The organism is Paenibacillus kobensis NBRC 15729 (assembly GCF_004000825.1).
In the GTDB taxonomy this organism is placed as follows: domain Bacteria; phylum Bacillota; class Bacilli; order Paenibacillales; family Paenibacillaceae; genus Paenibacillus_T; species Paenibacillus_T kobensis.
Genome location: NZ_BILZ01000040.1, coordinates 1 through 56,924, shown reverse-complemented (window position 1 = coordinate 56,924; position 56,924 = coordinate 1). Strand labels below are relative to the sequence as shown.

The 56,924-nt window shown below is 54.3% G+C and carries 50 protein-coding genes and 2 riboswitches; of the genes, 23 read left to right on the top strand and 27 right to left on the bottom strand.

What is annotated here, in order from left to right; genetic code table 11:
* A partial coding sequence (locus PKO01S_RS20235; protein ID WP_164779688.1) for a glycerate kinase occupies positions 1–501 on the top strand: 501 nt, incomplete at its 5' end.
* A gap of 505 nt (positions 502–1,006) precedes the next feature.
* Here the strand turns inward: PKO01S_RS20235 and PKO01S_RS28895 are convergent.
* Both PKO01S_RS28895 and PKO01S_RS20230 read right to left on the bottom strand, forming a co-directional pair.
* A complete protein-coding gene (locus PKO01S_RS28895) occupies positions 1,007–1,177 on the bottom strand; it encodes a hypothetical protein (protein WP_164779687.1) in 171 nt (56 codons plus the stop codon).
* Positions 1,178–1,251: 74 nt separating this feature from the next.
* Positions 1,252–1,653 (bottom strand): hypothetical protein, encoded by a 402-nt coding sequence (locus tag PKO01S_RS20230; protein ID WP_127533258.1) that lies wholly within the window; start codon positions 1,651–1,653, stop codon positions 1,252–1,254.
* Between the two features lie 323 nt (positions 1,654–1,976).
* Here PKO01S_RS20230 and PKO01S_RS20225 point away from each other — a divergent pair, with 323 nt between their 5' ends.
* The 3 genes from PKO01S_RS20225 to PKO01S_RS20215 all read left to right on the top strand — a co-directional run bounded on the left by PKO01S_RS20225 (position 1,977) and on the right by PKO01S_RS20215 (position 8,987).
* On the top strand, positions 1,977–4,070 hold the full coding sequence (locus PKO01S_RS20225; protein WP_164779686.1) for a methyl-accepting chemotaxis protein: 2,094 nt from the start codon (positions 1,977–1,979) through the stop codon (positions 4,068–4,070).
* 166 nt (positions 4,071–4,236) lie between these two features.
* Positions 4,237–5,949, top strand: a complete 1,713-nt coding sequence (locus PKO01S_RS20220) for an SWIM zinc finger family protein (protein WP_127533256.1) — start codon at positions 4,237–4,239, stop codon at positions 5,947–5,949.
* Entirely contained in the window at positions 5,946–8,987 is a 3,042-nt protein-coding gene (locus PKO01S_RS20215; RefSeq protein ID WP_127533255.1) for a DEAD/DEAH box helicase, read from the top strand. The genes PKO01S_RS20220 and PKO01S_RS20215 overlap by 4 nt, the downstream gene beginning before the upstream one ends.
* Positions 8,988–9,056: 69 nt before the next feature.
* Here PKO01S_RS20215 and PKO01S_RS20210 read toward each other — a convergent pair whose 3' ends face one another.
* Positions 9,057–9,581 carry a YwhD family protein gene (locus tag PKO01S_RS20210; protein WP_127533254.1) on the bottom strand — a complete coding sequence of 175 codons (525 nt, stop codon included), beginning with the start codon at positions 9,579–9,581 and terminating at the stop codon, positions 9,057–9,059.
* A 240-nt stretch (positions 9,582–9,821) separates the two neighbouring features.
* On the opposite strand from PKO01S_RS20210, the gene PKO01S_RS20205 reads away from it, so the two are divergent.
* The 6 genes from PKO01S_RS20205 to PKO01S_RS20180 all read left to right on the top strand — a co-directional run bounded on the left by PKO01S_RS20205 (position 9,822) and on the right by PKO01S_RS20180 (position 16,757).
* Complete coding sequence (locus PKO01S_RS20205; protein WP_127533253.1) at positions 9,822–11,978, top strand: M1 family metallopeptidase; 2,157 nt, start codon at positions 9,822–9,824, stop codon at positions 11,976–11,978.
* Positions 11,979–12,075: 97 nt separating this feature from the next.
* On the top strand, positions 12,076–12,891 hold the full coding sequence (locus tag PKO01S_RS20200; protein WP_127533252.1) for a hypothetical protein: 816 nt from the start codon (positions 12,076–12,078) through the stop codon (positions 12,889–12,891).
* Positions 12,892–13,204: 313 nt separating this feature from the next.
* Positions 13,205–13,365: riboswitch (cyclic di-AMP (ydaO/yuaA leader) on the top strand.
* A 4-nt stretch (positions 13,366–13,369) separates the two neighbouring features.
* The gene (locus tag PKO01S_RS20195) at positions 13,370–13,873 is read left to right on the top strand and encodes a C40 family peptidase (RefSeq protein ID WP_127533251.1); all 504 of its coding nucleotides are present in this window, start codon (positions 13,370–13,372) and stop codon (positions 13,871–13,873) included.
* Positions 13,874–14,071: 198 nt separating this feature from the next.
* On the top strand, positions 14,072–15,124 hold the full coding sequence (locus tag PKO01S_RS20190) for an ABC transporter ATP-binding protein (protein WP_127533250.1): 1,053 nt from the start codon (positions 14,072–14,074) through the stop codon (positions 15,122–15,124).
* Entirely contained in the window at positions 15,121–15,933 is an 813-nt protein-coding gene (locus tag PKO01S_RS20185; RefSeq protein WP_127533249.1) for an ABC transporter permease, read from the top strand. Before PKO01S_RS20190 ends, PKO01S_RS20185 begins: the two co-directional genes overlap by 4 nt.
* An 8-nt stretch (positions 15,934–15,941) precedes the next feature.
* Positions 15,942–16,757, top strand: coding sequence for an ABC transporter permease (locus tag PKO01S_RS20180; RefSeq protein ID WP_127533248.1), 816 nt, complete (start codon positions 15,942–15,944; stop codon positions 16,755–16,757).
* Positions 16,758–16,877: 120 nt separating this feature from the next.
* Here PKO01S_RS20180 and PKO01S_RS20175 read toward each other — a convergent pair whose 3' ends face one another.
* The 3 genes from PKO01S_RS20175 to PKO01S_RS20165 form a co-directional block, all read right to left on the bottom strand.
* Positions 16,878–17,330, bottom strand: coding sequence for a hypothetical protein (locus PKO01S_RS20175; RefSeq protein ID WP_127533247.1), 453 nt, complete (start codon positions 17,328–17,330; stop codon positions 16,878–16,880).
* A 300-nt stretch (positions 17,331–17,630) separates the two neighbouring features.
* Complete coding sequence (locus PKO01S_RS20170; protein WP_127533246.1) at positions 17,631–18,095, bottom strand: hypothetical protein; 465 nt, start codon at positions 18,093–18,095, stop codon at positions 17,631–17,633.
* Between the two features lie 120 nt (positions 18,096–18,215).
* Positions 18,216–18,536, bottom strand: coding sequence for a hypothetical protein (locus tag PKO01S_RS20165; protein ID WP_127533245.1), 321 nt, complete (start codon positions 18,534–18,536; stop codon positions 18,216–18,218).
* A 333-nt stretch (positions 18,537–18,869) separates the two neighbouring features.
* A riboswitch (cyclic di-AMP (ydaO/yuaA leader) is annotated at positions 18,870–19,028 on the top strand.
* 5 nt (positions 19,029–19,033) lie between these two features.
* On the opposite strand from PKO01S_RS20165, the gene PKO01S_RS20160 reads away from it, so the two are divergent.
* Complete coding sequence (locus PKO01S_RS20160) at positions 19,034–19,504, top strand: C40 family peptidase (RefSeq protein ID WP_246070656.1); 471 nt, start codon at positions 19,034–19,036, stop codon at positions 19,502–19,504.
* 145 nt (positions 19,505–19,649) lie between these two features.
* Here PKO01S_RS20160 and PKO01S_RS20155 read toward each other — a convergent pair whose 3' ends face one another.
* From PKO01S_RS20155 to PKO01S_RS20130, 6 genes are all read right to left on the bottom strand, one after another.
* Positions 19,650–20,567, bottom strand: a complete 918-nt coding sequence (locus PKO01S_RS20155; protein WP_127533243.1) for a sensor domain-containing protein — start codon at positions 20,565–20,567, stop codon at positions 19,650–19,652.
* Positions 20,568–20,727: 160 nt separating this feature from the next.
* Positions 20,728–21,225 carry a GyrI-like domain-containing protein gene (locus tag PKO01S_RS20150; protein WP_164779685.1) on the bottom strand — a complete coding sequence of 166 codons (498 nt, stop codon included), beginning with the start codon at positions 21,223–21,225 and terminating at the stop codon, positions 20,728–20,730.
* Between the two features lie 169 nt (positions 21,226–21,394).
* Positions 21,395–21,712, bottom strand: coding sequence for a Dabb family protein (locus PKO01S_RS20145; protein ID WP_127533241.1), 318 nt, complete (start codon positions 21,710–21,712; stop codon positions 21,395–21,397).
* Positions 21,713–21,791: 79 nt separating this feature from the next.
* Entirely contained in the window at positions 21,792–22,304 is a 513-nt protein-coding gene (locus PKO01S_RS20140) for an acyl-CoA thioesterase (protein ID WP_127533240.1), read from the bottom strand.
* A gap of 104 nt (positions 22,305–22,408) precedes the next feature.
* Positions 22,409–23,662: an aspartate aminotransferase family protein gene (locus tag PKO01S_RS20135; RefSeq protein ID WP_127533239.1), complete on the bottom strand. Its 1,254-nt coding sequence runs from the start codon at positions 23,660–23,662 to the stop codon at positions 22,409–22,411.
* 584 nt (positions 23,663–24,246) lie between these two features.
* Complete coding sequence (locus PKO01S_RS20130; protein ID WP_407669678.1) at positions 24,247–25,527, bottom strand: molybdopterin-dependent oxidoreductase; 1,281 nt, start codon at positions 25,525–25,527, stop codon at positions 24,247–24,249.
* 386 nt (positions 25,528–25,913) lie between these two features.
* On the opposite strand from PKO01S_RS20130, the gene PKO01S_RS20125 reads away from it, so the two are divergent.
* From PKO01S_RS20125 to PKO01S_RS20115, 3 genes are all read left to right on the top strand, one after another.
* Entirely contained in the window at positions 25,914–26,891 is a 978-nt protein-coding gene (locus PKO01S_RS20125) for a diaminopimelate dehydrogenase (RefSeq protein ID WP_127533237.1), read from the top strand.
* Positions 26,892–27,202: 311 nt separating this feature from the next.
* The gene (gdhA, locus tag PKO01S_RS20120; RefSeq protein ID WP_127533236.1) at positions 27,203–28,576 is read left to right on the top strand and encodes an NADP-specific glutamate dehydrogenase; all 1,374 of its coding nucleotides are present in this window, start codon (positions 27,203–27,205) and stop codon (positions 28,574–28,576) included.
* 652 nt (positions 28,577–29,228) lie between these two features.
* On the top strand, positions 29,229–29,894 hold the full coding sequence (locus PKO01S_RS20115; RefSeq protein ID WP_127533235.1) for a hypothetical protein: 666 nt from the start codon (positions 29,229–29,231) through the stop codon (positions 29,892–29,894).
* Positions 29,895–30,531: 637 nt separating this feature from the next.
* Here the strand turns inward: PKO01S_RS20115 and PKO01S_RS20110 are convergent.
* Complete coding sequence (locus PKO01S_RS20110; protein ID WP_127533234.1) at positions 30,532–30,828, bottom strand: 4a-hydroxytetrahydrobiopterin dehydratase; 297 nt, start codon at positions 30,826–30,828, stop codon at positions 30,532–30,534.
* Positions 30,829–31,024: 196 nt separating this feature from the next.
* On the opposite strand from PKO01S_RS20110, the gene pdxR reads away from it, so the two are divergent.
* Both pdxR and PKO01S_RS20100 read left to right on the top strand, forming a co-directional pair.
* Complete coding sequence (gene pdxR / locus PKO01S_RS20105) at positions 31,025–32,488, top strand: MocR-like pyridoxine biosynthesis transcription factor PdxR (protein ID WP_164779684.1); 1,464 nt, start codon at positions 31,025–31,027, stop codon at positions 32,486–32,488.
* A 208-nt stretch (positions 32,489–32,696) separates the two neighbouring features.
* Complete coding sequence (locus tag PKO01S_RS20100; protein WP_127533232.1) at positions 32,697–33,590, top strand: DMT family transporter; 894 nt, start codon at positions 32,697–32,699, stop codon at positions 33,588–33,590.
* Between the two features lie 94 nt (positions 33,591–33,684).
* Here PKO01S_RS20100 and PKO01S_RS20095 read toward each other — a convergent pair whose 3' ends face one another.
* Together PKO01S_RS20095 and PKO01S_RS20090 are read right to left on the bottom strand one after the other, a co-directional pair.
* Positions 33,685–35,181, bottom strand: coding sequence for an RCC1 domain-containing protein (locus PKO01S_RS20095; protein ID WP_127533231.1), 1,497 nt, complete (start codon positions 35,179–35,181; stop codon positions 33,685–33,687).
* 148 nt (positions 35,182–35,329) lie between these two features.
* Positions 35,330–36,856: an MDR family MFS transporter gene (locus PKO01S_RS20090; protein ID WP_127533230.1), complete on the bottom strand. Its 1,527-nt coding sequence runs from the start codon at positions 36,854–36,856 to the stop codon at positions 35,330–35,332.
* Positions 36,857–37,099: 243 nt separating this feature from the next.
* On the opposite strand from PKO01S_RS20090, the gene murI reads away from it, so the two are divergent.
* Positions 37,100–37,894, top strand: coding sequence for a glutamate racemase (murI, locus tag PKO01S_RS20085; protein ID WP_127533229.1), 795 nt, complete (start codon positions 37,100–37,102; stop codon positions 37,892–37,894).
* Between the two features lie 150 nt (positions 37,895–38,044).
* Here murI and PKO01S_RS20080 read toward each other — a convergent pair whose 3' ends face one another.
* The 3 genes from PKO01S_RS20080 to PKO01S_RS20070 all read right to left on the bottom strand — a co-directional run bounded on the left by PKO01S_RS20080 (position 38,045) and on the right by PKO01S_RS20070 (position 40,827).
* Positions 38,045–38,941 (bottom strand): hypothetical protein, encoded by an 897-nt coding sequence (locus PKO01S_RS20080; protein ID WP_127533228.1) that lies wholly within the window; start codon positions 38,939–38,941, stop codon positions 38,045–38,047.
* Positions 38,928–39,980 carry a helix-turn-helix transcriptional regulator gene (locus PKO01S_RS20075; protein WP_307719843.1) on the bottom strand — a complete coding sequence of 351 codons (1,053 nt, stop codon included), beginning with the start codon at positions 39,978–39,980 and terminating at the stop codon, positions 38,928–38,930. The genes PKO01S_RS20080 and PKO01S_RS20075 overlap by 14 nt, the downstream gene beginning before the upstream one ends.
* Before the next feature lie 127 nt (positions 39,981–40,107).
* Entirely contained in the window at positions 40,108–40,827 is a 720-nt protein-coding gene (locus tag PKO01S_RS20070; protein WP_246070654.1) for an NAD-dependent epimerase/dehydratase family protein, read from the bottom strand.
* Positions 40,828–41,043: 216 nt separating this feature from the next.
* On the opposite strand from PKO01S_RS20070, the gene PKO01S_RS20065 reads away from it, so the two are divergent.
* Positions 41,044–42,711 carry a fibronectin type III domain-containing protein gene (locus PKO01S_RS20065; protein WP_127533227.1) on the top strand — a complete coding sequence of 556 codons (1,668 nt, stop codon included), beginning with the start codon at positions 41,044–41,046 and terminating at the stop codon, positions 42,709–42,711.
* Positions 42,712–42,891: 180 nt separating this feature from the next.
* Entirely contained in the window at positions 42,892–43,650 is a 759-nt protein-coding gene (locus PKO01S_RS20060) for an exodeoxyribonuclease III (RefSeq protein ID WP_127533226.1), read from the top strand.
* Positions 43,651–43,731: 81 nt separating this feature from the next.
* Here PKO01S_RS20060 and PKO01S_RS20055 read toward each other — a convergent pair whose 3' ends face one another.
* The gene (locus PKO01S_RS20055) at positions 43,732–44,082 is read right to left on the bottom strand and encodes a DUF4190 domain-containing protein (protein ID WP_164779683.1); all 351 of its coding nucleotides are present in this window, start codon (positions 44,080–44,082) and stop codon (positions 43,732–43,734) included.
* A gap of 253 nt (positions 44,083–44,335) precedes the next feature.
* Here PKO01S_RS20055 and PKO01S_RS20050 point away from each other — a divergent pair, with 253 nt between their 5' ends.
* Positions 44,336–45,007 (top strand): DUF2306 domain-containing protein, encoded by a 672-nt coding sequence (locus PKO01S_RS20050; protein WP_164779682.1) that lies wholly within the window; start codon positions 44,336–44,338, stop codon positions 45,005–45,007.
* 73 nt (positions 45,008–45,080) lie between these two features.
* Here PKO01S_RS20050 and PKO01S_RS20045 read toward each other — a convergent pair whose 3' ends face one another.
* The 6 genes from PKO01S_RS20045 to PKO01S_RS20020 form a co-directional block, all read right to left on the bottom strand.
* Positions 45,081–45,959, bottom strand: a complete 879-nt coding sequence (locus PKO01S_RS20045; RefSeq protein WP_127533223.1) for a carbohydrate ABC transporter permease — start codon at positions 45,957–45,959, stop codon at positions 45,081–45,083.
* A 10-nt stretch (positions 45,960–45,969) separates the two neighbouring features.
* Positions 45,970–46,851, bottom strand: a complete 882-nt coding sequence (locus PKO01S_RS20040; RefSeq protein ID WP_127533222.1) for a carbohydrate ABC transporter permease — start codon at positions 46,849–46,851, stop codon at positions 45,970–45,972.
* 113 nt (positions 46,852–46,964) lie between these two features.
* The gene (locus PKO01S_RS20035; RefSeq protein ID WP_127533221.1) at positions 46,965–48,281 is read right to left on the bottom strand and encodes an extracellular solute-binding protein; all 1,317 of its coding nucleotides are present in this window, start codon (positions 48,279–48,281) and stop codon (positions 46,965–46,967) included.
* Between the two features lie 112 nt (positions 48,282–48,393).
* Positions 48,394–49,182 (bottom strand): response regulator transcription factor, encoded by a 789-nt coding sequence (locus tag PKO01S_RS20030; RefSeq protein ID WP_127533220.1) that lies wholly within the window; start codon positions 49,180–49,182, stop codon positions 48,394–48,396.
* A complete protein-coding gene (locus tag PKO01S_RS20025; RefSeq protein WP_127533219.1) occupies positions 49,179–50,945 on the bottom strand; it encodes a sensor histidine kinase in 1,767 nt (588 codons plus the stop codon). The genes PKO01S_RS20030 and PKO01S_RS20025 overlap by 4 nt, the downstream gene beginning before the upstream one ends.
* 457 nt (positions 50,946–51,402) lie before the next feature.
* Positions 51,403–51,855, bottom strand: coding sequence for an SRPBCC family protein (locus PKO01S_RS20020; RefSeq protein WP_127533218.1), 453 nt, complete (start codon positions 51,853–51,855; stop codon positions 51,403–51,405).
* A 149-nt stretch (positions 51,856–52,004) separates the two neighbouring features.
* Here PKO01S_RS20020 and PKO01S_RS20015 point away from each other — a divergent pair, with 149 nt between their 5' ends.
* The gene (locus PKO01S_RS20015) at positions 52,005–52,829 is read left to right on the top strand and encodes a helix-turn-helix domain-containing protein (RefSeq protein WP_127533217.1); all 825 of its coding nucleotides are present in this window, start codon (positions 52,005–52,007) and stop codon (positions 52,827–52,829) included.
* Between the two features lie 147 nt (positions 52,830–52,976).
* On the opposite strand, the gene PKO01S_RS20010 is transcribed toward PKO01S_RS20015, so the two are convergent.
* Together PKO01S_RS20010 and PKO01S_RS20005 are read right to left on the bottom strand one after the other, a co-directional pair.
* Positions 52,977–54,815: an AAA family ATPase gene (locus PKO01S_RS20010; RefSeq protein WP_127533216.1), complete on the bottom strand. Its 1,839-nt coding sequence runs from the start codon at positions 54,813–54,815 to the stop codon at positions 52,977–52,979.
* Positions 54,816–55,119: 304 nt separating this feature from the next.
* Positions 55,120–55,548 (bottom strand): Lrp/AsnC family transcriptional regulator, encoded by a 429-nt coding sequence (locus tag PKO01S_RS20005; protein WP_127533260.1) that lies wholly within the window; start codon positions 55,546–55,548, stop codon positions 55,120–55,122.
* Positions 55,549–55,688: 140 nt separating this feature from the next.
* Here PKO01S_RS20005 and PKO01S_RS20000 point away from each other — a divergent pair, with 140 nt between their 5' ends.
* Positions 55,689–56,441 (top strand): MBL fold metallo-hydrolase, encoded by a 753-nt coding sequence (locus PKO01S_RS20000; RefSeq protein WP_127533215.1) that lies wholly within the window; start codon positions 55,689–55,691, stop codon positions 56,439–56,441.
* Positions 56,431–56,871 (top strand): GNAT family N-acetyltransferase, encoded by a 441-nt coding sequence (locus tag PKO01S_RS19995; RefSeq protein WP_246070653.1) that lies wholly within the window; start codon positions 56,431–56,433, stop codon positions 56,869–56,871. The genes PKO01S_RS20000 and PKO01S_RS19995 overlap by 11 nt, the downstream gene beginning before the upstream one ends.
* Positions 56,872–56,924 lie beyond the last annotated feature (53 nt).

The following is a 56,924-nucleotide window of genomic DNA, read 5'->3' as shown; positions in this document are numbered from 1 at the left end:
CCCGCCGAGGTTCAACAGCTTGACCGCGGGCTTGTCCGCTTCGCGGATGCCGTTCGCGAGCAGCTTGGCCACGATGTGCAGCGCATCGCAGGCGCTGGCGCTGCCGGCGGCCTTGGCGCCGCTTTCGCCGGCCTGCTCGGCGCCGCGCTGCGGCCTGGCGCCCCGCTTGTGCTGGAGGCAGCCGGCTTCGAGCGGTTGCTGGACGGCTGCGACTTCGTCGTAACCGGCGAGGGCAGGCTCGACGGCCAGACGGCACGCGGCAAAGCGCCGCTCGCCGTCGCGGATGCCGCACGCAGACGCGGCATCCCCGTCATCGCCCTCGCCGGCGAGCTCGCAGCCGACGCCGCGGCGCTCAGCCCGCTCGGCATTACGGCCGCGTTCCCGATCGCGCCCGGTCCGATGACGCTCGAGCAGGCCATGCAGCCGGACGTCGCCCTTGAAGGGCTCCGACGCACGGCGCGCGAGCTGTTCCGGTTGCTCCGCGCCGCCGGGAATAATTGACCGCATCGCTTACGCATCAGCGCCAAGCCGTCAGCAAACATCTCGGGTTGGCTCACGGCCGGCGGTTGTTGATTGCTGGTTGACGGCTTGTGGTTGGCGGTTGACGGTATTGTTCTCGTCATCTCCCCGCTGCTTCATTGCATTTCATACAACCAATCCGGCCCGATTCGTCCCTCAGACCGGATTCCGTTGTATTTTATACAATGAACAACCCGCCAATAGGGGCAAAACTATCCCAAGTCGCTTCGTTTGCCTTTTTCCCATTGTATAGAATACATCGAGCATCGAACCGAGCTTTGGATGGGTTGTTCTTCATTGCATGAAATACAATCAACCTCACTACCTATTAACCCCGTCAAATATTAATAACGTGGCAGGGACCTTATCGCACTTCCCACCCCTCTATTCACGCCCTTCTCCCACCCTATCCGTACCTTATTTCACACCCTTATTCACGCCTAACTGCCCCTATTCGCCCCGCCTTCTCTTCCCCCGCCGTTGCCTCTTACTCAACAACTCCCGCTGCTCGGTTACTCTCACTCGTCACATATTGGACCTGCAGCCGCTCATATACTGTTCCATCTTGCATCGGGAGAGTGAGCGCATGTCCGATCGGCCGTCTGCTTGTCACGTCAAAGTCGCTGGCGATGGATCCGCGCCGCATCCAACGCTTCATCTTCCAGTCGCCCCAACCATCGGCATACCGTCTTCAATTTCACAGATCCCGCAACCCCCACAACACTCGCGGCCTCATCCGCACGTAGACGCCTTTGCCGTCTCATCAATCGACTCATGCTCAACTGAGCAGATAATGTCCGCTTCCGCGGCCAATGCAGCCCTATCGTCCACCTTGCCGGATGCATCGCCTGCTGCCCTCCGCTGGATGAGTAAGGTCCGCCGTGTCGGGCCGGTCGGCGGCGCGGTACTCGTACTGGCAGCACATGCTGTGCATTTGCTTGCCCTGCCGCTGCTCGCCGCTTGGCTCGGGCTGAACGCCGCTACATCGCCGGACAACGGATCCGCCTCCTCCCTGTTGAGCGGACACGCCGGACACGCCGGACTCGGCGGCTCCAGCAGCCTGACGATGCGATGGGCAACCGACCTGCTGGCCGCCGCCACGGTCGCCGCCGCAATCTCCATGTGCGGAGCCATGGCCCGTTCCTGGCGGAACGTTCGCAGCCACCCGCTGCCCTGCATCCTTTACACGCTAGTTGCCCTCTTGTGTGTCGGAATGGTTCTCATCTAATTCCACCATGTGCCAATTACCTCTCACAGAGTTCCTCTCCAACTATTCGAGCAGTCCGAGCGGTCCCCATCGCTTAGACTGCTTTCTTTTTCGTCATTAAATGTTACATATTTGTTAACTCCAACCTTCCCGTATTCCATTCTATGCAAAAAAGTTATTGGATTTTTGTTTCCAATCGAATACAATGTCAGTAAACCTGACACAAAAGTCCGGATACGGAGGTATTCCTATGCTTAAACCATTCCTTTACATCATGAACCGCTTAAATTACAATCAAAAGTTTATGCTGATCGGGCTCTTATTTCTCATCCCTATCGGTTTCATGTCCTATTCTCTCACATCAGAAATCCAGAAGACGATCACAATCGGCAAAAACGAGCAGCACGGCGTCGCCTTCCTAAAGCCCGTTGAGCAATTGCTCATCGTCGTCCAGAAGCACCGGGGACTCGCGAATGCCTACTTGAATGGCGATACGAGTGTAAAAGCCGATCTCGAGCAGCTAGAGAAGGATTGGCAGCATTACATCGAGGAAATTAACAAGAAAAATACTTTATATGGCGAATCATTCGGTACCAAATCCGAATGGAGCGGTATCGCAACCCGGCTGGCTATGCTTCAGGAAGAATATACGAACCTATCGGCACCCGTCAGCTTCACGAAGCATACGACATTAATTAGCGACTTGTTGAACTTTAACGTGACGGTCTCTGATTCATCCGGGCTGACGCTTGATCCGGAGAAGCATACCTATTACTTAATGGACATGCTCGTGCAGCGTCTGCCTCTTTTGACCGAGATGGTCGGCAAGACGCGCGGCGAAGCAACCGGCACACTGCTGCGCGGCAAGCTGGAAACGACGGAGAAGCAGCAATATATGCTCGACTATGACCGTATTCAGAACGCGATTACCGGCTTGCAGAAGGATTGGACCAGCGCGGCCGGCTATAACGATGAGGTGACAGAGTTAAAAAAAGTCTATACGGACGCAGCCGCAGCCGTCCAACAATATGGAAGCTTGCTCAGCACAGAAATATTGAGCGGCAAGCTGTCCATCGACAGCAACGAATACTTCGATCGAGGGACTGAAGCGATCAGCAGCATAACAGCCTTGTACGACGGAACGTCGGCCATGATGGACCGCCAACTGCAGCACCGCATTGACCGGGCCGTGAACGATCTCACCCAAATGCTCGTTCTGACAGGCATCATTTTGCTCCTTGTCGTGATGTTCTTCATCGCCTTCTACCGTAATGTCCGGGGAACGATTCTGTCGCTCGAGAAGACGGCAACCCGGCTCGCCGAAGGCGACGCGAGCGCGCGGGCTAAACTGGCAACACGGGATGAACTGCGAGGCGTCGGAACTGCCTTCAACCGAGCTGCAGAGGCATTCTCTAACCTGCTTCGTTCGAATCATACCGTCGTGAGCCAGCTCGCGGCAGCATCCGCCGATATGGAAATGGCGGCAAGCACGACGACGCAGGCGACCAATCAGATCGCGCAAGCCGTTCAAGAGCTCAGCTCGATGGCCGATCAACAATCGGCCGTTTCCGATCAGAATGCGGAAGCGATGGCGGAGATGGCGGACGGCATTACACGGATCGCAGAGTCGGCCGGAGCCGTCTCGGATAGCGCCAGCCAGGCCGCGGCTAGCGCTGCTAACGGGCGCGCGGCCGTCGCCGATGCATCGAAGCGGATGTCCGCGATTCGCAAACGTTCAGACGAGACGGCCGTGGCGCTCGACCGGCTCGGCGAACTGTCCGGCCAAATCGGTTCGATCGCCTCTGTCATGACGGAGATCGCGAACCAGACCAATTTGCTCTCGCTCAATGCCAATATCGAAGCGGCACGGGCTGGCGAACACGGCCGCGGCTTCGCAATCGTCGCACAGGAAGTGAAGAAATTATCCGAGCAATCCCGCCAATCTGCTGACGAGATCGGCGCCCTCGTAACGGAAGCGGCAGACGGAATTCGCGAAGCTATTGAAGCGATGAGCGGTAGCGCTGCAGAGACCGCCCGCGGCATGGCGTCAATGGACCAGCTAACCGAGCTGTTCGACGGCATATCGGATGCGATCGGCCACGTCGCGCTGCAGATCGGCGACGTATCAGCCTCATCGCTGCAATTGTCCGCCTCGACGGAGCAAGTCGCCTCATCCGTACAGGAGACATCCGTTCATTCCCGGATTACGCTCGGGAAGACGCAAGAGGTATCCGCTTCGACAGAGGAGCAGCTCGCCAGCATGGAAGAAGTGCTCGCCTCATCCGAAGCTCTGAACGCTACGGCAGTTAGACTCCAGGAAGAACTTCGCCGTTACAAATATTAAGCCGCAAATTTAAGCCGTATATGATTTATAGCCTTAACAACCCCCAAAGCCGGATAAACCGTTCGATGATGACGAGCGGTCTATCCGGCTTTTCTTCAATTGTCCGGTTCGTATTGTATAATAATGAAGATGAATTAATCCTATTGAACGTTTAGGAGATTATACGATGAGCTCTCTCTCCCCAACGATAGACGATAACAGCTGGCAGCAGCTGCTTGCGCAAGCTGCCTCGCTGTACAACGATGTCACGCTGTCGCGCGGCTTTCAATACTACAAGCAAGGCCGAGTTCGATCCTACACGCCTCTGAACGACCAATTGATTATGGCGGTAGTCGCCGGATCGGATCATTACAACGTCAAGCTGAACGCGGACAAACTTTCCGCAAGCCGGTGCGAATGCCCGGTCGGCAGCAATTGCAAACATATCGTGGCAGTGCTGCTCCAGTACGCGCAGCGCGGAGGACGCCCTGCTGCCGCTGTCATCAATGCCAAGTTGGCTGGCGCTGCTTCATCCGCTTCAACGGTTTCATCGGCTTCAACTGCCGAAAGATCATCTGCATCTCCATCCGTTTCATCCGTTTCAACGCCTTCAACAACTCAGCCCGCTTCAGCCGCAGCAGCTCCGAACCGCCATGAGCAGCTGATGCTTCAAGCTAAACGGCTCCCGGAGCTTCCGATGAAGGAATGGCGCGAGTTGTTCGAGCAGTGTACGCAATCGCTGACCGATACCCGCAGCCTGTCGAACGGACAATCTATACTCGCGCCAATTAAGCGGGTTAAGCCTCCGCTCTCCGAGGAGCTTGACGCACTGTACGAGCTGTATGCTCGTTTGTTCGCACTTGAGAAGCTGCTCGCCGGAACCCAACAGCAATGGCAGGCGCTCGGCTACTTCTACAGCTTTCAGTCACAAGAAGCGCTGTCGGCTTTAACAAGAGAGATCTCCGATCTGCTGGGCAGCCGCACGCCATTCACAGCTTCTTCCGGCACCGAACAAGAGGCTGGCATCCGGCAGCGGCTCGCCGATATTACCGACGATGTACGCCGCCAAATGCTGATGGAACACGGGATGCTCCGGTCTTTTCTGAACGTGTACATGCTGCTCTGGTCGACTTGGCTGAAGCCTGCACGAAGAGAGGCCGAGCCTTACACGGCAGAACTGGAGAAGCTGCTCGCAGCCCAGCCTTTGACAGGCGATGCCCGCTCCCGGCTGCCCATTCAGCTTGCAAGCAGCTGGATGCACTTTTACTTATCGCAAGACGAACAAGCATGGGACATTCTCCGCGAGGCGAACAGAGGCAACGCCATTCTGCCTTCCGATTTGACCGACTTCCTGCGCGCCCTCCCGTCCGAGCAGGACTGGAGCCGTATGGAGCAATGGCTCGTTGAGATCGGCGATCTGCTCAGCGTCCATCGGACGCTTGAACTCCCTGCCTATATAGCCGGCTGGTATAAGCTGGTGGAGCATAGGCCGGAAGCCGAGCCCGTCATGTGGCAGACGCTGATCGGCATGATGCCGGCTTCAAAGCACATCTATGAAGAAGCGCTGCTTACTTACGGCAAGTGGCGGCAGTGGATCGACTATCAGATGAGCACAGGCGTAGAGCCGCTGTCGCATCGCGTCACGGAGCTAGCACCGATTGAGAAGCACGCGCCGGAGGCTCTTCTGCCCTACTACCATCAAGCGGTCGAACGTTACGTTCTGGCTAAAAATAGAGACGGCTACAAATCAGCCGTTAAGCTGCTGAAGCGGCTCGCCAAGCTATATAAGAAGCTGAAGCAGGAACCGCGCTGGGCGCTGTTCCTTACTGCTTTCGCGGACCGGCACAGCCGGCTTCGCGCCCTGCAAGAGGAGCTCCGGAAAGGAAATCTGGTCGAATGAAGCAACAATATCTTGAAACGATCCAACTTCAAATCAGTCTGACGAATTACGGCGACGCGTTGATATACGGCTCATTGGCTTCGAATGACCCCGTATCCGGGCTGTTCATCAAGCAGCGGCTGTTCGCATGGCACGAGCCGTCCTTTTATGGCACCGAGCTGGCCACCCAGTCGATTCAAGACGTCGAACTGGTGCTGCTGCCTGCCGAACAGGTCATTCCGTTCTTAGCCGGGCAACCGTTGCTGGAGCATATCGAATGGATCTGGGAAGGCGATGCCCTGCCGATCGTCGCGGCCGCCCCATTGCTTGCCGCTTGCATCGAACAACGGCGGTTCAAGCCAAGCTTCGCCGCGATGAAAGCAGGCAAGCCGCTCCAATGGACTTGGGACGCCGATAAGTTGGAGTTGGAACCTGATGAACAAGCGCTTCTCACCGCTTTGACGGATGAAAGGTACGCTTTTGCCGAAGGGCTTCAAGCCGCTTTCTCCGCCTCCGTCCACCAGATGCATTACGGCTCCGAGGCGGCTTCGGCCGACTTGCGGCAAGAGTTCCCGCTTCTCTTCGCCGGCAATACGCCGCAGAATGCCGGCTTCGACGAGGGGGCTTGGCTGGTCGCAATTGGTTGGAAAGCAGACACCGCCCCCTTCCGTCCTCTGCTGCAATTGTTGGAGCCGGACGAAACCGATCCGGATTGGCGGATCCAGCTCGTATTACAGGATAAGCTCGACCCCGCTTTGCTCGTGGCGATACGGATGGCAGACGACGGCCGCGCCTTCGGCTCTTGGCCCGCGTCATGGTCTTCGGCGGTCCAAGAACGGTCAGCCGGATGGCTGGACCGTCTGCGCGCCTGCCTGCTGCCTGCACGGTTAGCCGGCGGACGGGATGATCTCCTCAGCGCTCCGATGCCGGATGAAGCAGCATGGCAATTCTTGACCAAAGACAGCCAGCGGCTGATGGAAGCCGGATGGCAAGTGCTGCTCCCGGCGTGGTGGGAAGCCGCCAGCAAGAAGAAGCCGCGGCTGAGGGCCAAAGTCCGCGATGCCGCTGGCGCCCGAGGAGCCGGACAATCGTTGTTCGGCTTGCATGCAATCGTCGACTTCGATTGGCGCATAGCGATCGGGGACGCGGATCTTACAGAAGCAGAGTTCAACGAGCTTGCTACCCGCAACGAGCGGCTCGTCCGCTTCCGCGGCCAATGGATCGCACTCGATCCAAGCTTGCTCACCCAAATCCGGCGGGCCATGGACGGCATTGATCAATCGCAAGGGCTGTCGTTCCAGGACGTGCTGCAGCTTCACCTAATCGGCGGTCAAGGCCAAGGTCAAGGCGGCAGCTCTGCCGCCGGGTCGCCGGACCGCAGCGCCGAACGGGAAGAGCGCATCAAGCTCGAAGTCGAATTGAACGCCCAGCTCATCGAGCTGGTTAATCGGCTCGGCCAGCCTTCCGAATGGCCGCTCGAGCCGCCGCCGGCCGGACTCCACGCCGAGCTTCGGACCTATCAGCGCGAAGGCTTCGCCTGGCTCGCCTACTTGCGCCAATTCGGACTCGGAGGCTGTCTGGCAGATGATATGGGACTCGGCAAAACGGTGCAGTTGATCGCTTATTTGCTGCATACGAAAGAAACAGCCGCCGCCGTTCCGACCGCATCCGGCCAGCCGCCGATGCCTGCGCTTGTCATTTGTCCGACCTCCGTACTTGGCAACTGGCAGAAGGAATTGAGCCGATTCGCGCCATCACTGCGCGTCACGCTGCATTATGGGAGCAAACGCCGAAGCGGCGATGCGTTTCTCGAGGAGGCCGTTCATGCGGACGTCATGCTCACTTCCTACTCGACTGCCGCACTCGATCAAGAGCTGCTGCAGCGCTATCGCTGGTCCGCTATTTGCTTGGATGAAGCGCAAAATATTAAAAACGCACAGACAAGACAATCCGCTGCGATACGCAGCTTCTCTGCCGATCACCGCATTGCACTGACCGGAACGCCAATCGAGAACCGGCTGTCCGAGCTGTGGTCCATCTACGACTTCGTTAATCCGGGTTATCTGGGCAGTGCCAAGGGGTTCCAGCAGCGGTTCGCCAATGCGATTGAGAAGGAGCGCGACGAGGAACGCACACAGGAGCTGCAGCGTCTCGTCAAGCCGTTCATGCTGCGCCGCAAGAAGAAGGATCCGAACATTCAGCTTGATCTGCCGGACAAGAACGAGATGAAAACCTATGTGAATCTGACGCCGGAGCAAGGTGCCCTATATGATCAGACCGTTAGTGATCTAATGGAGAAAATCAAGCTGCTCGAAGGCATCGAGCGCAAAGGGGCTATACTTTCGGCGCTGACGAAACTAAAGCAGCTGTGCGACCATCCGGTTCTCTTGACGGGAGAGCCGCTGCCGGAGCCGGAACCTAAACCGTCTGACTCCGCCTCCACGGCCGCTGCCGATCGGGCAGAGGATGAACGCGAATCCGGCTTGAGCATGCTCATTGCACGTTCGTCCAAGCTGGAACGTCTGCTGGAGATGGTGAGGGAGCTGCGGGAGGAAGGCGACCGCTGCCTTATTTTTACCCAATATATCGGAATGGGCACTATGCTGAAGCAGGTGCTGGAGCAGCAGTTGCAAGAGCCGGTGCTCTATCTGAACGGCAGCACATCCAAGACGGCGCGGGACAACATGATCGAACAGTTCCAATCCCAGACTCTTCCGGCGGACGAGCAGCCAAGCGTATTCATCCTATCGATTAAGGCAGGCGGCGTCGGCCTCAATCTGACAGCGGCGAACCATGTGTTCCACTTCGACCGCTGGTGGAATCCGGCCGTGGAGAACCAGGCGACCGACCGCGCTTACCGGATGGGCCAGACACGCGACGTCCAAGTGTATAAGTTCATCGCCCTCGGCACGCTGGAGGAGAAAATCGACGAAATGCTCGAGAGCAAGCAGCAACTCAGCGATAACGTCATTACGAGCTCCGAAGGCTGGATTACGGAGCTGTCCACGGACGAATTGACAGATCTGTTCACGCTCCGGCGCGATTGGAACGGCGGCTAGGCTCCCTGATGCATACAAAGAAAAGGCGGTTCCAAAGTCATTCGAATGACTTTGGAACCGCCTCTTTGTTTAGACCTCAAGCGTTTGCTTCAACTCGTCCGAAGAACGGTCCCACCATTCCTGATTATGCTCGACGAGCAGCTTCTTCAGCGCCGCCTTCTGCTCCGGTCCGAGGTTATCGAGCATGAACCGGCGCTTAAGCGCGTAGTCCAGCCGGTTAACATGATCGGCAAGCAGCTTCCAGCCGCGCCGTGCCTCGGTATCGATCAACATCTCGCATGCCGTTGCTCCTCCGTAGAACGAGCCTTCCTCATTACGGTCCACCGCTACCCATACGATCCAGCATGGTCTGCCGTTCGGAACATCTTCCTTATTCGGGCTGAACTTAATCCCCTTCTCGATCTTGCTCTTCGCGTGCATCGCACCAACGTCGATCACCGCTTCCGCACCGTCGATAATGACGGGAGAAACCGCGCTCAAATCGATCGAACCCGCTCCGAAACCGCGGTGTTCCTTATTGCTGACCACGTTAAGAGACAGCGACTTCTTCGGCTTCGGCGATTCCGCCGATCCGCCTTGACCTTGTTGTTCCATCTATGTTCACACCTTTCCGCTTACGGTGCCGCGCCGACGCCCCCTACGTGCTGGAACGGCGTCAGATTGCCTGCCTCTACCTGAAATCCGCAGCCCTCTGACGGGCGGTCCAAGCCTGCGAGACCGCGCCCCGCGTGAGTTTGTCCGCTTACGCCCACAATAATTCCATTTTAGCTAATAATCCGCGAAATGCAAACATATACATGCCTTAGATGCTTGTCAACGGGAGGGAATCGTTCAATGACTCCACGACACGTCAAAGGAATGGCCGTCGCACTGCTCCTGACCGCTGTGCTCGGTTACACGTCGTCCCAAGGGTTCGGCGAAGCTTGGAAGTCGCACTATACCTATGCCTATGCGCCCGATGAGGTCCATGTCACCAGCTCGGGCATTGCCGTAGATGCGAACGACAGGCTCATAGAAGCCGGAAGTCCGGACCGTGCCGTTCATTCAGACGCCGATCAAGGCAAGGACAAAGACGCGAACAGAAAAAGCAGCTCTGGCAGCAGCACCGTCTCCACCCCAGGCAGCCCGCAAAGCGGCGCAAGTCCGCAAGGCAGTCCCGAGCCGAACTCCTTTATGACGCCGGATGCCCAGACCCTCAGCAAGAGAGTGTCCGAATACCATATCGACGTGAAGCTGGATGAGACAGGCCGCACGTTGAATGGGCAAATGATCGTCACTTGGACAAATCCCGGACGGCAGCCGGTGTCCGAGCTGTACTGGCATCTGTACCCGAACGCCTTCTACTCTCCGAAGTCCTCGTTCATGCGCGAGTCGGGCGGACAGCTTCGGGAGGACCGCGCCACCGCGAACAGCTCCGGCTACATGAACATTACCGAACTGCTGACCGAGCAAGGACAAAGCTTGCTTCCGCGCCTTCATTACGTGCAGCCCGACGACGGAAATGCGGATGACCGCACGCTGGCCAAGCTTCGCCTTCAGACGCCTGTCCCGCCGAACAAGAGCGTGACGCTGAAGGTGAACTTCGAGGTCGGACTTCCCGAGGTATTTGCCCGAATGGGCTACGCCGGCGATTTCGTTATGGCCGGCCAATGGTTTCCGAAGCTGGCCGTGTACGAGACGGCAGGCACTCGCGGACGCGCAGCCGAAGGGTGGAATGCGCATCAGTACCACGGCAATTCCGAGTTCTACAGCGACTTCGGCATCTACAGCGTGAACATTACCGTACCGCAGAGGTATAAAGTAGCCGCCACCGGCTTCCAGACGAAGCCGATCCAGACGGCCGGCGATTGGAAAAGCTATCAGTTCTACGCCGATGACGTACACGATTTCGCATGGGCAGCCTCTCCTGATTTTGTATACGAGGAAGAATCGTTGTCCGCTCCAGGCATTCCGGGCGTTCGAATCAAGCTGTACCTCGACCCGCTTCATGCCGGCATGAAAGACCGTTACCTGCACGCCGCCAAGTCGGCACTTGTAAAATATGCGCAGTGGTACGGGCAGTACCCTTACTCCACCCTGTCGATCGTCGTCCCTCCGAAAGGGGGCAACGGCGCAGGCGGCATGGAATATCCGACGCTTGTCACCGCCTTCGCCGCCGAGGACGATAACCCGGGTTACTCGCTCGAACGGACGATTGTGCATGAAATCGGACATCAGTACTGGTACGGCATGGTCGCATCGAACGAGTTCGAGGAAGCATGGCTGGACGAAGGATTTACTTCCTACGCCGAGGACAAAGTGATGGAAACAGAATACGGCGTCATGCCGAACCTTGCTATCGAATCCAGCTATATGACCGATCCGGCACCGCTTAAGCAGCTGTCTTGGTCGTACCACAGCCATGATCATTATGCAGAGAACGTATATATGCGCGCCAAGCTCGTACTCGTCGGCATTGAGAAAGCGGTCGGCGATCGGACGATGCAAAAAATATTGCGGACCTACTTCCAGAAATACAAGTTCAAGCACCCGTCAACCGCCGATTTCGAACGTGTCGTCGAACAGGTGACGAAGACCAAATGGAGCGATTATTTCCGGCAATATGTGTACGGCAGCCAGATGGCCGACTACGCCGTCGACCGGATTACCGTCAAGCCGGTCCGCAGTCAAGACAGTACGGCACAGTACGAATCGGTCGTGCAGGTGCGCAAGCTCGGAGGTACCGTCGGCTCGATCCCGATCGTATTCCAGTTCACAGACGGCACGACGATGACACGCAATTGGGACGGTTCAGACGCGAGCATCCAGTTCAAGTTCACCCACGGCGCTCCGCTTCAATGGGCAGCCGTCGATCCGAAGAATACGAACGTGCTCGACAACAAGCATATCAACAATTATATGAAAGCCGAGCTGCCGGACCGGACGCGAGCTCGATGGAGTCTGGGCGCAGCCAAACTGCTCGACGGCATTATCGGAGCGTTCGGCTGGTAATCCCCTAACAGCTCAGCTCTTCCCGCATTCGCATGGATGACGAATCGCCCTCTCGAACGGGAATGGACAGGGCAGCTATCGGAAAGGAGCGTATCGCATGAAGCAGCATTTGAAGGCCGGCTGGACGTTGACGGTTCGCCACCTCTATGTCATTGTCGTACTATTCGTATACCAGCTGTTATGGGGCTTCTTCTTGTACCGTCTCGTGGACGGTATTATAGCGCCGCTGCTCCGCCGCTATCCGGACGCCGGCATGCCGGCGTCCGCCGTACGGCTGTACTTGTACGAAGCGGAATTCCAACTGACGAAGACCGATCTCATTCAGCCTTACTTATGGACGTTCATCGGCCTCCTTGGGCTGCGCATGCTGCTCTCCCCCCTATTGAACGCCGGTTTATTCCATTCGCTGCATCATGCATCGACAGGAGAAGGCACCCGGTTCCTGCATGGAATCCGGAGAGCGTGGCTGCCGGTTACCGCGCTGTACTGGATCGAATCGCTTCTCGCAATCGCTCCCGGCTACTGGTTGCTGCCGCGGGCCTTCTCCACCTTCATCGGCGGTGATTCCATCAGCGGCATCGTCCATGAGCTGCTGCCTGCCGCCTGCGGCTGGCTTGCCTGGGGCATTGTGCTTCATCTCTTGTTTCTGTCCATGCAGTTCGGCGCCGCGTCCGGCGAAGGGGCTTTTAATGGACTATGGCGGTCCATCCGCCGTTTCCTCCCCTATCTCGGCGTATCGCTGATCATGTGGTTCGCGGCAGGCGCAGCCGGGCTGCTCCTCTCTTCGGCTTCCCTGCTGTGGGCTGGGTTTCTCGCTATCCTTGTCCATCAAGCGTACCGGTTCGTGAAGACGATGCTGAAAGTATGGACGATCGCCTCCCAATATGAGTGCTTGCAGCATCACAACCAATAGGAACATAACCTTGTTCCTCTCAAAACCCAAACAAGACTTCCCCGAAGGAAGTCTTGTTTGGGTTTGTTCATATACAACTTTTCGTTATCTTGGCTGTATTCATTCTTTTTTCACTTTCGACCGATTAGACTTAACCCAGTTGCTCTCTTATTCCACTGGTAAGGACTGCAACGGTCATTGCAGCGGCACTGCAATAAAAAATGAGAAAAACTCTCATAAACGCCGCTTTTCGCGCTATTATTCATGAGAATTATTAGAAATTCGACAGGGCAGAAGGATTTTCTTCAAAATATCCGAATTACTATTCCCGTACATAAAAACACTGCCGAATTTCCGTGTACGAAAACGGGGGAACCATTTCTGGGTGAATTGATCCCGACTGTGCAGTCCATTGGACAAGCCGGTCTGAGGGTATCATAGGGGACCTTCAACCGAACCCCACAGCTAACCTCGTAGGCACTGGAAGGAGCACGAAGTCGTGCGTTTCAAGCTTTCTGCAGTACTTCTTGGCCTCGCAATTCTTCTCGCTTTTCAAGCAGGAAGCGCTTTCGCGGACTCGAAGCTTAACGATGTAGTCGATAGCGTATATGGAACACCGTATCGTGCGGCAGGCACGACGACCAAAGGCTTCGATTGCTCGGGATTCACGATGTATGTCTTCAAGCAGTTCGGCATTGACCTGCCTCACTCGTCTGGGGCACAAAGCAAGCTTGGCCAGAAAGTAGCCAAGGATGACCTGCGCGAAGGAGATCTCGTATTCTTCAATACGAGCGGCAAAGGTGTTTCGCACGTCGGCGTGTACGTCGGCGACGGCAAATTCGCTCACTCTTCCTCCAGCAAAGGCATCACGATCAGCAGCTTGAGCGACTCCTATTATTCTAAGCGTTATTTGAGCGCTCGCCGCATTATGAGCACGGCATCTTACGAGAAGTACGCGGATGATCCAGCCGACCAAGTCGACGGCGGTCCTGACGTAGACTAAACGAATAGATGCACGTTACGCATGGCACTGCCATGCTATAACAGAAACCGCACGTTAATTGTCTATAACAATGGACAATTGCGTGCGGTTTTTGTATATAACTAAATCTTTATTATTGCGGTTTCACAGATTGTGGGATATTATTCATCTACTGTACGGATAAGCTTATTGTTACTTGTCGATTAGGAGGATCATACGATGAGTTTCATTGAAATCAGGCAGCTTAAGAAACAATTCCGGCAAGCGGTGAAGAGCCCCGGGTTAGCGGGCGCCGTCAAGCACTTGTTCTCGCAGCAATACGTGGACAAATTAGCTGTAGCCGGCATCGATCTGGACATTGAGGAAGGCGAGACCGTCGCCTACGTCGGCCCGAACGGAGCCGGCAAATCGACGACCATCAAGATGCTGACCGGCATCCTCGTTCCGACCTCCGGCACCGTCCGCGTCGGCGGTATCGACCCGTTCAAGAACCGAATGGACAACGCGCGCACGATAGGCGCCGTATTCGGGCAGCGGACGCAGCTCTGGTGGGACATTCCAGTGTCCGAAACTTTCTCGCTGCTCAAGGATATTTACGAAATTCCAGAAGACCGCTACCGGCGCAACCTTGATCAGTTCATTGAACTGCTCGGGATGGAGGACTTCCTCCATCTGACTGCACGCAAGCTGTCGCTTGGCCAGCGCATGCGCGCCGATCTTGCCGCTGCACTGCTGCACAACCCGCGCACCGTCTATCTGGACGAGCCGACGATCGGGCTCGACATTGCCGTGAAGCAGAGAATTCGCGAATTTATTAAAAGGTCGAATAAAGAAAACGGCACGACGATTATGCTGACCACTCACGATTTGGGCGATATCGAGGATTTGTGCAACCGGCTCGTCATCATCGACCGGGGCAGCTTAATTTACGATGGCACATTGGAAGCGGTCAAGAACCGGTTCGCCCGCGAGCGGGTCATCCACTGCCAGCTGCAGCATGCCGACATCCCCGCTCTGCATGACACGTTCGACCGTATGCCGGGCGTTGCCGTCGAATCGTTGGATGCCGCCTGCGTTTCGCTCCGGTTCGACCGGTTCAAGGCGACAGCGAGCGAAGTGATCTCTGCTGTCATGCTACACGGCGAAGTGGCCGACTTCCGAATCGACGAGCCGGGCATTGAGCATGTCATCAAGCAGGTCTATGAAAGGCAGCTTGATCTGGAAGATGGGCACGCCCTCGCGGCAGCCGGAACGGAGGCGGCCGGCGCATGAAGGCAAGGTTGTTCCGTTCACGGCGCGCCTATATGAGCCTCGCCGTCCGTAATATGCAGAATGCACTCGCTTACCGGTTGACCTATATCATGGGTTTCATCGCGAACTTCATCGTACTCATCGCCATGTATGCGCTGTGGAGCACCATCTATGAAGGACGTGACGAGCTTGCAGGCATGACGTGGATGCAAATGAAGACGTACCTGCTCGTCGCGTTTATTTGTAATGCCGCGATCACCTTCTATTCCGAAACGCGCATTTCCGGCAAAATTCTCGACGGCAGCGTATCGATCGACCTGCTGAAGCCGCTGGACTTCCAGAAAGCAAGGTTCGCAGAGACACTAGGCTCTACCGTTATCGAAGGCGGACTTACCGCGGTCATCGTTATCATCGTGCTTCTGTTTACATCCGGCTTCTTAAAGCCCGATTTCGCACATGCCGTTCTGTTCATTCTGAGCCTCGGGGCTTCGCTCTTCGTCAAGTTCGGCATCGTCTACTTGGCCGGCCTGCTATGCTTCTGGACGACGGGCGCGGTCGGCATTGTATGGGCAAGAATGGCCGTTACGAGCCTCTTCTCCGGTTCACTTGTCCCGCTGGCATTCTTCCCAGGCTGGCTGGAGAAGCTGTCGCTTGCGATGCCTTTCCAAGGCATCGTTCATACGCCCGCAGCAATCTATATGCAGCAACTCACCATGACGGAGGCGCTCGGAGCGTTCGCAGCGCAATGCGCATGGGCCGTAGCCCTCTGGTACGCCGGGAAGCTCGTGTGGTCGCGTGCCGTCCGGCAAATTACGATTCATGGAGGCTGATTCGGGCTATGACCTTCTCTTGGTTACGCAAACCTAGACGTACGTTCTTTCTTTACCGGCGCCTGTTCGGTGCACAGCTGAAAGCGATTCTAGAGTATCAGTCTGACTTCTATATCATGATCGTCTCGGCCGTCCTGACACAGCTGCTCGGCATCGTGTTCCTCTGGGTCGTCTACAACCGCATTCCGGACATTAACGGCTGGACATTCTGGGAAGTCGTCTTCATGTATGCAATGGTTTATTTGACGGAAGGGTTCGGTTCCTTATTCTTCGAGGGGACTTGGAGGCTGGGCCGGATCGTGAACAACGGCGAGCTCGACGTCATGCTGCTGCGCCCGGTGTCACCAATCTTACAGGTGCTGTCTTATAGCGTCGGGATGAATGGACTTGGCAACATCGTGATCGGCATCATTATGATCAGCCAAGCGTTGATACGGATGGATCTGCATTGGTCGCTGGGCAAAATCATCATCGCCGTGCTGCTTGTTGTTACGGCTATTCTTATTCGGGTATCCATCAATTTGGCTGCGAACACGACTGCCTTCTGGTTCAAGAACGCGGGCAACGCCTTCCCTATGATGATTCATAACCTGGGGGAGTTCGCCAAGTATCCTATTACCATCTTCTCGCTCGGCGTACAGCTGCTTGTCGCCGTGCTGATCCCGTTCGCTTTCATCAGCTTCTTCCCCGCTTATTATTTGTTCGACAAGTCGAGCGCGCCTTGGTTCTGGATCGCCTGCCCCGTAGCCGCCATCTATTGCGCAGCCGTTGCTTATACGGTGTTCCATTTTGGATTGCGGAAATACGAGAGTGTAGGCAACTGATTCGAACTGATTCGAGGCATGCTTGCATCGTCCAAATACAGCATAAAGCGCCCCTCGCCCATCCATGGATAGGCCAGGGGCGCTTTGTCGTTCCGGCATTAGACCTGGGCTCAGACTAAATTAAGCGACATGTAGCACATAAGGCTTCTTCCTGTCACTATTATACTGGCCGTTCTTGCCGTATACTTTCACGTAACGAACCGCTGCTGTCGTGAACGTCACCTTCTCGACCTGCGAAGTCGAGGTGCTCGTCGCAATCAGGGTGCCGTTCTGGTCATATACTTCAAAATCATAGTCCATGCCAAGAGCCGATGTGAGACGGATTTGCGACGAAGCGAAAGGAATCAACTTGTAGTAATCGACATCCGTTGGAGTAGAGATATACGAGGTTGATTCAAATACGGCGTATTGGCCGCCCCATGGATCGGTCTGATAATAAGTCGGCATCTGCGTTGCCGTTGCGAGAGTATCATTCGACTCCCAATTATCATAAGCCGAAGCTGCCGCGGCGAAAACGCCGGAAGTCAGTGCTACCATCGAAATTGTAAGGCCCAGTTTCTTAAACCATTTCATTATTCTCATCCCCTAACAAGATTTTAAGCAGGCATCGCTGCCTGGGCATCTAATGACCTTGCGCCTCCTCTCCCTTCACGGTCTACCGACTATCATATACATAATTTTTCAATTGTCACGATAATTTCCTGTTTTTAACTCCAATTCCCTATAAAAACGAAACGAAGGTCCCGCTCGCACCGAGCGGGACCTTCCTGTGTCGCATTATGGATTATGGATTGTGGCGACTGCAACCTGACTGCACCCTAGCGGAGGAAGGGGGACTGGCCGCATCGCAGGACGAGCCGCTGCAGCCTCCGATTAATAGTCGAGGCGATTCGTTATATAGCCGGATACATGCCAGTTGTACGCGCTGTCATAAAACTTATAGTAGTTGCCGACTGGCTGACTAAGTCCATATACGGTACCGGCCACCGCCGCGACGAGCACGTTATTTTTGTAAATATGGAACTTGCCGTTAATCTGATCCGCCGTTGTCGAAGATAGACTGACAAGCCTAAACTCGTACTTCGTTGTGCCTACGTACACAATCGCGTTGAAGAAGCCTTGATTGCCCGAGCTTAGCGGGTTCTCGGTCCAGCTCGCGATTGCGTTGCCGCTCGTTGCCGTGAGCGAACTGCCCGTTGTGCCGTCCACCACATACAGCGGACTAGTCGAGAACACGCCGTGTACATACGTGCTCGGCGCAGCCGAGCTGGATACCGCGACGCTCATCATAACGACCAACAGCATTACCGTAATCGCGGCGAGCCACTTTCTTCTCATCAATCATCCACCTTCCGGTTCGGTTATTTGTCCCCCGAATGAACATATGTCGAGAGATTATAAACCATTCCTCCATAAGTGGATGAAATTGTTAATGAAAGAGATCTCTTGCCTTGACGTTTATGGCACTCGCTTCACATGCTCCGCAATCTGCTCCGCCGTTTCGCGAACGAGCTTAAGCTCCTGCTCCGCAGCAGACTTAGTCGTCAATTCATGGCCCCAAGACTCATTCCAATCATAGACCATCGAGACGCCGTCCTTCATAAACTCGACCACATCGCCTAAGTAATAGTCCCAGTGCGAATCGACACGCGTCATCTGGTCCGGCTTCAGGACATCGCGAATGTAATCGATAACCGGCTCAATGTAGCGCGCATCGTTCGGAATTCGGATCGGAAACTTGGTGAAGTTCGTTTGGGACTGTCCATTCTCTTCACGCATCAGCCAAACCTCCCGCCTCGACTTCGGATTTATCTTCAGAATGCCCTTCGAATATATAATTATTTACATTATAGCATGCCAAGAATCGTAAGTATTTCATGCACTTAATTGTGATAAGAGTCACATAATAACTTCTCAAAGTTTACAATGCAAAGCTGTATCACTAATATGTTCACCCATGTTAATAGCCTATACACGCACTGCGAATGGACAAAGTCGAATAGACGCTCATAGAATGAGTAACGGACTAGTTCAAACTAACGAAAATATAGAGAAATTTTTCCTATACATGAGCAGGAATTTCGCAAATTTAATCGAATCTTTAGACTGTTAGTTATAAATTTGCCGAATCTCCGCGTCAGCGGGGAACGGGGGAACCACTTTGGGTGAATTGACTCCGCCGTCTCGATCATTCGATGCACGCCGCAGGAATCATAGGGAACCTTCAACCGAACCCTACAGCTAACCTCGCAGGCTTTGGAAGGGGCAGCATTACGTTGGGTAAGAAAACGCTTACAATTCTTCTCGGACTTGCTTTGCTGCTGACGGTGCAAGTTAGCAGTGCATTTGCAGACTCGAAGCTGGACGATACGATCGACGAACTGATCGGAACACCTTATGTATCCGGCGGTACGACGACCAAAGGCTTCGACTGCTCGGGCTTCTCGCAATACGTATTCGGCAAGCTCGGCATCGACCTGGAGCGGACAAGCGGTTCGCAGGCTAAGATGGGGACGCAAGTCGACAAAGACGATCTTCGCGCAGGCGATCTCGTATTCTTCAATACGAGCGGCGACGGCATTTCGCATGTCGGCATTTATGTCGGCAACGGCAAATTCGCGCATTCCGCCAGCAAAGGCGTCATGATCACGGCGCTCAGCGACTCCTACTACACGAAACGCTACGTCACAGCCAGACGTGTCATGGACGGCGACGAATACAAAAGCCTTGCGACAGAACAGCAATAGCAATTTCCGGCCCGGGACACCGCAGGCATCGGCTCTCCCCAGAGAGCCGGCCGAAAAGCCGCAAGAATGAGCATCAGGTTCATTCTTGCGGCTTTTCGGCGTTTATCGGACGGACTGTCGGTTTACATCCGTTCGTATCAAGCACTTATTGAGTGAATGATTTCGTATCCAGCGGGTTCATCCGTACGCTGCTGCGGTCAAGATCCGAGTCCCTCTTCTCGAGCGACAGGGATGCAGGTTCCGGAGCATTAGGGTCGAACGGCTCGAACGGAAGAGGGTCGATGTCGCCTGCCGCGTCCACCGGACGATAGGCCGGCACGTAAGCGGGGACTGGTTCATAGACGGACGCACGATGATCAACTGCCGGCTGCGGATCATTGCGGTACCGGGATTCAGCCTTCTCTGTCGTATAGTGAAGCAGCGCTTCGATTCGGGCGGCTTGCGCAACTGTCAGCTTAGCGATAATTGGCCAGCCGATGAAGATAAACAGGACGCCGAGGCCAGAACCAATGTACGCGCGCTGCATCGGTTCCAGATTCGGGAATAACGTATCGAACACAACGTCATCCTGCAGAATCGGAATACCGAACCGGTCAAGTACAAAATAAACGGCCGGCGTCAGCAGCATCGCAGCACCTGACAGCGGGAACACGACGGCTGCCGTGAATTGAATAACAGCGGCAGGAAGCTTGAACACCCAGTACATGAGCGGAACGTACGGCGCAGACGACGTGAACATATCCCGGTACGTGAACGGTCCGAATGGAACCGCCGGCAACGCGGAAGTCTGCCCCTTCGACGGCAAGAGTCTGCGCGTGCGGTACACATCAGCCAGCATCAGAAGGTGCGATACATAAGCAGCCGCCTTCAATATCGGCAGACCGATCAGAATGGGCGTCAGCCCGAAGCCGAGCGCTGTCAACGTAACGGATAAGACAAAGCCGACAATCGACAACGGCAACGTAATAAACAGCATATAAAGCGTTCGTTCGAAATACCGGCCGATAAGGCCGGATGTCGGAAGCGCCGTCTGGGACGGCGGATTCGTTCTAACGTTATTCATAATCCGATAGCTCCTTAACCCTAATGTTCGTTAAAGCAAGTGTATCCCTTCTCCCGGAATACGCATACCGCCCCCCGCCCTGTCTCTATCCCCGGCTTAAGTCGAGTAATGATTAAGGCCGGGGAAGGAACAGGTGAAGAGATACTTGCGAACGAGAGGGTTAGCTCTTTAGCGGACCCCATACTTGAATCGATATTTGTCCGTTCGGCTCTGCCTCAAGGTCGAATCGATACTTCTCCAGCACCATAAGCCGGTCGTTCTGCTCCAACCCTTCGCTCTGACGATACTCATACAGCAAGTGATAAGGGTCTGGATTCCAAGGCAAAGGGCCGTCATATGCAACTACGGCGTACTCGGCAGCAGGCTGCGTAAACCCAATCATCCCTGCCGGTACATTAACCAGTTCTGCCACTTGAACCGCGTATATATAAGTGAACATGATGTCGTTCGCATACCACGGCGCCCACATCATATCCGGATCGATTACCCCCTCAATCTCCACTCTGCGCTCCATAAACAGTTTCTTCGTTCTTTCAATTGTAGAGTAATCTCCATCCTTGAATGATACGATTACCGGAATGCCGATAAACTTCATTTCCTCGCGCATTTCTCTTGTTACACCGCTTGCCTTGCCCGCCGTTTGAGTCGTCTCGCTCACTTCGGAAGCCTCCTTTTGGTCTGAAGCGGGTCGGCTGGTCATGGGCCTCCGCCTATTTGCGTTCCCATTCGATACAAACATTGGGAATTCCTCCTATAGAACAAAAAAATATCCGGCCGCCATCCTTATCAGATGGTGCCGGATATTCGTATGTTAAACCTTTTTATCTTTAGCCCCACTGGACATAGTCGATCTCCAGGAAGCGATCAACTTCAATCTCCCAGCGTTCTTGTACGAACGCCGAATGCAGCGGATGCGCATTGTACGTATCATATGCTGCTTGATCGGCGAACGCCATCGAGAAGCCGTACTCATAGTCGTTCTTCGGGCTCACCTGAAGGTTGACGACGAACTGCTCGACTACAGGAATGCTGCTCAAGATCCGTTTCCCGTCTGCGAGAAACTGCTGCGCTTCCGCCGACTCGCGCGGATGCTTCAACGTAAAAATAACCGAATGGACAATACGGGATTGCTGCTCTGCCGACATTGCTTATCCGCCTCCTTTTTCCATATCATCATACCGTATTCGGAGGACGGCGTGAAGACAGGCTGTAATCGGCGGCTTATTAGTCCCACGGCTGCTTGACGGTCAAAAACCCCGCGAACAGCTTGCTTTCCTGTCTGCGGATACGTCGCATCTCCGCACGCTGCGGAGCTGTCTCATGCAGCTTGAGCTCTTCTTCCGTCTCAGGAATAACATCCGGAACAGAGACGGGCTTGCGGTTCTCGTCCAACGCGACGAAGGTGAGGAACGAAGTTGCCGCGATCGTACGCTCTCCGGACAGCAAATCCTCCTTGATTACCTTGACGAACACTTCCATCGACGATTTGCCCGTCCACGTAACATAGGATTCCATACCGACGGAATCAGAAGGACGAATCGGGTGCAAGAAATCGACCGAGTCGGTCGATGCCGTTACGACTGGCCTGCGGCAATGCTTCGTTGCGGCGATCGAGGCAATGTCGTCAATATATGCCATTAGCTTGCCGCCGAACAGCGTATTGTGATTGTTCACATCCGTCGGAAATACACGGGACGTCTTGTAGCACTTCGACTCTCTGCAGTAACGTTGAACCATAGCGGTATGCCCCTTTGTTAGCGTTCGATTTTAATCGATATTTTACCATTCGGAGCAACCCATTTCCAATCCTATTCGCTGAATCATCCGAAATGATGGAAAATCTAATTAAGCCCGCCCATTACTTGCTCCAAAGAGAGCGCCAGCTGCTGCAGCATAACCGAGACATCTTCTTGCGTCACGATTAGCGGCGGCATGAGCCGAATGACCGAAGGACTCGGCGAATTAATCAATAATCCGTTCGCCAGGGCCGCAGAGACGAGCTCGCTCCCGACCGGATGCGGAAGGTCGAACCCGACTAACAGCCCCATTCCTCTAATGCGCGATATTCCGAAACGTTCGGCAACCGGCTGAAGCCCCTCGCGCAAGAAGACGCCCATCGCTTCCGCCCGCTGGGACAAATTCTGCCTGACGACCTCTTCTACGACCGCGCTGCCGGCCGCCATCGCCAGCGGCTGACCGGTATACGTTCCTCCCTGCTCGCCCGCCTCGAACAGATTAAGCTTCTCATGCGTCAGCATCGCCGATAACGGAAAGCCGCCCCCGATCCCTTTGGCCAGCGTCACAATATCCGGACGTAACCCGTAGTGCTCGAAAGCGAACAGCTTGCCCGTCCGGCCGATGCCCGTCTGTATCTCATCGAAGATGAGCAGGATGCCCCGTTCATCGCACAGTTTGCGCAGCCCGGCGACGTATTCCGCATCCGCCGGATGGACGCCGCCTTCTCCCTGAACCGGCTCGATCATAATCGCGCAGGTCTGTTCGCCAACGGCCTGTTCTACTGCCTCTAAGTCGTTAAAAGGAACATGGCGGAAGCCCGCAACCTTCGGCGCGAACAGCGGCTCCCAATGCGGCTTGCCCGTCGCTGACATCATGGCCAGCGTCCGGCCGTGGAAGCTGCCGAGCGTCGTAACAATCTCGTAAGCGCCATTCAAATGGACGGAGCCGTATTTACGCGCAAGCTTAATGGCGCTCTCGTTCGCTTCCGATCCGCTGCTCGCGAAGAAAGCACGGTCATACCCGGACAGCTCGGTCAGCCGCTTAGCGAATTGAATCATCGGCTTATTGTAAAGTCCCGGGCTCACCTGAATGAGCTGAGCCGACTGAGCGGCGAGTGCGTCGTGCAGCACTGCTGGCGAATGTCCCAGCGCATTGACCGCCCATCCGCCGATAAAATCCAGATACTTGTTGCCTTCCGTATCCCAAAGATACATGCCCGCGCCGCGCTCCATGACGACGTCTGGACGCTTGGCCGTGAACAAGATGGAATGTCCCGCGTCGTCGAGAAGCTGTTGTGTAGCGGCGCCTGTATCGCCGGAGGTGCTTGGTTGGATATTGAGCGCATGATCGAATGGCATGACGATAAACCCCCTATAAACGAAATGGATAACTATTTATACAACATAATGAATAAATATACAACCACCTCAATAAATTTAAGCGGCCCCCGCTGGGCTTCACTGTCATTTGTACAACGGGATTAGACCATATGGTCCAACGAAAAGGAGTTCATTGCATGACATACAATGAGAATGGATGGACAACGGCTCGAACGGAGGCCAATTGACGATCGATCCGTTTTCTCGTTGTATAAATAACAATGAGCCTCTCCTTATAAGGCAAAATGAAGGTTTTCATTGTACGCAGTACAATGAGGCACAACCTCCCTGACGATCAGACACATTCCTCCTCACATGAAAGCATGGGACTGCATAGAAAAAGAGGCGCTCTCAAAAGTGTACGTATAACACGAGAATATCCCATTTAACACGCAAAAGGACCTCGAAATCCACTGCAAAGTGGGTTGAGGTCCTTCTTTTCGAAGATATTTGATTCTAAGTGGGGCTCAAAAATCCAAAAACGACTTTTAAGACAGCCCCTTTATTGGTTCAGAAAGCTTTGATCTTCCGGTTCATTCATCGCTGCGCTTCCTGCAATGTTCTTACACCCAAGCATCTTTCGCGTAACCGCGTTCTTCCCAGTATCCCGTGTGATCTTCGTCAATAAGCTCGATGCGCGTCAGCCATTTGACCGACTTATACGCATACATAGCCGGCACAATGAGACGTACGGGACCGCCAAGATCGCTCGGAATTAACTGGCCGTCATGCAGCATGGCTACCATTACATCCGGCATCTTCGCAACCTGATCCAGTGATAGCGCATCCGTATACACGCCGTCCCCGGAGTAAAATTTGACGTATTTCGCTTCGTTCCTCACACCCGCCAGATCGAGAAATTCCGTTAGCGGGATTCCTTCCCATGTGTTGCGGTATACCGACCACCCCGTCACGCAATGAAAGTCGCTTACCTGCACCTTTCGCTTCAGTTGAACGAACTGCTCCCAGTTCCATTGAAGCTTCCGGTTCACAAGACCGTCGATTCGGAACGACCAGTTGCCGTTGTCGAAGCTTGGAATGGGTGTCACGGTATATACGCGGAATTGGCCGACCGAGCCGCCGCCAAGCGGGTTCATCGATGCCGGGAGAGGCTGCGGCGCAGGAAGCAGCCGGTTAGAGTCCCGCTCGATCAACCTCTCCATGGAGCTGCTCCCTGTAAAAGCCCCGCCGAACGTGTTGCCGAACCACTTCAAAAACGATGGTCCCAGCGTTACCGCCAGCCCTGCTCCTATCGCTCCGCGAATGAACGACCGCCGCGTGTAGAACGGCTCCAGCTGCGGCATCGCCGCCGGCTGCTGCCCGGAAGGCCCGTTCGGATGCTCACTCCTCGCGTTAACCGTTCTGACCGTACGGCGGTGCGGCTCCTTCAGCCACTTGGTCCTCGTAATCGAATGATAAATGATGTACGGCAGACCTATCCACGTCAGCAAATCATGCACCGTGAGCGCTGCGTTCGACCACGCAGGCCCGACCGCCCGAAACTGCCATAATAGAACGCCAGAGCCAAGCCATCCAAGCAGCAGCGCAAGCACGGCGAGCACATTGAACCGCTGCCACGTCTTGCCCGCAAGCTGCTTCCAATGCTTCGCTGCAAGCAGCAAATAATAGAGAACGGGCGCAAGCGACGCGATACCGATGACGATATGTATCCAGCGGATCCACACGCGGCCTTCCCCCAGCACCCCCCGCCAGAATCCGCCGAGCAGTATAAGTCCGGTCACGGCCAACACGACCACGATCCAGCCGTTCCAGGCGTGCAGCCTCGCCAATTTAGCGCCGTAACCTCTGCGCAAACGCTTCAACAGCTCTGCCAACGTTCTCATCCTCTCGGACATTCGAATCGATGCAATTAATTTATTATCTTCAATGTATCACTTTTTTTGTGGAAAATGATAGGGTATTTCGGAAGGTTCGAAGGCATCCAAATTGATACGGGAACAACCAATAAACGAAGGAGAATTTAGAACGATAATATGGAGAGTTTATATAGGAAGCGATATTTTGAAAAATGAGGAATGGAAGTTAAGAAATTTTGCACAAAATAAATATCGATTTGCACTATGAGGTTCAAAAGGTTAGAAAAATAAAATTTTGGTCAAAAGCCTCTGCCGTACCCTTTGCCCGTTTACATTTCATGTAACATCTCTATACTAGAACCTATGTGCTTTGATACTTAAAATATTTAAACTTGTTTGGAGGAAAAATAACCATGAGTAAAATTCAAGTCGGCATCGTCGGTTACGGCAACCTCGGCAAAGGTGTCGAGAAAGCAATCGCGCAAAACGCGGACATGGAGCTTGTCGCGGTGTTCACGCGCAGACAGCCTGACCAAATCGCAGTAAACGGTGTGAAGTTCGAGCATATCTCGGCCGCCGAGCAGTACAAAGGCAAAATCGACGTAATGATTCTGTGCGGCGGTTCCGCTACGGACCTGCCAGAGCAGACGCCAGTTATCGCAAGCATGTTCAATACGGTGGACAGCTTCGATACGCACGCGAAAATTCCGGAGTTCTTCAACACGGTTAACGCAGCAGCAACGCAAGGCGGCAACGTCAGCGTTATCTCGACAGGCTGGGATCCAGGTCTCTTCTCGCTTAACCGTCTTCTTGCAGAATCGATTCTTCCAGTCGGCAAAGACTACACGTTCTGGGGCAAAGGCGTAAGCCAAGGCCACTCCGATGCGATCCGCCGCGTACCAGGCGTCAAAGCCGGCGTACAATATACGGTTCCCGTTGAATCGGTCATTAACCGCATCCGTTCGGGCGAAACGCCGGAGTTCACGACGCGCGAGAAACATCTTCGCCAATGCTTCGTTGTGGCTGAAGAAGGCGCTGATCAAGAAGTGATTCGCGAGACGATCGTCTCGATGCCTAACTACTTCTCCGACTACGACACAACGGTAGAGTTCATCTCCGAAGAACAGCTGAAAGCCGAGCACCAAGGCATGCCTCACGGCGGCTTCGTTATCCGCAGCGGCATCACGGGCGAAAGCACGAAGCAAATCATCGAATTCGGTCTGAAGCTCGAGAGCAATCCTGAATTTACTGCAAGCGTTCTCGTTGCTTACGCACGTGCTGTTAAACGTCTGAGCAATGAAGGCCAAAAGGGCGCTAAAACGGTATTCGACATTCCGTTCGCTTACCTCTCGCCAAAATCCGGTGAAGAACTGCGCCGCGAGCTCCTGTAATTCATCTCAGTTAAAACTTTCTTGAAATCCCCGCCATCCCTGATATGGCGGGGATTTTGTCGTTTTAACGGTCTTTTTTTGTACTATTATACACTTTATTTGCACTACATTATATATATTAAACTTAAATCGCCTAAATATAATTCAAATTAATCGGGGGTGACAAATTTTTTTTATTGGCGGACTGTTAAGGCAATGTTTTAAACTTTGTAATTATCACAGGCTGATAGTGTAAACGAGTGTTCAAAAACTGCAAAAAACGCTGGAGGATCATTCCTCGCAGTTACTCAAGTTAAAGGGAGTGTAGAACCGTGGTAAGTACGATTACGAAAGAGCAACAAACAGCGCAAGAGTACGTACAAGCTGTTTACGACAAAGTCATCAACCGTAACCAAGGTGAGCCGGAGTTCCACCAAGCAGTCAAAGAAATTTTCGACTCGCTCATTCCGGCAATCGCAGCAAATCCGCAATATATTCAACAAAACATCTTGGAGCGCATCGTTGAGCCAGAGCGTGTTGTATACTTCCGCGTGCCATGGGTAGACGACAACGGCAAACCGCAAGTGAACCGCGGCTTCCGCGTTCAATTCAACAGCGCAATCGGACCTTACAAAGGCGGCCTTCGCTTCCACCCTTCCGTTAACGCGAGCATCATCAAGTTCCTCGGCTTCGAGCAGATTTTCAAAAACTCGCTCACCGGCCAACCGATCGGCGGCGGCAAAGGCGGCTCCGACTTCGACCCTAAAGGCAAATCGGACAACGAAATCATGCGTTTCTGCCAAAGCTTCATGACGGAACTGTACCGTTACATCGGTCCAGACGTTGACGTGCCAGCTGGCGACATCGGCGTTGGCGGCCGCGAAATCGGCTTCATGTTCGGTCAATACAAACGCATTCGCAGCGGCAACGAAGCAGGCGTTCTGACGGGCAAAGGCCTTCTGTACGGCGGCAGCTTGACGCGTACGGAAGCAACGGGCTACGGCTGCGTGTACTTCGTTAACGAAATGCTCGAGTCCAAAGGCCTGAGCTACCAAGGCAGCACGGTTGTTGTATCCGGCTCCGGCAACGTATCCATCTACGCTATCGAGAAAGCTACGCAACTCGGCGCTAAAGTCGTTGCTTGCTCCGACTCGAACGGCTATGTATACGATCCTAACGGCATCGACCTCGCGCTCGTGAAACAACTGAAAGAAGTTGAGCGCAAACGGATCAGCGAATACGTGAAATCGCATCCGCAAGCTACGTACACGGAAGGCTGCTCCGGCATCTGGTCGATCCCTTGCGATATCGCGCTTCCTTGCGCAACGCAAAACGAAATCGACGAAGAAGCAGCTAAGCTCCTCGTGAGCAACGGCGTTAAAGCAATCGGCGAAGGTGCTAACATGCCATCGACGCTCGCAGCTATCGACGTGTTCCTGAACAACGGTGTACTGTTCGGACCAGCGAAAGCAGCTAACGCAGGCGGCGTAGCCGTATCCGCTCTCGAAATGTCCCAAAACAGCATGCGTCTGTCGTGGACGTTCGAAGAAGTTGACGCTAAACTGCACCAAATCATGAAAAACATCTACAACAACAGCGTTGCAGCTGCTGATAAATATGGCCACTCGGGTAACCTCGTAGTCGGCTCCAACATTGCAGGCTTCGTTAAAGTCGCTGACGCAATGATCGCTCAAGGCGTCGTTTAATCGACCAACCTTAAGCTTAGCTTGATAAAGAAAGAGACCGCGTTTGGCGATGGCGCGGTCTCTTTTTTTTGTGCGCAAATAAGGTAAAAGTTGGATGGGTACCTCCCCCGGACAAACCGGCGTCCTGCTTGCGTTGTAGGGATGCCCCCGTATATTCGGAGGTTTATTGCGCCGGCTGCCATTATGCGATTAAAGGAATTAGATAAGGCAAGACTAATGCTTCGCCCGGTTCAAAAGCATAATCGCCGGTTGTATTGTGCGGCTCCTGATTCTAGCTCCTACCACACTTTTGCTCTGCTGCATCCGTTGACTGGAAGGGCCTGATTGTACTTTGTACAACGTAAACGACTTATAAATAACGTCCATACGCTTGCATTGTATTCTGTACAATCTGTACAATCGAATCCTCTGCTCGAGGTCAAAATGCCACCTTTTAACCAATATGCTGTATTTTCCGTTGTACGAAATACAACGGGCTGCACGCAGACCGGAATGAGCAGCGATTTCGTTGCACAAATTGCAACGAAGCGAACATGACTCGCATAGCGTGCACGTTTTTCTATTTTATGGTACAGTTTGATCAGACGAAGAACGTCCATGAGCCTATCGGCTTTTGGGCGTTCTTTTTTTTATGATTAAGGAGGCTAGGAAGATGGAATTTGAGCATGCCTATCAGTCATTCTTGGAGCATCATACAGCGAGCAGAATGGGGGAACGGCGCGGAAGATTGGTCAGGGGGCATCAGTATGCCGAGAAACTGCTTCTGGCGAACGTATGGTGGCCGTTGTTCGGTACATTGGAGCATCTGCATCCGGAGTATGAGATTTACGATTGGAACCGGAAGTCTCAGTTTCTTGATTTTGCGTTCCTTCCCCCTTATGGAAAGTTCGGAATCGAGTGCGACGGCTTTCAGAGTCACGTGAAAGATATGGATCGTGAATTGTTCAGCTATTCGCTAAACCGCGACACGTTCTTGACGGGAATGGGGTGGCGGATGATTCACTTCTCTTTTGACGATGTACAGAAGAGGCCGGAAGTGTGCCGAATGCTGCTGCAGCTTGTCGTAAGCCCCTACTTAATGCGCCGAAGCCCAGTTAGTCTGGGGACATTGGCGGAAAAGGACATCCTGCGGCTAGCCTGGTCACTCGGGAGACCGTTGCGTCCAAAAGATGTTATCGACCGATTCGGCCTCAACTTTCGTACGGTACGCAAGATGCTGCACGCATTGTGCCAGAAAGGGCTGCTTCGCCCGGTCATTCATCATTCAGTCGTCCGAAGCTACGAGCTGACTGCCGATCCTATTGAACTTTTGAGTTAGTTTGGTCTAGCGTATAGGAGTTTCAAGTTTCAAGCCGGGATAGCGAAGCGCCTGGGTACTGCAGCACCTTTGCAATGGAAGCTATATTGGGGCCGCCGATACATTGTGGTTGACCCGCACGCTGGGAGATACACGCGGTGCAGGTATGTTCCCATCATAGCTCGGCCGCTTGGAGATTCATGCGTTCGTCTAAGTCGGCTTGTCCGGTTCATGCTGTTCTGATTAGTCTCATTGCATTCCGTACAATCAACATGGGGCCATCCAATGCACCAGGTTATCATGATTGTACTTCGTACAATGAAAAATAAGTAATAATAATGGTTTTGCGGAAAAATGAGCGGTTTAGTCTATTTTTCATTGTACGAAATGCAACGAGCGCACATTGAAGTCCCAATAGCACACTTTCTTGTTGTACAAAATACAACCCGCTTCTGTGCGCACTCCACAGTACGTAAGCAATATCACTCAACTGCCGCATAGCACAGCCACACCTATTACCCTTGCCCGATTTAGGGCACTTAGGGCACTTAGGGCACTTAGGGCACTTAGGGCACTTAGGGCAATAGAGAGCAATAGAGAGCAATAGAGAGCAGTAGGGGCACACTTATGTAAACAGGCCCCGCCTAGACACGCTAGCTTATCCGCTGCGCGCCGCATCATATGCGGCTGCCGACTCGATATCGAGCGACGTCAGGCCGCCGGAGCTCCATGTCGTGAGCCGGAGCGTTACGCGGCGGTAATCGATTCCGATGAACGGATGATGGTTCATTCGTTCGGCTATTTCTGCGATCCGGTTAATGAATGCAACACCCTCTAGAAACGAAGGGAACGTATACTTTTTGGCCAACAGCCCCTCCTCATTCACCGTCCATCCGGTCAAAGCATCAAGCGAGCGCTGGAGTTCCAATTCATCAAGTACAGGCCTCTTTCTCATTGCGGCCACTCCTTTCTCCTCATCATCCTCATAACGATTTCGCGGCTTGAGCCAAATGTCCTTGCAACTGCCGCTTGCGTGCTGCCTGCATACGACAAACCCCAACCGGTTACCAAGACAGGCATTGCTGCTCTGCGAATACGGGGCTTATAATTAAGCATCTCCAACATGAAATTTATACGATGAGGTGTCCGCCTTGTTCGACATCCGGCTTGCGGAAGAAACGGACAATCCGCTCTACATCCGACTGTACCACTATATCCGTCAGCTCATTGAATCCGGCTCATTGCTAAGCGGCACTAAGCTGCCTTCCATCCGCGCCTTGCGCGAGCAATCGGGACTGAGCCGCACGACGGTCGAGACGGCCTATCATATGCTGCTCGAGGAAGGCTTCGCGCAGAGCAAGCCCCGGTCCGGAATATTCGTATCCGGACATTCCGGCCGAGACAGCGGGATGCGACCGGCTAAGCTTGGCGTCAGCGAACCGGCCGTACCCGATACCTCCGAGCAGCATACGTCAGTTTCCTTAGACGGCGGTTCACTAATCGACTTCAATATGCTGAACGTCGATCGCGGCACGTTCCCTGCCGCGGCATGGCGTTCGGCCGTGTCCGACGCACTGACCTTGCACAGCGAATCGCTTCACCAGTACGGCGACCCGCAGGGCGAATACGGCCTGAGGGCAAGCATCGCCCAATACTTGAGCCGGTCCAGAGGCGTGAATTGTACACCCGAGCAGATTGTTATCGGGAGCGGCATCGCTTCGAGCATCCATCTGCTCGCCCGGCTGCTGCCGGACCTCTCCGCCGTCGCAGTCGAACAAGCCGGGATCGCGCAAGTAAGGGAGAAGTTCCAGCAGCACGGCTTCCTCCTTGCCGCGCTCCCGTTCGCCCCCGAGCAGCAATGGGCTGAGGAATTAACCAGCCGGGACATACGCGCCGTCTATGTAACGCCATCGCACCGGCCGACCGGGCAACCGCTGACCTATCCTCTGCGCCGTCAGCTTCTGGACTGGGCTCAGCGAAACGATGGCTATATTATTGAGGACGATTACGATGGCGAGTTCTATTATTCCGGCCGCACGATTCCGTCGCTCCAAGGCTTGGACGACGGAGGCACCGTCATCTACACGGGCACGTTCTCGAAGTCGTTCACGCCAGCGCTGCGTATGGGATATACGGTGCTTCCCGCTTCGCTGCTGAGCAAGCTGAACGACCTGCGCCCTATTCTCGCCCCTCCTTCGCGCATCGATCAATGGGCGATGGAGCTGTTCATCAGCCGCGGCCATTGGTATCGGCATATCCGGCGCATGCGCTCGGTTTACCGCCGTAAGCATAATAGAATGACCGAGCTTATTCGCGCCTGCTGGCCAGACCAAGTTCATATTAACGGTGATCACGCAGCCGGGCTCCATGTGGAATTAACAGTGTACGCTTCTTGCGGTGCCAGCCGGCTGATCGAATTAGCGGCTAATGCCGGCGTGCGAGTATACGGACCACAGGATGCATACCCGCCTCCCGGTCCAATCAACAGCGGCGACAGCCAAGACAGCGCCCTTCTCTATCTCGGCTTCGGCAGCGTTACGGAAGCCGAGATGGAACGAGGCATTCAGCGTCTTGCCCTCGCTTGGTTACCGGTATGGAGCGATTCAGCGCGGTAACGCTCACCCCCGCATGCGTCACTTCCGCCCGCAAGGCATCGTTCAGACACCGAATGATGCCTTTTCCAATGAATAGCCGAGGAATCGAGTCCTCGTCCCGCAGCTTCCAACTATTACATGGCAAGTTCGTTATCACTTATTCGGCCGGATGTAGTAGTATTACAAACGGTACCTTTTTTATGATACTAGCAGGGAGATTACACTAGCTATGAATTCAGTCCGCAAGCCTGCCGTTGCTTACGAGCTTCTATTCGTCATCGGCATAATCGCTATTTCATTCTCTTCTATATTCGTGCGCTGGTCCAGCGCAGACGCTGCCGTTACAGCCATGTATCGGCTCTATCTGACCAATGCGCTTATGCTGCCTGTGCTGTGGCGCTACCGCCAGGAATGGCTGCGCCTGACCCCGAAGCAATGGTGGCTGCTCGGCGCGTCCGGCCTCATGTTGGCACTTCATTTTCTGCTATGGATGGCTTCGCTTAGTTATACGACCGTCGCCAGCTCGACTGTCATTCTAACGCTCGAGCCGGTGTTCGTCATGATCGCTTCCTTCCTGCTGTTCGGCACGAAAGCGAACCGGATGATGCTCATCGGCATAGGCATCGCAATGGTCGGTTCGGTCATCATCGGCTCCGGCGACTTCAACCTGTCCGGCGATGCGCTGCTGGGCGATGTGCTGTCGCTGCTCGGCGCAGCCGCTGTAGCCGTCCATATGATGATCGGCAAGCAGCTTCGCAGTGATGATGGGATTAGCGCATTCGTCTACAATTTCACTGTATTCTTCATGGCCGCATCGTTTCTAGCGCTATATAACGTCGTCCGCGGCAACCCGTTCATCGGCTATAGCGGGCAAGACTGGGGCGCTTTCCTGCTCCTTGCGATTGTACCGACGCTATTCGGCCATTATTTGTTCAATTGGCTGCTGAAATATATGCACACAACGGCCGTCTCGATGTCGGTGCTGGGCGAGCCAGTCATCGCATCCGTACTCGCTTGGGCGCTGCTCAACGAGGCGCTGACCGCCTACCAAGCGGCCGCCGGCCTCCTTATCCTGTTCGGCGTGTGGCTGTTTATCCGCCACGGGAAAGAAACGCATGCTTAACCAGCCATCCCGCTTGACGCACATAAATTGCACATGAGCACAACCAATCCAAAAAGGCGATGCAAGAAGGTTTCCCTTCCGCATCGCCTTTCTTCTACTGCTGAATTCTCACCGCACGGGTACCAGCGTCCCACTCTACTGCCGCTCCGACCGACTCGCTTATCAACCGCAGCGGCACGAATATCGATTCGTTGACGAAGATCGGCTTCTGATCCGATTCAATCATACGGCCGTTCACCGTCGTCACGCCGGTAACAGAGTTCAGCACCACCTTCGTATCTCCATAGACCGCAATAGCCGAACGAGTCTTTACATCCCACGATACGGATAACCCCATTTTCTCAATAATGCCTCTTAGCGGAACATAGGTCGAACCCTCCACAATAAGAGGCGGACTGCTCATCGGAACTTCTGTGCCATTCAAAAAGACGCCAATGGAGTTCAGAACAAGTCCCGGCTTCCATACGTTCCTGCCGATTACGCCTTGGCCGCTCTGACCGAACGCATTCCACCCCCACGCGAGTACCGTCCCGTCCTGAAGCAGGACGTACGTGCTGCCGCCTCCTTCCGCTACGGCAACGGCATTCTGAATGCCCGGCACTTGCGACACGACAAGAGCCCCTCCATCCCACTTCCATTGCCAAATCGTTCCGTCTGCCTTCACACCAGAACCGCCTGCAATGGAAACGATATCGCTTAAGCCTTGGACCTGAACCGGACTTAGCAGCTTGGTGCCGGGAATCACCCCGTTCTCATCGTTCATCCACACCCATACCGTACCATCGCTTCTTATCGCTGCCCCCTCGTGCATGTAATTCAAAGCAATAGCCTTATATTCTCCATTCCCCTCCAGGAGGGTCGGTTTGCGCACGAGACGTTCAGCTGCATTGGCTGATCCCCACTCCCATATTTCACCGCCGTTGCCGAGTGCCAGAGAATCGCCTCGTCCAGCAGAAATGGCGACAATAGCCGGCAATCCTTTCACTTGCACCGGCTTCGTCTGATTCGTTCTTGAGCCGTCACCCAGCTGTCCCTGCTCATTGCCGCCCCACCCCCAGACCGTCCCATCCTTGCGAAGCGCAAGGCTGTGGTCGTCGCCCGCTGCAACAGCGATAATGTCGCTCAATCCTGCCACTTGGACAGGCGAAGCCGCTATTTCTTTCGGTGACTGCTTGCCATTGCCGAGCTGGCCATGCTCGTTCCCGCCAACCGCCCACACAGTACCGTCTTCCTTCAGCAGCAACGTATGCCGGTATCCGCCGGATATCGTTCTCACATGATCAATCTGCAGTTGAACCGGCGTGTAGGCCGGCGCCGTCGAGCCGTTGCCGATCGAACTGTAACCGCCGCCCCACGCCCAAGCCGTACCGTCTTCTTTCACAGCGTATGCGCTGGCATCTCCTCCGGAAATTTGTTTTACTCCGTTGAAAACTTTGCCTTCCTGTACCGCAGCCGAAGGCGAAGGCGAAGCAATCGCAGACTTCTCTGCCGATGCCGCCGAGGCGGACACCGCGCCAATCATAACACTCGCCGCCACTACCGCAGCCGCCGCTAATCTGAATCTCTTCCCGTGCTGAATATGTAAGATCACAACGCTCACCCTCTATTCCGTATTTTGACAAAATAGTTAGACGAAGCGATCCAAGAAGAGGTTGCACAACTTTCAATTAATATTTTGAACGAAGCAAAAAGAGCGCCGCCAGGCGCTCTCCCTTGAACCCGTAGTGCGAACTTGCCGCTTATGCCTCAGCCTTCACGCTGCCGCCTGCACCAGCAGTCTCACCGGCCTTGTTCGGCGACAGCACCTCTCGCTTCATGAACCAGCAAATGATGAATGCGGCGACCGAGAACACGGCAGCGACCATGAACAGATTGTTGAATGCATCGGCGAAGACGGTCTTCACCTGAAACAGTACGTCAGTCGGCAGATTCTGCGGTATGCCGCCGCTTACGATCGTTTCACCTGTATCCGCAGGCAGCGTGCCGCCAAGTCCGGTGATGCCGCTCTTAATATGACCCGCCAGCAAGCTGCCGAATATGCTAAAGCCCATCGTCGCTCCTAACGATTGAAACAGCTGAACGGTCGACAGCGCCACGCCGCTGACAGCCGGATCGACCGACTCCTGCACGATCAGATTGTCGCCGCCGAACAATGCGCCCATGCCGACGCCAAGAATAAAACAGCTCGCGATAATATATAACGCCGACGTGTCGGCCGTTAGATACGTTAACATGAAGAATCCAATGATCGGCAAAATGAACGAAACAATAAACAAATTACGGTAGGGCACTTTCGTAATGATAAATCCGTTCACAATACTCGCCGGTACGGCGCCCGCCATGAACGACAGCAGCATATAGCCGGATGCGGTCGGAGTCAGCCCCATTACATTTTGCATATAGAGAGGAAAAGTCGCCATGCCGCCCATTGCGCCAAGCATGAAGATGAACACGAGCAGCGATAGGACGACGACCGTTCGATTGCGGAATAGATGAAGCGGAATAATCGGCTCCTTCGCTTTCTGTTCGACTCGGATGAACAACGCCAGCATGACCAGCGACAGAGCAAGCAAGCCGATAATGACCGGTGAGGACCACGTGTATCCTTGCGTATCAATAAGCACAGGAGCGAGCAGCAAGGACATTAGCGTCAACACGAGCGAGAAAGCGCCCGCCCAGTCGATCGATCTCTTCTCCGTCCCGACCGATTCGCGCATACCGCGTGCGAGAACGGCTGCAGCCAGCAAACCGACCGGAATGTTGATCAGGAAAATCCAATGCCAGCTGACATGGCCAACCAGATAGCCGCCTACCGTCGGCCCGAGCAGCTGCGGAATAATCATAAGCGGCCCGATGAGGCTTTGGATTTTTGCCCGCTGCTCCAGCGGGTACGTATCGCCGATAATAACGAGCGAGAGCGGCATCAGCCCGCCCGCGCCGATGCCTTGGATGCCGCGGCCGACCAGCAGCATCTCCATTGAATTCGCCAGCCCGCTGACGACCGAGCCGGCAATGAACAGCGCCATACAGTACAGATAGACTTTTTTGCGCCCGTACAGATCCGCAAGCTTGCCGATGATGGGCATGAACATCGTAATGGCAAGCATATACACGCCGGACACCCAGCCGTACAGCGACAGACCGTGCAGCTCCCTTATAATGGTCGGCATCGCCGTCGAAACGACCGTCTCGTCCAGACCCGAGAAGATGAGTCCGAGCAGCAGGCCGATCAACACGAGCGTTTTGTTATTTTCTTGACCCCGCATGATTGATCCCTCATTTTTGATCGAATATTGAGCCGTATCTCTGAGCTTGCATCACTGTAATATACATTAATGGAATGCCATAGAATCATCATCCGCCTCCAGAATGATCATCCACTCATTCGATAGAGCAGGGAACAATAGGCTGCAGGTATTATCCCTTTTACACCTTGCCGTGGAGAGGCTTACGGAGTATGCTGAATAGAAGAGGACAAAGAAGACTACATAGATAGGAATCGATAACTCATGACGATTGGATTCTTCGATTCGGGCATCGGCGGACTGTCGGTACTAGCGGAATCGCTCCGCAGACTTCCCGATCAAGATTATCTCTATATGGCAGATACACTGCATGTTCCGTATGGCCCCAAGTCACAAGATGAAGTAAAAGGCTATGTGTTCGAAGCTGTTGAGCGGATGATGCAAGAAGGCATTGATGCGCTCGTCGTCGCCTGCAATACGGCAACAAGCATCGCTGTCGAAGAACTGCGCGAAATGTACGACTTGCCGATCGTCGGCATGGAGCCGGCCGTCAAGCCGGCTGTTGAGATGAACCGCGCCACGGGCAAACGAGTGCTCGTCATGGCGACGGCGCTCACGCTGACGATGCCGCGCTACTATGCGCTCATATCGAGGGTGGACGATGGCGGTATCGTCGATTCGCTGCCGCTGCCGGAGCTTGTCCCTTATTGCGAGAGCTTACAGTTCGATCCGGCTGTCCTAGAGCCTTATTTCCGAAGCAAGCTCGCTGCGTACAATCTAGACGATTACGGAATTATCGTGCTCGGATGCACGCACTACCCGTTCTATGCCGATATTCTTCGGAACGTACTTCCGCCGCATATTAGCATTGTTGACGGCAATGCCGGCACTATCCGCCGCCTGTCCGCCCTGCTGAACCGGTTCGGCATCGTCGGACACGGCAGCGGCCGCGTCAAATTTATGTGCACAGGCAATGAACCAGCCTATCTGGACAAAATGCAAACCGCCCTCGCCTTCGTCTCGGAGAACCTGGCGCGGCGCGAGGAAGCGGCCTTGTAGCACGCTGGCTTCCGTCATAACCAAAGAGGCCGAGAACGAGTGGAAGCACCGATGCTTCGACTCGTTCTCGGCCTTGTTTTTATCTGCGGTCTAATACTGTCCTGATCCTCAAATATGCAGCACCATCTGCTTTCCAGCCTGCCTGCCGCCCTACTCTATTCCATAGGAACGAAGCGTCCGCAGACGGTCGACCGTCTGCCAACCGCGCCACTCCTGCAAGCCAGCAGGACTGATTGCATCGAAGCTGATCGGCCAGCCTCCATCCTCTTGCTGCTCACCAACCAGCGCCTGCAAATGCCGCGCTACCTCTTCGTCCGTCGCAAACCGGCGGGCGTAGCTGTCTGCCGCCGGCGCCCAATCGAGCACTTTGTGCACGTAACCCGATGCGGACGGATCCTTCTCGATTGCGCCCGACCGGCTCAGCCACTTATCGAGAACCGGCCGGATACGTTCCGCGCGTTCCCGGTCCGGCGTCTGTTCGAGGAATGAAATCCACTGTACCGCGTCATGATAATGGTGCGGTTCCTCCCGCTCCAGACTATTCCATACGAATGAGACACTCCGCTCGAACGGTTCGCTCTTCGTCAGCTCCGGAAGCGCCTGCTGCTTATACAACAGGCCAAGCAGTCGGCCCGTCGGATTGATCGAAGCCGCATTATCGTTGTCCGTCGTCCACCACGGCATATGCGGGTAATCGTTCACGCTGCGCGTAACGAACGGCAGTCCGCCCGTTGGCAGCACGGCTGTCTGCAAATAACGGCCGATCCCCTCCATCATGGCCGGATCGAAATATCCGATCTCGTCCATGATCATGAGCGCCATCTCCGTCGGCACCGGCTGGCTGTGCGGACAACGGATGTCCGGCTCGAGAGCGTGTCCGAACCCGCCGTCGGCATTCTGGTAGGCGCGCAGCGCCTCGATGACCGCTTCCTTCGGTCCGCCTTCAAAATGATACTCGAATCTTCTTCGATCGAGCAGCCTCGCATTGTTATAAATGAACGACCTTGCCCGTGCCAGTGAATTGCCGGCTTGATTATTCAAGTCCATTCTCTCCCTCCGCGGGCCGGTAACGGTCCGCCAATTGATTGGACATCAGGTGCAGCTGGCGGCGAAGCTCCCGCGGCTCCACAACCTCCGCATCCATGCCGAGCGTAAAAAAGAGCCGGACTGCCCAGTTCCATTCCGAAGCCGGACACCTAAAATCAAGCTCCCACACATCTTCGGTCAGCTGCCTGACAAGTTCGCCGACATGTACGTCTTGCTCGACGATCAGCGCGCCGCGGTAAGTCAGCTGCGCCACGATTCGCGTATCCGCCGGAGCCGGATTATCTGCCTCTTCGCGGCTAAGCCCCACATCTAATCCTCCACCAGCCACAGCGGCCATACCGGTCTGCAGCTCTGCCGGAGCTGCGGTGCCGGCAACCGATTCGAAGCGGTCTGCCCGGAATGTACGTACTTCGCCATGTCCGGCGGAGTACGCCTCGCAGTACCAGAAGCCGTGCGCCGTATAAACCCGCTTCGGATGCAGGATCAGCTCGCTGCGCCGCCGCTCCGAGCGGTACTGTCCCCGTATCCACTCGCCTGCGGCCGCATAACGGATCAACGCATCCAGATGAGGCGCCGATACTCTGCGCTCCGGCACCTCGAGCTCCACCTGCCGAAGCAGCGGCTCGATCTCCGTCAACGTTCGCGCCGGCATTGCCGCCCTCAGCTTATCAAGCGCTGTCCATCTCGCGCGGTTGAAAGGCGAATCCGTTAGCTTGGTCGTCGCCTGGAGCGCGAACAGGACGGCCAGCGCTTCCTGTGCATCCAGCTGAAGCGGAGGAAACGCATATCCTTCCATCAGCCGATATCCGCCTGCGGGACCCGACACAGCATACAGCGGGACTCCGATTTCCGACAGCGACTGCATGTCCCGCAGCACCGTCCTACGCGATACTTCCAGCTTGTCCGCGAGCGACTGCGCTGTCTCCTGGCGCTGCTGAAGCGCCATCAGGATCGCCATTAACCGGTCCGACCGCTTCACCGCTTCTCCCCCTCGTCCAATCCCATTATATCGGCCCATCAGTGACAGCTTGCCTGTCACCGATGCCAACAGCTGCCGCTACTATTTTTTCAACTGAATCCGGTCGCCTCACACGTTCCCCTCGTATACAGCCTCAAGGCTGCCACACCACATGTTAGCGCCATCAGCACTGCTCCGGTCTGCTGCCTTACTTCGCGCCTCCGGCAGTGGAATGCCCATCAGCCAACCGGATAATATCCGGGCACTCCAGCACCTTGCGGTCGTAACCGGCTGTTGCGGCATGAATCATCGCAAGCCCAAGCTGCCGCAGCGTCACGACATGCCTTGGCACAACGATCCGCAAGAGCGGATACAGCCACTTCAAAAAGCTGTAATACTTGTGCGCGTTGCGGAGCCCTTCCGTCGGGTGAATGTACCCCGGACGGAACATATAGGCGGCACGGAACGGCAGACGAAGCAAGTCGTTCTCCGTCTTGCCCTTCACTCTTGCCCACATCGTGCGCCCCTTCTCTGTACTGTCCGTGCTGCTGCCGGTTACGTAGGTGAATACCATATCCGGGTTAAGCCGCGACAGAACGGCCGCCGCATTCATCGTCAAATCATACGTCGCCCGGCGGTATTCTTCTTCCGTCTTGCCTACCGATGTGACGCCCAGACAGAAGAAGCAGGCATTGTAGCCCTGCAATTCATGCTCGATCGTCGTCCAGTCATAGAAATTGTCCAGCACGATTTCTTTCAGCTTAACGTGGCTTACACCGCTCGGTCTGCGGGTCACGACGAGCACCTGATCGACGCTCGGGTGGAGCAGGCATTCGTGAAGCACGCCTTCTCCTACCATTCCGGTTACCCCTGTTACAATGACCCGCAGCCTCTCATGATGCGCTTGATGTGCTTGATCCATCGGCATTGGCGCCGCCTCCCCTGCCAGCATAATCACTCGTCTTTCCGTCAGTATAAGGCGTTCGATGGGTGAATACAAACGGCTGATCACAGATGCCGGCAGACGAGAACGCCGGAGATTTCCACTCGTTATTAACAAACTATCCATGTCCAGCATATATCCCGCGAACATTCGGACAATATGATGTTCCCGTATTCATTTCAATAGCGAGAGGATGAGCTGATGTATTCGAATCGCCTTACACCAAAAAACCGCATATGGAAAGCCGCACTTGCTGGTTCGCTTGCCGCAGCAATGCTGGCCGGCCCGCTTCTGGCGCCGAAATCCGCATATGCCGCCAACGGAACACCGAATTACGAAGTGAAATTGAATTTGGACCCTGCGGTCGTTCTGGATTCCAGCCACAATCTGGTGAGCGCCGTGCGCACCCAATTCTCGACAGGCACTTCGACGAAAAACTTCAAAGTGCAGTACATGGATACCAACACGCAAAGCCTTCAATCGCAAGGCTGGAGCGAACGTATTCGCAAGCGGAGCGATCAAAGCACGCATGAGATTCAATACAAAAAAAGATACACGATCGCAAACGGCGATATTCATGCAGCACTCACACAAGCGGCAAGCGAAGGACTGGATTCCGGTGCGACAGGATTTGACTTCCAAGTCGACTGGGGCTATTCCAAGCAAACGCTCAGCGTTGATTATGAGAAAGACATTACGATATCCGGCTCGAGCGGCAGCGGCTTGAACATGCCTTCCGAAGCTACTTCCCGCACCGTATCGGTATCCAATGAACCGGCCAAATTCGCGAATTGGACAAGCACGGGATGGGGCACAACTCAGTTAAACAACTCCGTCGTATATGGCCCAGTCGATTTCAAGCGCTATGAAGGCACCTTCGATAGCCTGGACTTGGACATCGAGGTATGGACTGTTCTGAATGCAGCCAGAACCGGCACCGAGTACTGGGTAGAGGCTTCGTTCAAAACCGACAGCTTCAGCGAAGCGTCCTCGGAGCGCGCTGCGCTTATTAATTTGCTGAGCACCAAAGGATGGCTTGTACCGGAAGACGTGCTGCGGACAAGCTTGATCATTGAGCGTTATGCCCCAGCGCCGCCAACACCTGATACAACGGCACCTTCCGCTCCTGCGAATCTAACGGTTAGCGCAGTATCGAGCAGCCAAGTGAATCTAAGCTGGAACGCGTCCACCGACAACGTCGGCGTTACGGGCTACAACGTATACCGCGATGGATCACTCGTTGGCTCAACGTCGTCGACGGCATGGAGCAATACGGGGCTTAACCCTTCCACCGGTTATGATTATGTTGTCATAGCGACTGATGCGGCGCACAATGAATCGGCTGCCAGCAGCACTGTCCATGTGACGACGCCTGCGGCGGGCAGCGGCGGCACAGGCACGCTTTACTATAAAGTCGACGGCAGTACGGGCGCATATTTCGAGGCGGAATTATTCACCTCCAAGACCGGCAGCTTTATCGATGCAGCCTGCGCCGCATGCTCGAACGGACATGATATGGAGACGCCGAACGGCTCGGGCGACAGTTCGTCCAACCTGATTGCTTATAATATCACGGTAACGAACGGCGGATCTTTCTATATTCATCTGCTAAGCAGCGGAGCCGACACCAGCTCGGACAGCCTCAACGTTGCCATAGACAGCGGTACCGACAAACAAGTGACCACCACCTCGAACGGTAATTGGGCTTGGAAAAAACCGAGCAGTTCCATCTCCATCCCAGCGGGAACGCACACGCTCTATATTAAAGTCCGCGAGGACGGCACCAAGGTCGATAAAATCTATCTGTCGAAATCGAGTATGTCTCCGATCGGCTTAGGCGAAACCGCTCTTACCCCATCGTACCAATAACCTCCTTCCAGCCCCAATAAGCGCAAGAGGCACCCCTCCCCTGGGTGCCTCTTGCGCTTATTGGCTGATTGTTAGCTCCGAGAAGGTTGCCGCCCTTACACTTCCAACTGTCCTTCCCGCGGCAATCCGTGCTAAACTAACGGTTATATAAGCACACCGTGCAGCAAGGAGAACGACGCAATGAAACTAGTATCTTGGAACGTTAATGGCTTGCGCGCATGCGTAACCAAAGGTTTTCTCGACTACTTCCGCGAGATGGACGCCGATCTGTTCTGCCTTCAAGAGACGAAGCTTCAAGAAGGGCAGATTGAGCTGGAGCTGGGCGGGAGCTATTCGCAATATTGGAACTATGCCGTGAAGAAAGGCTACTCCGGCACTGCCGTATTCTCGAAGGTTAAGCCGCTCTCGGTTCGATACGGGATCGAGGAGGACAGCGAGGAAGAAGGGCGCATACTGACGCTAGAGTTCGAGCAGTTCTTTCTCGTGAACGTGTATACGCCGAATGCGAAGCGCGATCTGGCACGGCTCGGCTACCGGCTGGATTGGGAGGACCGGTTCCGCAGCTATCTGCTTCAATTGGACGAGCTGAAGCCCGTCGTCGTATGCGGCGACCTGAACGTCGCCCATCAGGAGATCGATATTAAGAACGCCAAGTCGAACATCGGCAATTCCGGCTTCACCGATGAAGAGCGGGGCAAGTTCACCGATCTGCTCGCCTCCGGCTTCGTCGATTCATTCCGCCATCTGTATCCGGACCGGGGCGACGTGTTCAGTTGGTGGTCGTTCATGCCGAAAGTGCGGGAGCGCAATATCGGCTGGCGAATCGACTACTTCCTCGTCTCTTCCAGACTCGCTCCGGCGATTGCCGAAGCCGAGATCCACTCCCACATACTCGGCAGCGACCACTGCCCGGTAACGGTGAACCTGACGCTGGAATAACAGATCCCGGTTCCCGAACATGAAACAGGCCGCAGGTTAAGTCTCGCCAGAGACCTAGCCTGCGGCCTATTGATTTATGTATTAGTTCGATTCGGCATTTTCTTTAATCGTGTCCAGAAAGTCCTGCAGTGTATCATAGTTGCTCAGCACATAGATCATCGTAATAATGCCGATGATGTACAAGATCAAGAACAGAATGGCGAATATAAGTCCGGTAACCGCCATGCCGCGGCCTTTGGCGCCTGTGCGCTTAATATCTCTGAAGGCAAGAATGCTATAAATGATAGCCAGGATCGAAGTTACGAATCCAACGTAAGGAACGACCCCCGCAAGGCCAAGAACCAATGCAGCAATCGCTTTCCCGCTTGTCTTTTGCCGTAACGGCTGATCATTCTGCGGAGAAAATCCATAATCATTCGGTTGATAATCCAAGGCGAAACCCCCTACGGAAATTTGGTATACATATCTATATTGTACCTAATATTTACTATCTGCTGCATAAGTTTATTCTAAAGATATCCAATGTCCGCGCTAGCCTGTCCTGCGGAAGCCGCCGTTAATCGCTTCATCCCTTCCCCCCGTCTCCAGACGGAGCCAATGTTCCGCCGATAGCCTATAGGAACGAAATGGAGAATAATGCTACAGTACATTCAGAATGAACTTGAGTGCAATGGAGGATAAGATTATGAAACAAAATGCGAAAGGTTTGACGGTCCCGCGCTGGGTATTCGGCTTGCTAGCCCTGTTGTCAGTCGGGATAGGCCTGTATGCTTTCGCTTTCTATGGATCTCTGGACAACGTACAGGATACCCCGTTCGCCGAGGATAAGGGCAGCCTGCCGGATGAGTGGCACATCTTTCTATGGGCGCATGCTGTCTCCGCAGGAACAGCCATCTTAATCGGATGGCTGCAGTTCGTGAAACGGTTCCGGCGCCGGACGGCGGCCGTGCACCGCGTTATCGGCTATATCTACTCCGTTATGCTGCTTATCGCAGGTTTGACCGGACTTTATCTCGCTTTCTACGCCAATGGCGGCCTTATTGGTCAAGTCGGCTTTGCCGCTCTGTCGGTCGCTTGGCTGTACACGCTGTTACGCGGGCTCAAAAGCATCATTGTTGACCGCCGTCCGCTCGAACACGGGCAATGGATGCTGCGCAACTACGCGCTGACTTGCGCCGCGATTATGCTGCGTATCTATGTGCCGATAGCAGCAGCATTCGGCGTCAGCGACACGAACGACTCGTTCACCGTCATCGCATGGCTATGCTGGGTGCCCAATTTATTGGTCGCCGAGATGCTCATACGCAGCAAGAACTCTTCGAATTATAGACGCGTCAATCCTCCGCTCGCCCGCTGACAACCAAAAAAGCCTCCTGCTCCACCATAAGGTGAATCAGGAGGCTTTGCACTATGCGGTCAAACAACGCGACTTAGCCTTTGACCGAACCCGCCGCGATGCCTTCTACGATCCGGTCGCTGAGGAACAGGAACGTAATGAGGATCGGCAGGATGCTGATCATGAGCGTTGCACCGATTGCACCCCAGTCGGTCGTGTATTGGCCGATGAAGTTTTGAACGCCGACAGTCAGCGTCTTGAACTTGTCAGAGCTGATGAACGTGTTCACGAAAATAAATTCGTTCCAGTTGTAAATCATGTTGATGATCGCCGTCGTAGCGATGACGGAGCTCGTCATCGGGAAGACAATGCGGAAGAACATCCGATTGACGGAGCAGCCGTCGATTACTGCCGCTTCTTCAACTTCCTTCGGCAGCGCGTAATAGAAGCCGAGCAGAATCATGATCGTAATCGGCATATTGAATGCCACATAAGTTAAGATGAGCGATGCCGGCTTATCCGTCAGATTCACATCGTTGAACATGCTGAACAGCGGAATAAGCGTCGAGTGGACCGGAATCATCATCGCCACCATGAACAGGCCGAGCACTAAGGAACTAAGTTTCCATTTCATCCGCGTTATCGCATACGTCACCAGCGAGGCGAGTACGACGGTAAGCAGTGTCGAGACGACTGTAATCCATACACTGTTTAAGAAATAGACATCAATGTTGCCCGCTTCCCATACTTTCTGGTAGTTTTCCCACCGAGGATGCGTAGGGATTGCGAATGGAGGAAGGTTGAACACTTCCTGATTATTTTTGAGCGAGAACAGCAACAGCCATACAAGCGGAAACAATTGCAGTACAGCTACAGCGATTAGTACGATGTACAGAATGGCGTAGCCGATCTTCTGCGCGAATGCCGCCTTAGGGCTCATCGCTCCCGCGTCCATTTGTCCGACGGACATCATGAAGCCCCCCTTACGAGTATTGAATCGTATCTTTCGTTTCGGTCAGTTTGCGAATAACCCAAGTTGCCACAAGACAGATGATAAGCAGAGCGAATCCAATTGCGCTGCCGTATCCGAAATCATAGGACTTGAATGCGGTACGGTACATGTAGGAAGCCATAACTTCACTCGCGCCGTTCGGACCGCCGTTCGTCATAACGTAGATCAGGTCGAAGTATTTCAACGAGCCGACAACTGCGAGCACGACCGTCACTTTAAGAACTTCCATGACGAGAGGAAGCTTAATTTTATACGCAATTTGAATGGACGTTGCACCGTCAATCTTCGCAGCCTCTTCAAGCGAGGTCGGAATGTTCTTCAGTGCTGCATAGTAGATGAGAATATAGAAGCCCGCATATTGCCACAAAATCGGAATGAACAGCGCGAACAGTACCAATGACGGTTCCGCCAGCCAAGCGGGTGGGTTGTCAACACCTAGTGATTCAAGAAGGGTATTCATAATACCGCTTGTCGGGTGATAAATTTTGAGCCAGAGCTGTGCAATTGCTACGGACGATAACAGCATCGGGATCAGATAAATTTTGCGGAACAGGTTCGCGCCTCTAAGCTTGGCAGCCAGAACCATCGCAATCGCAAGGTAAACAATTAGACTAATCAACGAGAATACAGCAAGCAGAAGCGAGTGTTTCGCGCTATCCCAGAATACACTGTCCTTCAACAATCGTTGGTAGTTATCCAAACCAACAAACTTCATGGATCCGATGCCGTTCCACTCATTCAGACCATAGTAACCGGTAAGAACGATCGGAATATAGACAACGGCCAAGATCAGAAGCAGAGAAGGCAGCACATACAAAGCAATCATTTTCTTATTAGACATTACTTTATCCATTTGGGCCGTCTCCTTTCCTTGTAAAATTAAAGGCGGACGGGCTCATCCGGTTATTAGGGCCGGATAAGCCCGCTGCCGCCCATGTCATTAAAGTTGCATTCGGCTAGCCGTTATTAGCTGCCTTTCTTAATTGCTGCGTCATGCTCATCCGCGAATTTCTCAGGCGTTGCCGCCTTGCCGAAGAGCGCTTGGATCATGTTCAGGTGCGTTTCTGCTGCGTTAGCTTTCATTTGTACGTCGGCAAACAGCGTGATGCTGCTCGCTTGGTTCATTTCATTGAACAGGTCGATATACAGCTGCGGCAGTTGCAGCTTCGACGTGTCGACTTTCGTAGCCGGGATGACGCCAGCGCCCGTTACCGATTGCTCGCCCCACTTCGATACGAAATACTCTACGAATTTCTTCGCTTCGTCTTTTACTTTGGAGTTCTCGGATACGAACAAGCCTACGCCCGGTCCGCCTACCCAGCTGTTTGCGTTGCCTTTGCCGCCGTCAACAGCAGGGAATTTGAAGAAGCCTACGCTGTCGCGGAACTCCTTCGGAATATCTTCGTTCGTCGTGAAGTTCGGCAGTTCCCACGTACCCATCAGGTACATAGCCGCGTTGCCGTTCAGGAATTCGGATTTAGCTTCTTCGTTCGACAGACCGTTGAAGCCTTTCACGAACGCTTTGTCGTCAACGAGCTTTTGCACTTCCGTTGCCGCTTTCGTCAGGTCTGCGTTTTTGAACGATTCTTCGCCCTTGATCGCTTTCGCAACCGTTTCTTGGCCCGCGAAACGTTCAGCCAGGTACATGTACCAGAGGGAGCCTGTCCAACGGTCTTTGTTGCCGAGTGCGATTGGCGCTACGCCGTTGTCCACGAGCGTTTTTACGACATTTTGGAACTCAGCATACGTTGTTGGAGCTTTCAGGTTATATTTCTCGAAAATCGCTTTGTTATAGTACACAGGTGCAATGTTGAACTCGAGCGGAAGTGCATACGTGCTGCCGCCGATGTTGTAAGCTTCCGTCGTGCCTGCTACGAATTTGTCCTTCAGCTCGCCGCCGAGCAGGTCGTCTACTGGAGCGAACAGCTTGCCGTCAACATAAGGTTGGAGGAAGCCCGCTGCCCATGTAACGCCTACGTCAGGCAGTTGATTGGAAGCAGAAAGCACTTTCAATTTGTTTTTATATTGCTCGTTGTCAAGCACTTCTTGCTTAATCGTAACGTTCGTGTGTTCCTTTTGATACTCGTTGATGATTTGGTTTACGATCTTGTTCTGACCTGCGGATACGCCTTCCGGCCACAGATGCATGAAGTTAACCGTTACCTTAGCGCCGGCTTCAGCTGCGCCGCCGTTATTTTCTTCATTTTCATTCTTACTGCCGCAACCAGCCGCAACCAGTACGAGGCAGAGGGTCAAGAGCAGCACCGTCCATTTTTTGAACACGTTTACAACCCCTTTTCTGAAAATAGTGTTTCTGTTTTTTCGACTGCAACACCCATTTTAGCAACGCAATGACAGCGATATAAGGGCAATGCAGTTGGGAAAAATACTACTTTTATTGGATTGTTTCGCCGGAGTCCGTTACATTCTTACGATATTGACCAGGGCTTACACCTTCTAGGGAACGAAATACCTTCACGAAATATTTGGCTGTCTGGTAGCCTACCTGCTCGGCAATTTCACCAACGGCAAGCCTTGTCGTCGCCAGCATTTCTTTCGCCCGTTGCACCCGCCTTCTCGTCAAATATTCGCTGAATGTCAGTCCGGTCTGCTCCTTGAACAAGACGCTGAAATAGCTGGCGTTCATAAACAAATAGTCCGCTATGTCACGCATCGTAATCGGCTCATGAAGATGTTCCTCCAAGTATTGAATTGCTTCTTGTACCTGGGTGCCGTATTTCCGGTCCTGACCTACCGTTTCCATCAGCTTCGTGTCCACCAGCTTCTCCATCTGCTCAATCCGCTGAATGTCTTCCTCCCGCTTCAATGCGAGTTCTACCGATTGGACCAGCTTAGTTTTGTCCAGCGGTTTCAACAAATATTCAATAACGCCAAACTTTAGAGCCCTTTGCGCATAGTCAAATTCAGGGTATCCGGACAGGATAATGACGACCGGCGGATGAGCTAATTGCTGCAGCTTCTCAACCAGATCCAGCCCTCCGATCTCTGGCATTCGGATATCCGTAATAAGCAAATTCACTTCATGCTCGGCAAGCCAATTCAGCGCCTCTACGCCGCTTGCCGCCGTCTCGATCCGATGGCGTCCAGCCGACCATGCTTCCAGCACCTTGCGGACGCCTTCCCTTGTTCTCGGTTCGTCATCGACAACCAATATTGTCTTCATACCGTTCGTCCCCCATGCTCATTAGGTATTTCGAAAGCGACAGCCGTGCCGTGTCTGACCTCGCTGCGAATATCCAATCCAGCCGAATCCGCCTCATAATAAAGAGTGAGCCGTTTCGATACATTGACGATGCCGACCCCGGTCCCTTTCGCAGAAGGATGACTCCGCCCTTGCTCGATCGCCTCCTTCAGCGACTGCAGCTTGTCTTCCTCGATGCCCGGTCCGTTATCAGACACTTCGATCCGGGTATAGCCCGCGCGTTCCGCCGGCCTAACACGCACGGTCACCATGCCTTTGCCCAGCTTCTGCTCCACGCCATGATTGATTGCGTTCTCGATGATGGGCTGGATGAGCAGCTTCGGAATCGGTACGCGGCGGCTTTCCTCCTCGGCTTCAATCCGGTATTCCAACCGGTCCATCATCCGCATGTCCATTATTTTCAGATAACGCTCCGCGTGGTCCAGCTCGTCTGCAATCGTAACCCATTCATCCTCATCCGCCCGCGAAATGACGTAACGGAACAGCCCGGACATGGCGACGACCAACTGAGCGAGCTCCTCTTCCCCTTTATCTTCAAGCGCCCAGAAGAACGCCTCGAGCGTATTGAACAGAAAGTGCGGATTGATTTGCGCCTGCAGCGCCTTCAGCTCCGTCCGGCTCTGGACAATTTCCTTCTGATAGACCACTTCGATAAGCTCGTTCAAGGATACCACCATCTGATTGTACGTATTGTGGAGCTCGTCGAGCTCCAGCGTACTGGATACGACAGGGATCGTCTTCAAATTGCCGAATCTCGCGAAGCGCATCGCTTTAATCAGATTCAGAATCGGGCGGGTAATCATCGTTGACAAAATAAACGTTAGGATAAGAAACAGCACGCCGCCGACGATGCCCGAGACGATAACCGCCGTGCGCAATATCGAGATGCCTTCGGTCGCGTACTTCTCCGGCGTCAGAATCATAATGCGCCAGCCGGTCGCCTCCGACTGATGTTGTACCGCGATATAATCTTCCCCGTTCATCGACACGGTTTCTCTGCTGTCAGCCAACAGAGACTTCACATCGACAACGCTGGCAAAGTCGGACACGATAATGTTGCCCATGCTGTCGAACAAGCCCATCGGCTCCCGTTCGGCCTTTCCGGTCATGCTGTCTGCGGGTGTATCGTTAAGCTCGAAATAGTGTTTATCCACCTGTACCATTAAATACCCGGCTTCGGCGAACGATTGGTCTACCAGCCGGATACGGCGCAGCGCGATGACGGAATCCGGATAGCTGGGGCTCGTTCCGAACCAGACGAGCTGGCCTTTGCCATCATCGGCGAGATGAATCCATTCCATCGGAACCCGTTTATTCAGACTGACATCTGTCAGCGGCAAGAGCATGCGGAGGTCGGGAGCGTACAGCTCCAGCGAACGGACGCCTGTTGTATACGCCTCCTGCTTGCGGGCTTCCCGCTGAATCAACTGCCGCTGCTCGAACGTTATTTCACGGCCCGAGGCTTCCTGTGCGAGAAGCTGCTGTACGGTCTCACTTGTCGCCACCTGCGCGGTGAACGTCTCGATCTGCCGGACGAGCACATCCAGCTTGCCGGACGCCTGAACGGCCGTCTGCTCAATATGCCGTTCTGCGTTGTTGCGCAGCAGCACTGATACTTGGTCATAAGTAAAATAGCCGACGGATGCCAATACGATAGCCATAACGAACATAAATCCGAGAAAAATTTGATTGCGAAGCGTATTCATGGTACGAAGTCTGCTCACGTCTTATGGACGCCTCCCCGATATCCCTATCTTTTTAGCAACTACTATACACAAATTGGGATGCCAATCACAAAATTTCTGCAATTTTTTACATCATAACACCCCCGCCGTGCGCGGGCGGGGCAGTCGGGCGGTATTTGCAAGATGGGTGTTTGGCGCATTTAAGTGCCTTTTGTCGTCTCTTATTGGGCTCGTTCGACGATTCCTGACGGATTTAAGAGATCTTGGAGGTCGTTTAATTGGGAAATTGTGCGTTGACGGGGCATGCGGGGGCATCTAAGTACCTTACGCCGTCTCTTATTTGGCTCAAACGCCGCAATATGCGGAATTAAGCGACCTTGGAGGCCGCTTAATCCGGGGTTCGATGCGTCAGCAGAGACTTGTGTGAATTTATGCAAAAAATGCCTTAAGCAAAACGCTGACAGCCGCGCTCTGCTTAAGGCATGTTCACTTACCGTTAATATCCGAAATCGAGCGCCTTGCCCGTCTCCACATAGGTTTTCAGACTGCTTAAGATCATTGGCCAGCTATTCTTCGTGCTCTCGTATGAAGGATGATTGTCCGGCCATTGATCGTTCACCAGCGTCAACTTCGTGCAATTGCCCACGGGCTCCAACGTAAGCGAGATTCTTGTCTCCAGCTCCGCATGATTGTCTCTATACGACGGGCCCGGATGCTCTGAGAAACTCATGACACGGTGCGGCTCGAATGCAAGCACTGTGCCGTAGACATGCACCGTCTCATCGCCGTCATTACCCGGTCCTATGTACCGGTATGGCGAGCCCGTCTCGAACGTCGATTGCAGAACACTGCCGAAGAAGACCGCTTTCGTTCCTTCTTCCGACAAATACACACTCCATATTTGCTCCGGTGTTGCATGGACATAAATCTCGTATTTAAGCTCTTCCATTCATGAATCCTCCCCATCGTTCATAAATGCATTGCGTGAACAGCATTGTTGCTGGTAGATTCAACTATACAGACGCCGGAATAGCAAGTATTGTAAAAACGCGACATCCAACTCTACGCTCCGGCTCAAAAGATTGGAGGAATTGCTGCTTGGAGCTCAAAGACCACTCTTCCGATAAGGGCATATTGAAAGCTGCTGCCAGCAAAAGCAAGTTCGAGCTGAACCGCTATGAGCCGTCTGCCGGCTTAGCGCCTTATATCGAGCATTTCTGGACGGTCCGCTACGACCTCACCGGCCAACCTCCGTTCCGCCAGACGATTCTATCGTTCCCGAGTGTCAACTTGTCCTTCGAGCAAGAGGGCGGCTCCTTCTTCACCGGGGTATACGGTGTTCCTCGAACCACTTATACGCGAGTCATCCAGAACGAAGGCATGGTGCTCGGCATCAAGTTCCGTCCCGGCGGCTTCTATCCGTTCTGGCAGCAGCCCGTGTCGCTTCTAACGGGACGGATATGCGAAGCAAGCGATCTTTTCGGCCCTGTCATTCAGACCCTGCAAGAGCAAATATGGCAGCAGGATAGCGGGGAACAAATGGCGAGGCTTGGCGAACGATTTCTGCTGGAGCGGCTTCCTGAGCCGGATGACAACGCGGAATTAACGGGCCGTATTATCCAGCTAGCGATTAACAACCGGGAGATGACGCGCGTCGAAGAAATGGCCGAGCAATCCGGCATGAGCGTCCGGGCGCTGCAGCGGCTGTTCTCCCGCTATGTCGGCGTCAGCCCGAAGTGGGTCATCCAGCGATACCGGATGCAAGAAGCAGCAGAGTTGCTCGAACAGGGAGGCGCCTTGGATTGGGCGTCCTTGTCCCAGCAGCTCGGCTTCTACGACCAGGCCCATTTTATTAAGACATTCAAAGCGATGATCGGCAAATCTCCCGATGCATACGTGCGAGATATTCCTCCGCCGGCCTAACGCATGCACGCGCCCAGAACAAACAACACCCCGGCCGCAGGCTCGAAACCTGCAACCGGGGTGGCTTTTTGTCAGCCGAAAGCGAGCTTGACGGTGTAACTTAAGTGCATTACCGCATCTACTATGGGGTACGGGAATACGAACCGCTTACCTGCGCCAGTAGCGGTCCGATTCCGGGCGGCCATCATCGTCCCCTCCCCCCTCTCCGTCTTCTCCCTCCGCCTCTTCTTCATCCTTACGTTCGTCCTGCTTCTGTTCCTCCGTATCCGCCTGCTCCTCATCCGCTGCAGTCGGCCGAACGCCGCGTTCCGGCTTCTCGAACTGAGCGAAAGACTTGACGGTCGGCGGCTCCGGCCGCGCGTGTCCGTACACCCCGATAAAGAGCTGTTCAATCTCTTCGCCCGTCAGGTCCCCCTGCTTCAGCAGCTCCGTCGCGATCAAATGAACAAATTCCGAATGCGATTCCAGCAGCTTCTTCACTTGGTTCATCTGGTCGTTCAACAGCTCATTAATTTTGGGGCGGAGCGCCCGGAGCCCTTCGACTCTAGACCCTAACGCCAACCAGCTGAACAGTTCGTCGCCCATGCCGACGATGCCCAGATAAGCGCCTGCCAGCTCCGTCGCCTGCCGAAGATCGGAAGTGACCCCGTTCAGCTTCTTGCCGAGGAACGTTTCCTCCGCCGCCCGTGCCGCCAAGCACACCTGAATCGCCGCGAGAATCTCGCTGTCGCTGCGGTTATAACGTTCGCTCATCGGCTTCGTTGCCGCGAGGCCGAGCGCCCCGCCGCGCCGGATAATCGTCACTTTCCATACCCGCTCATGCGGCTTGAGCAAATATTGCGCTACGGCATGGCCGGCCTCGTGATACGCCACGTTCCGCTTCTCGTCCTCGCTCATCGAGCGGAGCGGCTGCTTCAAGCCCCATTCGTACGTCTCCATCGCGACCCGGAAATCCGCATAGCCCGTCACTTTACCGCCGCGCTGATGCGCGATAACGACCGACTCGTTGACGATATGCTTGATCTGAGCCGGGCTGTAGCCGACCGTATCGAGCGCCGCCCGCTCCGGCGTCAGCGATACGCCGCGCCGCACCTTCTTCAAGTAATATTTGAACACGTCGACGCGGCCGTCGAAATCCGGGCTGTCGACCCACAGCTTCCGGTCGAACCGTCCCGGGCGAAGCAGCGCATCGTCGAGCACATCCGGCAGGTTCGTCGCGCCGATCGTTAACACAGCCGGGCGCTCCGCCTTCTTGCGCCGCAATCCGATCGAGCGCAGCAGCTTGGCGATTTTCGTATTGTCGAGGTTCGGCGGGTCCATCTGCAGCAGCAGCTCATTCAGCAGACCTGATCCGCCGCCCATTCCCATCATCCCCATCATGCCGCCCGCTCCGCCGCCCTGCCGCTTCATGCCGATCGCATCAATCTCGTCGATGAAGATAATGCAGGCGCCGTATATTCGCGCAAGCTTGCGGGCCTTCTTGTACAGGTTCATGACCTTCAAGTTGCCGACGCCAAAAAACATGTTCTGAAAGCTCGGTGCCGAGGCGTAAGCGAACGGAACCTGTGCCTCGTTGGCGATAACTTGGGCCAGATACGATTTGCCTGTACCCGGCGGACCGCACAGCAGAAGCCCTCGAACCGCTTCCCCTCCCATCGCTTTGAACGATTTCACGCCTCGAAGCAGCGTCACGATTCGCTTCGCGTTCTCGACGATTTCGGGATTGCCGCGATAGTCGTCCCATGTAGAGCCGGTCTCGCCCGGCAAGACCCAATACGTTCGCCCCCGCGCCAGAAACCAGAACAGCGCGACGAACTGGACGATCATGAACAGCATGGCGAATACGAGATTCAAGGCAAGACCAAGAAGACTGTAAGCGACTTCCCATGTTCTCGGCGCCCCGGACCACATGAGCAAGAAGAGGACTGCGATTACTGCAAGCCTAATAAACCATCTGCGCCATTTGATCGCTTGATAATCCTTCATGGTCTCCACTCCCGTAGCAATCGGATTCGATGAACAACCTTTCCTCATCGACACATCGCCGGCTGTCCGCTCAAGTATCGAAGCTCTATTTGATTACTACTATTTCTGAGGTTATAAAATAGAACATGAAGCTCCCGTCTTCGAATGTTACGTTTTGATTTCATGAATGAAAGCGATTGAAGCTGACATGGACAAGGCGGCGGAAATGCAAATATACAAAAAAATGCCGAGATCTCCGCAGCAGAGATCCCGGCACTACAAACATATGCGACTATACGATTCCATTCCATGCGTTCACAGCGTTCTATTTGATCGTCTCGATGGATAAGCTCAGACGATAGTTGGCGTGCTGAAGCAATTGTTCCAAGAAAGCGTTGAGCTCTGCTCCGCTGCGCAGCCGAACCCGCATCCAATAGCAGCCTTCCCCGCTCACGCGGTGCACCTCAGCTACTTCCTCCCGCGACTTAGCGAACGCGATGAACGACTGATGCGCCGTATTCGACTTCATAAAGATAATAAGAAAAGCATGCACCGTTAAGCCGATCTTATCCGGGTTCCAACGAAGCGTATAGCCTTCGATGACACCCGCATCCTGCAGCTTGCGAACGCGGGCACCAACCGCTTGTCCCGTCAGATGAACGAGTTGCCCGATCTCCTTATGTGAGCGCTGGGCATCCTCCAGCAGACATTCCAATATTCGCAAATCCACTTCATCAATCGATTGATTTATCATGGCTATGCCGTTTCCTTTCACCGTGAAAGTTAATTCCCCGTTATTCATTCGCCTGCTCGTAGGCGTACCGGGCCGTCTATGATACCATCCATATTATAGCAGAACAATCCAATCCCTTAAGATACAGGAGGCCGTAAAGGATGAAAATACAACTCGTTCGCCATGCCACGCTATGGGTGGAATATGCCGGCGTTAGCTTTCTAGTCGATCCGATGTTCAGCGAGGCAGGTGCGAACCCGCCGATCGTCAATACCGCGAATCCGGTCCGTAATCCGCTCGTTCCGATGCCGGGTCCGCTCGACCCTTGGCTTGCGCCCGACGCCGTCATTGTAACTCATTTGCACGCTGACCACTGGGACCGCGCAGCAGCCGGGACGCTGTCGAAGACGCTTCCTTTGTATTGTCAGCCCGGCGATCAAGAGACGATCGCCAAGGACGGCTTCACGCAAGTCACGGAAGTAAACACAAGTGTTACCATTCAAGGCATCACATTGACGAGAACAACGGGCCAGCACGGCACAGGCGAGATCGGACAGATGATGGGCAACGTTTCCGGATTTATTTTTCAAGCGCCAGGTGAGCCTGTGTTGTATATTGCCGGGGATACGGTCTGGTGTGATGACGTGCGGCAAGCTCTCGATACCTTTAACCCGGATATCGCCATCGTGAATGCCGGCGGAGCGCGCTTCTTGACCGGTGACCCGATCACGATGGATGCGGACGATGTCGCCGCTATCTGCCGCTACGCGCCAAATACGGAGATCGTCGCCGTGCACATGGATGCCATTAACCACTGCCATATAACGCGTGACATCCTGCGCGACAATCTGCAAGCAGCAGAGTTATTGGGGCAAGTGGCTCTGCCGCAGGACGGTGAGCAGCTTGTACGATAACCAAGAATTAGACCCTATCCGGCTGTCGACGGACCGCAGCTTGCTCGATGTTCCATATGTGTACCGGTATTTGCACGAGAATATGTACTGGGCCAAGAGCCTGACGTACGAAGCGTTCGAGCGCGCCGTTGCGCATTCCGCCGTCGTCGTTGCCGCTTATGACGCAGACGCGGACAATCGTCTTGCCGGCTTCGCCCGCGTCATCTCAGACTGCGCCACCTTCGCTTATTTAACCGACGTGTTTATTGTAGAACCGTACCGGGGGCGCGGGCTGTCGAAAAAGTTGATGCGGTTCATGATGAGTCATCCGGATTTGCAAGGACTGCGGCGGTTTGCACTGGTCACGAAGGACGCACACGGACTATACGAGCAGTTCGGCTTCCAGCCGTTGCATGACGCAGAGAAGTGGATGCAGATCAAAGGGAACTGACTCAGGGGAAGGCTTGGGTTGGGTTGGGTTGGGTTGGGTTGGGTTGGGTTGGG

Excerpts from the sequence above, each read along its gene's own strand:
- PKO01S_RS20165 (WP_127533245.1), bottom strand. The coding sequence starts at position 18,536 with ATGCGTGAAGAGAATGGACAGTCCCAAACGAACTTCACCAAGTTTCCG.
- murI (WP_127533229.1), top strand. The coding sequence starts at position 37,100 with ATGACGATTGGATTCTTCGATTCGGGCATCGGCGGACTGTCGGTACTA.
- PKO01S_RS20180 (WP_127533248.1), top strand. The coding sequence starts at position 15,942 with ATGACCTTCTCTTGGTTACGCAAACCTAGACGTACGTTCTTTCTTTAC.
- PKO01S_RS20070 (WP_246070654.1), bottom strand. The coding sequence starts at position 40,827 with ATGCCGATGGATCAAGCACATCAAGCGCATCATGAGAGGCTGCGGGTC.
- PKO01S_RS20140 (WP_127533240.1), bottom strand. The coding sequence starts at position 22,304 with ATGGTTCAACGTTACTGCAGAGAGTCGAAGTGCTACAAGACGTCCCGT.
- PKO01S_RS20040 (WP_127533222.1), bottom strand. The coding sequence starts at position 46,851 with ATGGATAAAGTAATGTCTAATAAGAAAATGATTGCTTTGTATGTGCTG.
- PKO01S_RS20065 (WP_127533227.1), top strand. The coding sequence starts at position 41,044 with ATGTATTCGAATCGCCTTACACCAAAAAACCGCATATGGAAAGCCGCA.
- PKO01S_RS20135 (WP_127533239.1), bottom strand. The coding sequence starts at position 23,662 with ATGCCATTCGATCATGCGCTCAATATCCAACCAAGCACCTCCGGCGAT.
- PKO01S_RS20220 (WP_127533256.1), top strand. The coding sequence starts at position 4,237 with ATGAGCTCTCTCTCCCCAACGATAGACGATAACAGCTGGCAGCAGCTG.
- PKO01S_RS20030 (WP_127533220.1), bottom strand. The coding sequence starts at position 49,182 with ATGAAGACAATATTGGTTGTCGATGACGAACCGAGAACAAGGGAAGGC.
- PKO01S_RS20060 (WP_127533226.1), top strand. The coding sequence starts at position 42,892 with ATGAAACTAGTATCTTGGAACGTTAATGGCTTGCGCGCATGCGTAACC.
- PKO01S_RS20020 (WP_127533218.1), bottom strand. The coding sequence starts at position 51,855 with ATGGAAGAGCTTAAATACGAGATTTATGTCCATGCAACACCGGAGCAA.
- PKO01S_RS20130 (WP_407669678.1), bottom strand. The coding sequence starts at position 25,527 with ATGAGAACGTTGGCAGAGCTGTTGAAGCGTTTGCGCAGAGGTTACGGC.
- PKO01S_RS20185 (WP_127533249.1), top strand. The coding sequence starts at position 15,121 with ATGAAGGCAAGGTTGTTCCGTTCACGGCGCGCCTATATGAGCCTCGCC.
- PKO01S_RS20170 (WP_127533246.1), bottom strand. The coding sequence starts at position 18,095 with ATGAGAAGAAAGTGGCTCGCCGCGATTACGGTAATGCTGTTGGTCGTT.
- PKO01S_RS20205 (WP_127533253.1), top strand. The coding sequence starts at position 9,822 with ATGACTCCACGACACGTCAAAGGAATGGCCGTCGCACTGCTCCTGACC.
- PKO01S_RS20215 (WP_127533255.1), top strand. The coding sequence starts at position 5,946 with ATGAAGCAACAATATCTTGAAACGATCCAACTTCAAATCAGTCTGACG.
- PKO01S_RS20175 (WP_127533247.1), bottom strand. The coding sequence starts at position 17,330 with ATGAAATGGTTTAAGAAACTGGGCCTTACAATTTCGATGGTAGCACTG.
- PKO01S_RS20155 (WP_127533243.1), bottom strand. The coding sequence starts at position 20,567 with ATGAATAACGTTAGAACGAATCCGCCGTCCCAGACGGCGCTTCCGACA.
- PKO01S_RS20145 (WP_127533241.1), bottom strand. The coding sequence starts at position 21,712 with ATGTCGGCAGAGCAGCAATCCCGTATTGTCCATTCGGTTATTTTTACG.
- PKO01S_RS20000 (WP_127533215.1), top strand. The coding sequence starts at position 55,689 with ATGAAAATACAACTCGTTCGCCATGCCACGCTATGGGTGGAATATGCC.
- PKO01S_RS20225 (WP_164779686.1), top strand. The coding sequence starts at position 1,977 with ATGCTTAAACCATTCCTTTACATCATGAACCGCTTAAATTACAATCAA.
- PKO01S_RS20200 (WP_127533252.1), top strand. The coding sequence starts at position 12,076 with ATGAAGCAGCATTTGAAGGCCGGCTGGACGTTGACGGTTCGCCACCTC.
- PKO01S_RS28895 (WP_164779687.1), bottom strand. The coding sequence starts at position 1,177 with ATGAAGCGTTGGATGCGGCGCGGATCCATCGCCAGCGACTTTGACGTG.
- PKO01S_RS20080 (WP_127533228.1), bottom strand. The coding sequence starts at position 38,941 with ATGGACTTGAATAATCAAGCCGGCAATTCACTGGCACGGGCAAGGTCG.
- PKO01S_RS20125 (WP_127533237.1), top strand. The coding sequence starts at position 25,914 with ATGAGTAAAATTCAAGTCGGCATCGTCGGTTACGGCAACCTCGGCAAA.
- PKO01S_RS20210 (WP_127533254.1), bottom strand. The coding sequence starts at position 9,581 with ATGGAACAACAAGGTCAAGGCGGATCGGCGGAATCGCCGAAGCCGAAG.
- PKO01S_RS20050 (WP_164779682.1), top strand. The coding sequence starts at position 44,336 with ATGAAACAAAATGCGAAAGGTTTGACGGTCCCGCGCTGGGTATTCGGC.
- PKO01S_RS20010 (WP_127533216.1), bottom strand. The coding sequence starts at position 54,815 with ATGAAGGATTATCAAGCGATCAAATGGCGCAGATGGTTTATTAGGCTT.
- PKO01S_RS20100 (WP_127533232.1), top strand. The coding sequence starts at position 32,697 with ATGAATTCAGTCCGCAAGCCTGCCGTTGCTTACGAGCTTCTATTCGTC.
- PKO01S_RS20115 (WP_127533235.1), top strand. The coding sequence starts at position 29,229 with ATGGAATTTGAGCATGCCTATCAGTCATTCTTGGAGCATCATACAGCG.
- PKO01S_RS20090 (WP_127533230.1), bottom strand. The coding sequence starts at position 36,856 with ATGCGGGGTCAAGAAAATAACAAAACGCTCGTGTTGATCGGCCTGCTG.
- PKO01S_RS20005 (WP_127533260.1), bottom strand. The coding sequence starts at position 55,548 with ATGATAAATCAATCGATTGATGAAGTGGATTTGCGAATATTGGAATGT.
- PKO01S_RS20230 (WP_127533258.1), bottom strand. The coding sequence starts at position 1,653 with ATGGCTCCGCACATGGAGATTGCGGCGGCGACCGTGGCGGCGGCCAGC.
- PKO01S_RS20045 (WP_127533223.1), bottom strand. The coding sequence starts at position 45,959 with ATGATGTCCGTCGGACAAATGGACGCGGGAGCGATGAGCCCTAAGGCG.
- PKO01S_RS20110 (WP_127533234.1), bottom strand. The coding sequence starts at position 30,828 with ATGAGAAAGAGGCCTGTACTTGATGAATTGGAACTCCAGCGCTCGCTT.
- PKO01S_RS20190 (WP_127533250.1), top strand. The coding sequence starts at position 14,072 with ATGAGTTTCATTGAAATCAGGCAGCTTAAGAAACAATTCCGGCAAGCG.